Source organism: Rhizobium sp. 57MFTsu3.2 (assembly GCF_012932765.1).
GTDB lineage: Bacteria > Pseudomonadota > Alphaproteobacteria > Rhizobiales > Rhizobiaceae > Rhizobium > Rhizobium altiplani.
Map to the genome: position 1 here is coordinate 1 of NZ_JDWI01000002.1, position 57,671 is coordinate 57,671.

Consider the following 57,671-nt stretch of genomic DNA (forward strand, 5'->3'; position numbering starts at 1 on the left):
CCTACCATCCTTGGACGAACGGCCAGGCCGAGCGGATGAATCGAACCATCAAGGACGCCACCGTCAAGGTCTACCATTATGACGACCTGGAAAGTCTCAAGGCCCATGTCCTGGCCTTCGTCACTGCTTACAACTTCGCCAAACACCTCAAGGCGCTCCGATGGCGAACGCCCTATCAAGCAATCTGCAACGCCTGGACAAGGGACCCGTCAATCTTCAAAATCAATCCGCACCATCTCATTCCGGGACCACACACCTAGAGGTTTTGACCGACCCGCCATGCAACATCACGAGATCGCAGCAGATCAATGTTCCGCTTGCGAAGCGATCCCGCCTCTCGCCGGTCTCCTCTCTCCGTAAACAACCAATGATTCCGCCCTCCGACAAAGGTCCACCTTGCAAAACGGCCGCGAAACAGGTATCTCACGCTCGGTGACACAACCTACAGGAGGCGTGCAATGGCAGAACTCATCATTTCGCACGCCGCCGCCGGTTGAGATTTCGCCTGCTTCTGTAGGCTCTAAGAGCTGTCCCTTTTCAAGCTGAGATCTTAGTCGGACTGGCGGTTCGGAGTTGTCGAAGAGACAAGCTCTACCAATCATCTCCGATGCTTGAAGAAGGCGCGGTTGGAACGCCGCGATCCATCATGAGAAAAATTAGAACGACGGGCGTCGATGAAAAGACACTCGGAACGGCACAACCACGCTTAGCGGTTGGCCTAGTGGCTTCGATCTTCGATCTGATCACGAGGTTTTTTGGCCTGAAGCGACGCGTCAACAAAGTGACAATGCTATCCAGCTGGCTCAAGAATGATATTGGAAGCCTGTGATACAGACTTCGAGCGACCTCGGGGGGAGCCCTGAGGTCGTTTATGCTGTGCGAGTGCGCGATCGGGAAGCTTCGCAGATCGCTTGGCTGCTGGGCTTTCAAAGCCAAGCTCGTTTGGTCATGCTTGCTGTTGTTAAATGGGCAAAGGCTCGTCAGAATTTCGGCGGGCCCGCGTGGCAAGCCTGTGCTCGCACTTTCCGAGTAGCGACCGGTGCCATGCGCCAGCCGCTTTGACGCGATACTGGATTAGCAGATGCAGGGATTTCGGCTGCAGTTTGGCATCCAACCGCAAGCAATTGGCATCAGCAAGCAAGCCATTCATTTTTGCTTATCCCATTTATCCATTGCCCAAGACTAAGGCGCAAGACGGAAGTTCGTCGACGGTCAGACCTAACCAAAGAAACCGACTGAGATTTGGAATCCAGAGGGAGCCCGGAAACCAGCCGCTGACATGGATCGATGTCCCGTCGTTAGGATTGGAATAATGAAACCCACTAGTGAACCAAACAGAGCGTTGGAGTCCGGATATGCGCCAGGAGGCGACGCACAGGTCATCGCTCACATCGCCAAAACGAGATTCGGCGGCTTCGCAGCCATGTTCGAGCACCATGGATGGCCAGAACGCGGCTCCGATATGATGCGCAAGGTTCAAACACGTGTCGCGGAGACTTACGGGACCGTCAAAGCTTTCGAAGAGCATTTTAAAGGGAGACATGAACCGTGAAAAAGCAGTCGCAATAGTTCAGGCTGTCACCGCCTTCGGTACCGGCTCTCATGCGGATAAGCTGATTGGGGGGCGGATGCCTTGAGCGGTCAATTGGCCGCAAAGGGCGCCCCAAACAATTCAGAATTCAGGTCAACGAAAAAATGAAAAAATTTGCTGCAATCATCCTTGCGGTCGCTGCATTGACCGCGAGTACCGCCAACGCGTCCGACCTTCGGATTATCGACGGGGACACTTTTGAACTGCAAAACGGTGAGACGATCCGGATTACCGATCTAGACACGCCGGAGACATGGAAGCCGCATTGCGACAATGAGCTGGACGTTGGAATGCAGGCGGCCGACCGGTTGCGAGATCTGCTGGATAGCGGCCCCGTCATCATTCGCCGTAATGGCACCGACCGCTTCGGCCGGACTCTGGCACGGGTCTATGTCGGCAAAACGAACGTTGCGACCCAACTTGTGTCCGAAGGACTCGGCCTGAAATACCAGAAAGGCGGAGCGGCGAAGCTAGCGCGCCTTCAGCATTGGTGCGGACCAACCGCCCAACTGGACTACTGACCACCCTTGGAGAAATAGAAGTGCCGATAAACAGGAAGGCCCGCCGTGATCGAGAAAGCGGCTATCGGGTCAACTATATCCAATTGTACTTCGCATACGGCATCGAAGCCGGGATTATCATTGCGTCGTTCTTCGCCGCATATGAATTTGCGGGGCGTTACGTATCAAATGACGCCACGCTTTACGCCTTGGCTATCATCGGCGCCGCCTCGATGGCGCTTGCGGAAACGGCACGTATCCAAACGGCGAAGGCCATTTGCACGCATACGCAGATCTGGAAGAAGGTCATTGCTTGGTTTGGCGTCGTGTGCTGCATCTTCATAACGACCAAAGCCATGTCGCAGGTGACGGAACAAATCTATTCCCCGCGTTTGATCGGCGTTGTTCGTGCGACTGATGAGCTCGCTCGGGCTAAGGGGCAGCTTGCAACGCTGGTCGCCGACAAGGAAGCCAAGGCGGCAATCATGAAACCTCTGGCTGACGATGTAGCTCGCCTTGATAAGCAGGTTGGAGAGTTGGGAGCGACTATCCAAAGCATTGGCGCGGCTCCAAAGGCTTACACCGTCAAGGAAAATTATGTGGGGACTTGCCGGAACAAGAAGGGGCAAACCCGCCAATGCACCAAGACCCGCTCGAAGCTGGTTCAACCTGAATACGCCGGAACGTCGGTAATTGGGCAGATTGGCAATGTGCAGGAGCAACGCGCCGGGGCCGCCAAGGCACGCGACGAAGCTGCCAAGGTCGTTGCCGACAGCAATGTTCTGATCGCTAATCAACAAATGAAGGTTACCGAATTGGAGAGTGTTCGCCGAGAGGCCGTTCTTCAATCGCAATTGCATTCTTTTACGGCGATGGTCTTCGGCAAAGATCCAACGGCGGTTACCGACGATGAAGTCCATTGGTTCTTGCGGTTTTTCGTCCTGGTCACGGCAGCGGGCATTGCTGTTGCCTCCACAATTCTGGTCGTGACAGCATACCACCCGATACCTAAGGCGCTGCCACCGAAGCCAGCAAAGAGGGTACGAAAAGAAGTCGTCATGTCTCCGACGCTAGAAAACCACGTTCGGCGCATTGCCACCATGAGTAACAACAACGTCACGCCAATTCGGGAAACGAAGCCATGACCGCTAGTAGCAACGAGAACGATATTCGGCTGACTGAAACCGTCATTCAGGAGTCGCAAGCCAATACATCGGCTTTGAAGTCTGCAACGCTCCGCAACTATCTTTTCGGCGCATCCGCATTGGTTCTCTGCGTCGGGATTGCCTTCGCCCTCGCGATCAAGGCGGAGAACGAGAAGGCGGACCCCGAACTGCTGAAAGCCGCCATGGCTGAAGCATTCAGGAACATGCCGCCAATCGAAGTCAAAGGCAGCGTAACGCTTGCCGACGGCGCGAAAGTGGTACTAGCCGATGGGGGCAAGGTCGGCATGGCCGAAGACGCGACGGTAAAGCTTGCTGAAGGCGGGACGGTCGAGCTTGACGGCATCCCTGCGCAAGTCCCGCAAGCACTGCCGCAAAAGACCGCTGACGGGGATTCCATCGAACGGAGCCTGACGGTCTTTTCGGAAGTCGAAGCAGTCGGGGGAAACGTCATAACCGGATGGGTCTTCAACGACGGCAAGGCCGGGCAAAAGCCGACCGAGCAGTTCTGCTATCAGAGTACGGGAAACAGCCAACTGGTGACGACCAATATGGTCCACCTTGCCAGGGAAGGGGTAGCGATCCCCGCACAACGAAGCAGGATCAAAAACTTCGACGCGCTATTTGCCAAATGCGTGTGGTGGAAACCGGGAGCGGTATAACCAGATAACATGCTCAAAGCTGCCCTGCGCTCGCGCGCAGGGGTATTGGTTTGTGATGACGCCGCACGGCGGCCCTTGTGGCCTGAGTTTCGACAATCTTCTGAGGCTCCAATTCGGATCCCTCTTGCATCTATGGCAAAGTGATCCAAGGGGCTGAACGCATCGTCAAGATCAGCCGCCGAGTACAAATCGAGAAAATGCCAGAGAGTTTCGAGCATCCTCGTCCATTTTCGTTTCGTCTGCGCCGTCGGTGAGGTCGCGCCAGACCCTGATATCAGATCCGATCGTTCCACCGGTCTTTACGAACGGCTCCATGACCACAGCGCCGGTATAGTTGATCTCGCGAAGTGCCAGGCCGACCTCGTGCCAAGGAATTCTTCCTTTACCGGGCACTCGACGGTTGCTTTCACCCGTATGGAAATGTCCGAGCAGCGGGCCGGCGGTGCGGATCGCCTCGCCGAAGCTGTCCTCCTCGATGTTCATGTGGAAGGTATCGAGCATCACTTTAACATTCGGCTTCCCGACATCCTTCACGAATGCGACACCCTCTGCGGCGGTGTTGAGAACGTGGTTCTCGAAGCGGTTCAGGACTTCGATGCAGAGGTTAATTCCCAAGTTGGCGGCGAAATCCGCAATGCCGTGAATACCCTCGACTCCGCGAGCCCGGTCGCCCTCCTTGTCGACTGGCTTCGAGTAGTCCACCGGCCAATAGGAATGCAGCGCGCCGCCGATCGTCTTGATGTCAAGCTTTGCGACGTTTGTAAGCGTTTGCTCGAAGAATGCTTTTCCCGCCTGGCGCACCGCAATGTCCGGTGATGAAAGGTTCTTGGATTTCGAAGGACCGATCCCGGCCGTGAGGACGATGTTATTGTCCGTGGCGGTCCGTCTGATTTCTGCCAGTTCGGCGTCGCTGTATTCATTGATATGGTGTGCAGCTACCTCGATGACGTCGAAGCCGAGTTTGGCTACCTTCTCGACGTAGGGGCCGAATTTTGCGCTCCACTCGTGTTCCCAGTAAGAGTAGTAAATTCCGTGTTTCATAGGAGTCTCCAATGTAGTAGATCCCGCCGAATGTCCCTGGCGGGGTTGGCAGTGGCCGACCGCAGCTACCTCCGGTCGGCCTTCGCGGATCAGTTGTTCTCGATGCGGAGGTCCGGCTCGGCGCTTCCCGCTACGATCGCAAGTCCGTTCGGCAGATCGTTCTCTTCGACCTTCCGATTGATCTCCTTCGGATCGAGGCCGTAGCTCCGCCAGCGGTTCTGAAGTCTCTGCCGCAGGTGATCCTCGTCCACGTCGACGAATACGGTGAAGTCGAAAATCTCCTTCAACTTGTCCCAGGGCGGCTGGCGCGCCAGCAGGTAGTTGCCTTCGCAGACAATGATGTTCGTCGACCGGGGAATTAGATTGCCGCCAGCCCGCGCGATCTCGATAGAGCGGTCGAATACCGGAACGGCAACGACGTCGTCCTCGTTGGCCTTCAAGCGCTTGAGCATGTGACGCAGACCATGGGCATCGAAGGTGTCGATTGCCCCCTTGTAAGGCCGGCGCCCCATCTGCTCCAGGACGACATCGTCATAGTGGTATCCGTCCATCGGAAACAGGGCTGCGTTGAGGTGATGATCCTTGTTGATAATCTCCACGGCGCGCTCCGCGAGCGTGGATTTCCCTGAACCGGGTGCGCCCGCTACGGCTATCAGAACTCTCCGACCGTTGCTTTCGTGGAAGCGTTGGGCCGCGATCTTCGCGATCTTCCGCGCGTTTCCTTCAATCTTGCTCAAGGATTTCCTCCCATTGCCACTTCGCACTTTCCGCTACCAACGCCGTTGGGGCGCTGACCATTGCGAAGTCATGCCAGTTGGTATTGTGCGGCTTTGTTGCGCAGGAAAGAGAGGCCATTGCCCATGACTTCCTCCTCGTCACGCGCAACCGGCCGCCAGGTCGATATGTCGCCAGCCATCTCCGGCGGCATACTGACGAAGCTCTCCAGGGTAAGCGCGCCCTTGAAGCCGATCGCCGACAAAGCGGCGAAGATCGGATCCCAAGGCACGTTGCCTGCACCGGGGGTCCCGCGATCGCTTTCCGAAAGATGCATGTATTTGAGGTGATCGCGCGCGGCCAGGATGCCGTTTGCGGCCCCCTTCTCCTCGATGTTCATGTGGAACGTGTCGAGATGGACGAACACGTTGTCCAAACCGATGCGTTCGACCAAAGCCACGGCTTGTTCGGCCGAGTTGACCAGATGGTTTTCGTACCTGTTCACGGCTTCAACGCCGAACTGGATGCCCTGGGATTTGGCATGCTTCGCGGCCGCCTCGAGCGCACGCGTGACGTTGTCGTACTCCGCCTGTGTCGGAGGAGCTCCAGTGCGTTCGTTGGTACCGCCGTAGGTGACGCCCGTGAGTGCCTCGGCGCCCATCTCGGCCGCCTTGTCTATCGCCACCTTCAGGTGCCGGATGGCGGCGTCCGGCCTTGCCGAGGCCCATGCCGCTTCCGGCAGCACGAGCGAGCATGCTGCACGCAGGCCATGTTTTTCCAAAAGGTCGCGAGTATGCTTGGCATCGACCGACGGCGCGTCAGCGAGTGGAATCTCGATAAATTCCATCTTGTACTTGGTAGCACCGGCAATGGCCCGCTCCGCGCCTGCGCGGTCCCAGTTCATAGTCCACATGCTCGCATGAATTCCAAAACCTTGCACGGTCATCCCTTCTTTCTGCGTGATGCGATGTACGTTGAAACGATAGTTCTTGCGGCCATGACGACGATCATCAGTACGCCCCAGAGCGCCGTTGCCAGATGCTGGTTTGCACCCATCAGGTTCAGACCCGACGAAAGGAGCTGGAGCACGATGAGAGCGACAAAGACCGGCAATACGCGACCGAAACCGCCGAACGGGTCGATGCCGCCGAGAAACGCGGCGAGCACGGTGATCAGCAGATAGGACTCGCCGTGGCCGACGCGGACCGAATTGAAGCGGGCGAGCATTATCACACCTGCGACGGCGCACATCAGACCCGACAGCGTGTAGACCAGCACCAGTATGCGACGCGTATTCAGGCCGGAGTATCGAGCCGCCTCGATGTTTGAGCCGATCATCAGCAGGCCGAAGCCGAGCTTGAAGCGCGTCAGCAGAAGCTGCCAGATCCCGACGCAGGCTATGAAAATCAAGAGCGGAATAGGAAGTCCGAAGATCGACCCGTGTCCGATAGGAGCGATGAAGCTCGGAAATCCGGACACGTCGCCGCCTCGGGTGAGGAACTCGCCAAGCCCGCGCAAGAAGATCATCATCGACAGCGTGACAAGGATCGGGTGGGCCCGCGTGGAGGCAATGGCAGCGCCGGTCATGAGGCCCGCGGCGCCGCCCGTCGCCAGCGCAGCAAGGACGCCCAGCAGGAATGCAGCCGGCGAGGCATCTACGCCGCCGTACGATTGCATGACCCAGGCGGCGGCCAGTCCAGATAGGTTTGCGGTGAACGTCACCGAGAGGTTGATCCCGCCGGTCAAAAGTGGCAGCAGCATCGCGAGCGTCAGAAGCCCGAGTTCGGGAAGCTGGAATGCCACCGATCCGAAGGTTGCCGACGAAATGAAGTTGTTGGCGGCCAGTCCGAAGATCACCATCACTGCTAAGAATGCGATCGCCGGGCCGGTCATATCCGCGCCGAAGGTGGCGTTGAACTTTTGAGCGATGGCTTTCATGAGTGCGAGCTCCCCCTTTTGGCGTTGCTTTTCGCGAGGAATGGCAGAAGTTTGTCGATGCGCGCGGAAGAGAGCGTGATGGCAATGAGGATGATTGCGCCGACGATCATCTTGAACGCGAAGGGCGACACGCCCATCAGGTTGAGCCCGTTTTGCGTGATCGAAACCATCAAGACGCCGAGGACGCAGCCAATAACGGATCCCTTACCACCACCCAGCCGCGCACCACCGAGAACCGTGGCGGCGAGGACGTCGAGTTCGCGACCATAAAGCGCATTCGGAACAACTTCCTCGGCGTAGTGAGCCTGCATCAGGCCGGCGATGCCAGCCATCAGGCCAAGCCATCCAAACGAGATGTAGTGCATGGCGCCGATGTTGATTCCGAAGCGACGTGCTCCTTCAGGATTGTCGCCGAAAGCGTAAAGCTGGCGGCCGATCGTCGTCCTCGAGATCATAAACCAGGTCGCAAAGCAGCAGAGGATCATCACCACCACCGGAAGTGTGAGTTCGACCCACGATCCATCGGCCATCTCGTGTTCAAAGAACACGACGCGCGTCGTCAGCCATTCCGGCAGATCGTAGATCGACACGCCCTTGGTGAAGAACATCAGGAGTCCGAAGAAGATGTTGAAGGTCGAGATCGTCGCTACGATCGAGATGATGTGAAGCCGGTAGACCAATGCGGCATTGATCAGCCCGAGGCCGATCCCAACCGCCCCCGCGATGATGAAGCCTTCCGCCCAGTTGCCGCCACCCAGCGCGCCAAGCGCCAGCGCGGTGAGGTATTGGACCACAGATGCGGCAACGGCGAAGGAGATGTCGATCCCGCCAGAAATCAAGACGACTAGAAGTCCGACGGCAAAGATGATGTTGACGGCCGAGACGTTCAGCACATCAAAAGCGTTCGAGATCGTAAGAAAACGCTCCGTGCCAAAAGACAGCCCGATGCAAAGCACGACCATGACCGCCAGAAGTGTGAATTCGGTTGTGTGTCCAAGGATCAGCCTACGCATAGACGGCAGACTCCAGTTCGCTGAGCGACAACTGTCGCGGATCATAGGTCGCGTGGATCTTGCCCTCGACCATGTGAATGATGCGGTCCGCATTGAAGTAGACCTCGGGCGGCTCGTCGGAGATCAGAATGATCGCCAGCCCCTGAGCCGCAAGCTTGCGCACAATGTCGAAGATGCCCGCTCGCGCGCCGACGTCGACGCCTACGGTTGGGGCGTCCAGGATGAGAATCTTCGGGCCGATCGCGAGCCACTTGGCGATCGCCACGCGTTGTTGGTTGCCGCCTGACAAAGTCCGGATGGGGTCGTCTGGCGTTCCAATCTTGACGCCGAGCGCCGAGATCCAATGGCTGACAACGCTCGCTTTCTTGGCCGGCGAGATCATTCCGCCGGACAGCAGTTTATCAAGCGATGCCATAACAAGGTTGTCGGCGATCGACTGTGGCTGATTGAGGCCAAGCGACAAGCGGTCTTCCGAAAGGTAGGCAACACCAGCACGAATGGCGTCTCGATTGGAACCGAACCTGACCCGCTCACCTTCGATGGTGACCTCGCCCGCCTGTGGGCGGTGCATCCCGAAGAGCGTAAGAGCTAGTTCGGTGCGCCCTGCTCCGAGAAGGCCGGTGATCCCGAGCGTCTCTCCTCGGCGAAGATCGAACGAAATATCCTCGAACTCGCCGGCTCGCGTCAGTCCCCGCACGGAGAGCACGACCGCCTCGTTGTCGTGATCGGTAGCGATAACGGAACTGTCGAAGTTCCTGCCGGTCATCAGTTCGGTTACTCGTGACTGCGTCATCCCCTCGACTGGGAAGACACCAACGAGGGCCCCGTCGCGGAGCACGGTCATTCGGTCGGATATTTCGAGGACTTCCGCAAGACGGTGCGACACGAAGACCACCGCCACTCCTGAAGCGGAAAGGTTGCGGACGATGTCAATGAGATAGTCGGTTTCCGATTGGGTCAGCGACGCCGTCGGCTCATCCATGAAGACGAGCCGGGCTTCGCCCACAAGGGCGCGCGCTATCGCAACGATCTGGCGCTGCGCGATCGGCAACTCCTTGAGTGGGAGATGAATGTCGATGCTCACCCCAAGGCGAGCGAGTGCCTTTTCAGCCGCGTCCTCGATGGCACGCTTGTCGACAAGCCCATATTTGCCGTTGACCGCGTACTGGAAGCCTATGTTTTCGGCGACGCTCATTTCGCCGAACAGCGCCAAGTCTTGCCAGATCACCTGAATCCCGAGCGATTGCGCCAGAGTGGGTGTCATGGCCGAGATCGGGTTGCCGTCGAAATAAAATTCAGCACCGTCCTGTGGTTTGTAGACGCCGGTAATCACCTTGATGAGCGTGCTCTTGCCGCATCCGTTCTCGCCAGCGAGACAGTGGACTTCTCCGGGGTTGACCTCGAAGGACACACCCTTCAGCGCGCGTACGCCGCCAAAGGTGACCTTGATGTTCTTGAGTGAAAGCAGCGGTTCGACGCTCATGGAGTATCCTCCTGTTCAACCGCTGCTTCAGCGGTCGGCCCCAGGTTTTGCATTGTCCGTAAGGAGGTCGCGGGGAATATGTCCCCGCGACCTCAGGGCGTGGGTCCCGGGAGGATTAAAGGCCCATGCCAACGAGCTTGTCGATGCTGTCCTTGTTGATGGCCAGCAGTTGGTCGACGATGATGGTGTTGCCCTCGGGATTGATCTTTCCAAGGCCCTCAATGTCGTCGCCAGCCTTCGGCGTCTCGCCCTTGGAAATTCGGTCGGCAAGCGTCACGAAGACCTCGCCAGCCTGCTTCGGGTTCCACATGAAGCCGCCCGTCAAAGCACCTGATTTGATGAGCTTTGCTCCCTGCCCTGGAGAGAACGGACCGATGACGAATACCTTTCCGTCCTTGCGGCGCTCTTCCACTGCGCGACCTGCGCCAATTGGACCCTGCGAACCGAATGCCAGGAAGCCCGTGAGATCGGCATTGGCCGCCATAAGGTCGAGAGCGGTCGAGCGACTCTTGTCGACGTCTTCGGCAACACCATAGCGGTCGCCCACCAGCTTCATGTCGGGATAGTTGGCCTTGATATAGGCGATCGCCGCGTCGGCCCAAGCGTTGTGCAGCGGAACGGTCAAGGATCCGACGAACACCGCATAGGAGCCCTTGCCGCCCATCTTCTCGGCAAGGAGCTTGCCATGTGCTTCGCCGAAGCCCTTGGCCGAAGCGAGTTCAAAATCCCAGTCGGCACCGACCTGCTTGGGCGATTCATGCGTGATGACCTTGATGCCGGCCTCCTGCGCCTTCTTGAGAACCGGCTCCAGTACCTTCGCGTCATTCGGCACCACGCCGATATAATCAACCTTCTGCGCGATCAGATCTTCGATGGCGCGGACCTGGAGTGCCGGGTCTGCACTGGTCGGCCCAACCATAAAGCCTTCGACGCCGAGCTTGGCACTTTGTTCCTTGATCCCAGCTTCCATGGCATTGAACCACGGGATGCCGCCGATTTTGACGACGACGCCGATCTTCGGACCAGCGAAGGCGGTGGATGCCAGAAGTACAAGCGACAGACCAAGCGTCGCGGCGAGTATTTTTCTCATTGGATCTTTCCTCCTCCAATAGTGCTGACAAGCAAGATCCGTTCACAGGAACGGTAGCGCTCCCGCGTTGAACGTTTCGGCTCCGACCATCGGAACCTCCTCCCTGTCACCTCCTCTAAGTGACTTGCCATCGCGCACAATCGCTCTTGCAATTGAGCACCATCGATGGTGCAATAACATTAACACGGAACGGACTTTCGTCAAGAGGACCATTGATCTAGAGAAACGGAGCGGTGGAGGAGTCTGCGGATGACGGAAAAAGAGCAAAAGAAAGCAACAATTTACGATCTTTCGGTGATCTCGGGCGTAACCGCCTCGACTGTAGCCTCCGTCCTCAATGGCACGTGGCGGAAGCGGCGGATATCGGAAGAAACAGCCGAAAAGATCCTGTCGCTCGCAAAAGCGCACCGTTACACCGCCAATCGCCAGGCTCGGGCGTTGAGAAGTTCCCGCTCGGGACTGGCCGGACTGCTCTTGCCTGTTTACGACACCCGCTTCTTTTCCTCGATGGCTCAGACCTTCGAGGCGCAGGCACGCAAGCGCGGATTACTGCCGGTGGTCGTCTCCGGCCGGCGCGATCCTGAGGAAGAACGGCGCACCGTAGAGTCGTTGATCGCGTATTCGATTGATTCGCTATTTATCGCAGGCGCCACTGATCCGGACGGCGTCCATCAGGTGTGCGCCCGTGCGGGATTGCCGCACGTGAATATCGACCTTCCCGGCAAGTACGCACCGTCGGTGATCTCGGACAACCGACGGGGTGCAGAAGCGCTGACCTCGGCAATTATCCGCCACGCTGAAGGAATGGGGCCACTCGGTGCTGAGGACGTATTCATGTTTGGCGGTCGCGACGACCATGCCAGCCGCGATCGCATCCTGGGCTTTCATGCGGTGAAGCGATCTATTTTTGGAGTGGATACCGAGGGCGATATCGAGACCACGGGATACTCGCCGGGCATGACACAGCTTGCCTTCGAGCGGTTCTTCGAACGCCATGGCAGGCTGCCGCGCTGCTTCTTCATTAACTCGTCCATAAATTTCGAGGGGTTGCTGCGCTTCATGAGCCGCCACGACGGGGTAGCATTCGAAGATATCGTGGTCGGATGTTTCGACTATGACCCGTTTGGTTCATTTTTGCCGTTTCCGGTCTATATGATCAGGCCGAACACAGCTGATATGCTCGAAAGAGGCTTCGAGCTTTTAGAAGAGCAGGACACGACCCCACAGCTCGTGATGATCGAGCCACAGCTGGTTCCGCCGCGAACTGCGTTGGAAGGGCCGCTCGACGCTTTGAAGGATCCGATTGCGGTACATGACCTCGCGCGTCGATGACGTGGTGAAACGTCTCGATCCGTGGAGGTGGGAAATCGCCACGCTTTGCGGATGGGTGCCGCCTTCAAAGGCCACGTTTGGTGCGAAGCCGCCGTTCGAGGAATGCAGACATGGGCCGTGGCTGGCTTGCGACAATTGCCGCCATGGGGGCTAATGCACTGAGATGAACGACCTCGCTACCAGGCGATGCAACGTCTCGCACGGTGCCCATAACAGAAAGCATTTGAACAAACGAATACCCTAGCATGTGGTAAGACCTGTACGAATTGCGGTCGCAATCGGTTCTTTGTGGCGTCTTGTTGATCTCGCCGGCTAGTGTGCTGCAGCGAGATTTTCTGCACCAATTGAAACGGGAGGAGAGTAAATTGCGTCGTTCAGGGTGGGCGATTCTCGCTGTTCTACTCGCAATCCTCATAGCGATAGCCGTTACATGGGCATCACTTGCATTGTGGTATCGCCTTCCCGTTTCGGAGTTGGCCAGAGGCTTTGCCGCCGGGCTATTCGCTCTTTTTGGGTTGTTCACAATCACGAGATTGTTTGGCCCGTGGCGTTTCAAAGCCGTCGTTATATTCGCAGCGACGTTCGCACTTGTCCTGGTCTGGTGGCATACGATCAAGCCCCTGAAGAATGCATCCTGGGCACCCGATGTCGCTCGACAGGTCACAGGCGAATTCAACGGCGACCTGCTGACACTGACAAATGTGCGGGATTTCGAGTGGCATGGCAGTACTGACTTCCTCGAGCGATGGACGACGCGCACCTACGATATGAGCAAGCTTCGGACGATCGACCTGTTCATGTCCTATTGGGCCGGGCCAGAGATTGCCCACGTGATTTTTAGCTTTGGTTTTGAAGGTGGCGAGCAGCTTGCGTGGTCGATCGAAGTCCGTCGCCGGGTTGGAGGGGCATTCTCGCCCGTCGCCGATTTGTTCAAAAGCAATCCTTTGGTGATCATCGCAGCAGACGAGCGGGATGTCGTGGGCGTCCGTTCGAACGTCCGTCGCGAAGATGTGCAAATCTACCGCCTGAAAGCATCCCCGGAACAGGCACGTGCGCTCCTGCGCGAGTATGTTGCCGACGCCAATGCCCTTGCCGCGACGCCGGCTTTCTACAACTCGCTTACGAGCAATTGCACGACGACGGTCGTCAAGATGATGCGCGTGGTTGGAGGCACCGTTCCCTTCGACTGGCGTCTCATCGTCAATGGCTATCTCCCGGACTACGCCTACGATCATGGGGCGTTGGATATGTCAGTGTCGCTCGCCGAACTCAGGACCGCCGCTCATATTGACCAGCGGGCGCGGGTCGACGCATTGTCGCCGCACTTCTCAAAGTCGATACGCGTCGGCGTACCTTCGCCACCGCCGGCGGATCCGCAATAAGCGAGAGACGTGCCATTGTTTCGATCGCGCCTGGAAGCTGCCGAAACCTCGAAAGGAGGAATAGCTTCACGTCGCGGTGACGCAGGTTGGCCAGCGAGACAACACTCCTGGCTTGGGAAGAATGCTTGAGGCCGTGACCTCCCAAGTTACAGGCTAGCGGTCAGCGTTGGAAGGTAAGATGGATGGTTCCGCTCGGCGCCGTTTCAGCTTTGACGTCGTAGCCAGTCTCCAGACCGCGTAGATCGTCCCATAAGCGTACGCCGCGACCGAGCAGGATCGGCGCAATTGCAACATGAAGGCGATCGACAAAACCTGCTCTCAGAAAGTCACGAACAACAGTCGGCCCACCGCCGATCCGCACATCCTTGCCGCTCGCCGCCGCAACAGCCTGCTGGAGCGCATCAACCGGAGTGGTATTGATGAAATGGAAAGTGGTACCACCGGCCATCTCTATGGAGGGGCGAGGCTTGTGTGTGAGAACGAAGACCGGAACTCGGAAGGGCGGCTCCTCGCCCCACCAGCCACGCCAGTTCGGATCGTCGGGGAAGTTGTGGAGCCCGAACATGCCGGCGCCCATGATCTCGGCGCCCACGTTGGCGAAATATTCCTTCGCGTAGTCGTCATCGACGCCGATGGTCCCGGCTCCGCTGGTATCCTTGAGCACGCGCTCACGGAAAGTTCGCGTCGCCACATATGCGCCGACCAGGCGCGGCCAGTCCTCCCCGAACGGGACTTCTGGCGTTTGATCCGTCGTGGTTGCAAAACCATCGAGCGAGATCATGAGATCGACACGAACTGCCATGGGAGCTCTCCTTGCGAGTGGTTGCACCCTAGCCGCCCCAAGCCAGGGCATCGATACTAAGGCAGATGCCTTTATAATTGATCATTATACTAAGGCAAGTGCCTTATTGTCCTTGACCACCACTCCGATGCGTCATAACAATTCGCATGCCCTATCATTCGACCCCACTCGACCTTGCCTTTCATGCTCTCAGCGATCCGACGCGTCGCGCGGTCGTATCACGGCTGGCTGATGGCGAGGTGCCGGTCAGCGTTCTGGCCGAGCCATTCGACATGGCGCTGCCCTCCTTCGCCCAGCACCTCAAGGTACTGGAAGATTGCGGACTGATCGCCAGCGAGAAGCGCGGGCGCAGCCGCTGGTGCCGGTTGGTACAGGCCCGCTTCGACGAGGCGGCGGACTGGATGATAGCGGAACGCAGGCGCTGGACCGAGCGGTTGGATCGTCTGGAGGTCTATCTGGACAAAGCGGGAGAGGATGATTGATGAAGACCATGGCAACCCTGTTTGACACCTGGTCGCTTGATCGGGAAATTGTGCTGGTGAAGCTGCTAAATCACTCGCGTGACAAGGTCTTTGCTGCCTGGATGGACCCCGCGGCGCTTGCCGAATGGTACGGTCCGGCCGGCCTCAGGATCGAGAGCCATGAGGCCGATATCCGTGAGGGTGGGCTCTGGCGGTTCGACATGGTGGGCGTGTTCGAGGGCCAGGAGCAGCGCTTCCCGAATCTGATGCGCTTTCTGGAGATCGTGCCGAACGAGCGGATCGTGATGGACTATGGCACACCCGACCCGGACGATCCCGACCGCTTCCGCGTCACGGTGACTTTCGATGAGCAGGCCGACGGCAAAACAGTGCTGACCTTGCGCCAGCTCCACCCCAGCCCCGTACGGCGTCGGATCGTCATCGGTTTTGGCGCAGTCGAATACGGACTGCAAACCCTGGATGGCCTGGCAGCCTGGCTCGACCGCTGAGCGTTTGGCCAATTTGTGCCTCAGTCGCAATTGACTGAGGCTGCTACAAGCTTTGCCCGGAGACAATGACCGCAATGGGCCCGGAAGCGGACATCAGCCGCGGAGGGCCTGTTTGACGGGAGATTCCCTCACGTCAATCCTTGGCTAGTGCACGCGCATCTTCGCCGCGGTTACTGCTTCCAGAAACTTTGCACGCGCTACTTCGGCGTCGACGCGACCGGCAAGGGCACCTCGGCAGGCATTTCGCGCCTGGAGGAAGGACACCGTTTCATAGTCCTCCCAGCTATCTTTCAGAAACAGGACGGCATCGAAGGCGCTCGATACGAATTCGCTACCTCGCGAGCCCACCGAGATTTGAACGGGCTTCTCCCACTTGACGATTGACATGACGATCTCCCCACTGGCTCTAGCGACGGGCAAACGTGCAATTCGTGGAAGAGTTCCATGACCCCTGGCGCGGTCACGGATGCTGCCTCTGCGCGGGCGCGGACAGCCGACGAGAAGTGTCGCCGACCGCCCACGCCTCGTGTGCTACCCAGCCCCATCCAATGATCAGCAGATACTAGCCTGTTCCCGGTCTTCTCCCTACGTGGTCCAGGTAGCAGTGGTGCAAAAGGAGAGAGTCTCCTGTCTGTTGAATTGGTTAGGCTGTGGTTATCCTGTTGATAGGCGGTGTATTGTCTGCTGCTACCCAAAACTGCCCACGCGTCGGTTGTCGGGATGGAGCTGCGGGAGGGACGCCTTAGGGCGTGCCAGGTAGCAAGTTCTGGCGCCCGTCCAGAGTGTGCTTCTGGCCCGTGAGCAGTCATCCGGCGTTGCTGCCTTTGCATTCAACTGTCGTCGTCAAACATGCTGACGCAGGAGCGAAAGGCTGTTTTACGCCACGCCGGCGGTTCGCCCCTTTTGTGGGACCGAATATCTTGGTTGTTCGTTGCTAGAATACCGCGTGGCTTCGCCAGAGAACATACAGGCTGACGCAAAATATCAACCACCTGAAGACCTGCGCGAGGACGTTCCTGTAGTTCGCCAGTCGCGTGGCGGCAATCGTGCCGATGATACCGCCACCGATGCCACCTAGAATGAAATAGCCCGCAGTAAGCCAATCGACAAAGCCCGACGCGGCATAGTTCACGGCCGTCGCCAATCCGAAGGTCCCGACCGCGAGCAGCGAGGTTCCAATCGCGTTTATGAGAGGCATGCCGGTCGCGACGAGGAGACCGGGCACAATAAGGAAACCGCCCCCTATTCCGAAAAGGCCGGAACATCCGCCGGCAAAAAGCGCAATCAGGCTTGTCTTCCCGTGTGTCCGTATCGTCAGCGACTGCGCGGTAACATCCGCCCTGCTCCTCGTCCTTCGCATCATGAAACTGACGAGCATCATCAGGAGGCCGAACATGAAGAGCAGGTTTTGGCCGTCGATGAGCTTCCCCAGACTGGAACCCAGGTAGGCACCGAGACATCCGGCGATCGCAAAGATCAAGGCGCATCGCCACCAGACATGACCCTTCACCGCATGGCCGGCCAGGTTGAGATACGCACTGGCCGAAACAGCGAGAGCCCCTGTGCCAATCGCGGTGTGCACATCGCGCATCCCGACAACATACACCAGCAGCGGCGTGGCGAGGATTGATCCGCCTCCCCCAATCAAACCGAGAATACAGCCGATCAATGATCCTGAGCCGAGAGCAAGCATAAGCTGCAGGAGACTGCCATCCACGTTGTTACGCGCCCCACGCCGATCCGGACAATGCATCGAGGGGAATTTTTAGATAACGACGGCCGTTCTCCTCGATCGGAGGCAGTTCCCCTCCCCGTATATTCACCTGCAGCGCGTGCAAGATAAGCTTCGGCATGGGCAGGATCCTGTCGCGGGCTTCCCGCAAGCCGATGAAGTCACTTCGCGATTGGCCGGCGACATGCGGGTTCTTCCTACGCTGCTCTGCAACCGAGCTTTCCCAAAGTGCCTGACGTCCTTGGGGCATGTAGTCATGGCCGGTGAACAGGCGTGTCTCCTCCGGCAGGCTCAGGATGTCCTGGATTGACTGCCACAGGCTGGCTGCGCTGCCGCCCGGAAAATCAGCGCGGGCGGAGCCGCTATCGGGCATGAACAGTGTATCATGGATGAAGGCTGCGTCGCCCACGACGTAGGTAATCGACGCCAGGGTATGGCCGGGCGAATGCATGACGCGGACCTCGAGCTCGCCGATGTTGAATGTGTCACCATCACGAAAGAGCCGATCCCATTGCGAACCGTCGCATGCGAAATCATCCCAGTTGTAGATATCTTTCCAGATCTGCTGCACTGCGGTCACATGCTCACCGATCGCCGTCGGCGCTCCGGTTTTTGCCTTGAGATAACTGGCTGCCGAAAAGTGGTCCGCATGAGGATGAGTGTCCAAGATCCACTCAAGCTTCAGGTCGTTGCCCTCGATGTAATCGAGGATGATGGTCGCATTGATCGAAGCGGTCGTGCCGGACTTCTCATCGAAATCCAGCACCGGGTCGATGATGGCGCAGTTTCGCGTTTTGGGGCACGAGACGACATACTGGATACTGCCAGTGCGTGGGTCGTAAAATCCGGCGACCTCAGGCTTTTGCATGGGGGCTGCCCTCTGGTGCTGCTCCACGCGCAAAGAAGATCGCCCGGCTCGGATCGACGTCGTAATCCTTTTCGAAGGTCGTCGCGTCAGTTGCGATTGTTGCCACTGAATCGAGAATGAACTGCACCTTCTCGTCCGGTAGCAGCACACTAAAGTTCAGCCGGACAAAGCCGGGCTTCTTTAGTTCATCTCCCGAGAGAATGGCCTGTCTGATCTCCTCGGACTGCTGTTCATCGATCGACAGCAGTCGGTGGACATAAGGCCCTGCACAAGCGCAGCCACCGCGCGCCTGGATTCCGAAGCGGTCACTGAGCATTCGCGTCACCAGTTGCTGGTGGACGTAGCCGCCCTTCCCGTTCCTCACTCTGAAGGAGAAGATCGGCAGCCGATCGGCATTGGACAGACCGAGCAACTCCAGTTGCGGGACGTCCTTCCAGGCTTGGAGTGCACGTCGTGCAAGCTCGCGATTGCGCATCGTCATCGCATCAGCCCCGATCGCATCCTTGACGATGAATGCGAGGGCCGCACGGATATCACCGACCACATTCGGCGTACCGGCTTCTTCGCGCGATTCGAGACTGTCGCTATAATCATGCGTCTGCGGCGAGACGAACTTCACCGTGCCACCACCCGGCCAGGTCGGTTTCTTCGTCGAAAGCCCGTCGCGCCGAAGGATCAGGATTCCGGAGGCACCTGGGCCACCGATGAACTTGTGCGGCGAAACAACGATCGCGTCGATTTCCGCATCGGCGGCAGGTGACATGGAAATCGGCACATAGGGACCGGCCCCCGCATAGTCCCAGATCATCTTTGCGCCAGCAGCCTTGACCATCGCAGTAATCGCCGCGACGTCGCTGGTGATGCCGGTGATGTTTGATGCAGCGGACAGCGCGCACACCACCAAATCGGCGTTACCGTGCTTGAGCGCATCTGTCAGCAGCGACAGGTCAGGTCCGCCCGATGGACTCTCGGCGATCTCGACAACCTCGGCACCACTTTCCCGCCAGGGCAGGATGTTCGAGTGATGCTCGTAAGGGCCGACAACAATGCGAACGTGCTTACCAGCCGAAACCGCCTCGGCAATGCCATAGAGCTTGACGAGGCGATTGATGCCCGACGTCGCGCCTGAGCCCGTGAAAATCACTGCATGTTGCTCACTCGCCCCGCAGAATTCCCCGATCATCGCGCGTGCTTCCCGGCGCATACGGGTCATGAACCCTCCGCAGTAGGAAGCCTCCGTGTGACTGTTGGCATAGTAGGGAAGGATGTCTTCCAGGATGAAACGCTCGATTTGGTGGAGCGCGCGACCGGATGCAACGTAGTCTGCATAGACCAGTTCCTTCGCCCCGTACGGCCCGTCGATCGTCGCATGCGATCCGACCAGTCCTTCCCGGAGGTCGTCCACGAGGCGGTTGCGTTTCAAACTTCGGCGAAATCTGGAAATTGGGGATTCAGTCTGTCGCGCCGCCGGTTGTGCAAAGTCCACGATCGTTCTCCTTCGCCTCGGGGCGTTGACACCGATCGTATCCTCCTTCAGGCTCAAAAAGGTCACCTAATTTTCGCTAATTTCTGCAAAAGACCTATCAGATGAACGAAGAAACTACAAAAATTGACGATTTTGATATGAAGATACTGAGTGCGATGCAGCACGATGCCAATCTCTCGCAGCGCGATCTCGCGGAGAAGATCGGCTTGTCTCAAAATGCCTGCTGGCGGCGACTGCAACGTCTTCATTCCATCGGCCTGATCAAAGGCGCACACTGCGATATCGATCTCCAGGCGCTGGGGTTAGACCTCACCGTTTTCGTGATGATCCGGACGCGCCACCATTCGAAGGAATGGAGCGAAGGATTCCGCGCGCATGTCGAGGGCCTGCCGGAGGTGATCGACTTTTATCGGATCGGCGGGGATTGGGACTATCTGATCAAGGTCATCACCAAAGGCATGTCCGGCTACGACGCATTTTATCAGAAACTGATCACGAACTTCGACCTTGCAACGGTGACAGGCTTCTTTTCCATGGAAGCGATCATCAACAATCGGCCGGTCGAGTTGAGAAAACTGACCTCCAAGGCCCCGGGATCCACCCCGCCGAAAGCGACCCCGACGCGTGACCGCCTCTAGTGCCTCAGCAACGGACTGACTTCTTCCGCCGGTGTTGCTTTCGCACCGCAAACATTCCCGTGGAGGAAGAAAACGATCAACATTGTCGTCTGCAAAAGGAACTCCATTTTGCGGGGCAAGGCAGCGACGCAGGCTCAACCTGCTTCTCCTTCGACGCCGACCGCCTTGCAGAAAGCGGCAGGAAGGTGCCGCCCAACCTCCCAGCCCGTCCCGGGTCTCGCCAAACTCACTCGCACACCCTGGGCTGTCTCGCCCGCCGCGGCTAGGGACAAGGCGTTGCCAGGACGGCGGCGTCCGCCAGCCGTCGGTTGGACGTCCGGCGGTGAGCGAAGTTGAAACGGCACCGAAGGAGAGCCTATGCAGGCGAAGCGATTACCCCTTCGATTCGACGAGGATCACCAGAGACTCCGGCACCACCCCGTCAAAGGCCATCGCATCGGCGGCGGCCTTGCTCTGCATCGCCGCCTGCAAACCATCCATATCCGCAACGTCCATCATCAACGCCACGCGAGTCGGATCCTGAGGATCAACAAACGTTCGGATGTTGGTAACCCCGAGCGGACCAAAAAACTCCTCCCGCTTTGGTGAGGTGAGCCAGTGTTTCGCGCCCCTTGTGATGTTGTGATAGCCAATAATCGTCGGCATGGCATCCTCCCTGCGACGACGACGTCGGCCGGATCAAGGGCCGCGCTCCATCGCGCAAAGCTACTGTGCCCTGTTTTTGCAGGGTTGTGAATTGGTGACGGTGAGATGACGAGTTCACGTCACAGAGTTCGTGATGAAAGCCACACGCAGGATCAGTCGTCTGGTGGCGAATGAAAGCCAGATGGCAGGAAGGATCCAGCCGGGGGGACTTCGATATCCTTCCGAGACGAAGCGGATGGTCGGCGAACGCTGAACGCGGCGGCAATCGCCCTAAATCCGATCGGGCGATAGGCAGGATCGTCGCCCGGTTCGCCAAGGTCCTTCGATTTCGGATCTTTCAACGCACTGTCCTCCCGACCCCGCAACGACAAGGTCAGATAATACCAGCCTTTCTCTATGCCCGCCACGGAAGAGGCCCCCTTGCCAACCGCGGTCTGGCGCGCGAATTTGCAGCTCTGAACAAAGCGCCAGAGGTCGGAACCAGGAGCTGGATTGGCGCGTCTTCAACTTTTGCTTCTTGCTGCCAGAGATTTGCTTCTAGCCGCCAGCCATCTTGCTGGTGCTGTTTCGACTATCCATTTGTCGATGCAACGGTGGGGAAGCGCTTTGGGACCTTCCGATCTCTTAAGGAGGAAAGTAGATGACTAGTCTAGCGTCGAGCCGCGTGTACCGCAAAAGTCGAGTTACATGGTGACTTCGATCTTTGCTCCTTCGGATCCTATATGCCGCTCCCCGGGTCTACCGGAACAGCAATTGCATGGTCTCTAATATAATTTGCGGTTGGGAGGCTGGGTGTAATGAACTGGCACAGATCCGATAATTTCGCTCCACTGATCCTCGTGTTCCATGGTCAACAAAAATACAGGCAGATCCGTTCGCTTCGGCAAATGGCTGAAGTTCTTATTGCCGCCTGGCCCTCCTTTGACGGTGAGGAATACCTGACGGCTGCGAAAATTTGCCTGGATGCGCACCTTGGCACCTGCTCGGTGAACGAGGCGCGGATCGCGTTGATTCGTGCTGCCGCAGAAGCAAATATTCCGGTCATCGCCGTCGTGCCAGCAATCTGCGACGAGCAGTCTTCAATTGTGGAAGGCGGCGCTTCGTTAGTGAAAGGGGTTCATTCCGCATAAGTCTGAACCACGATCGGCTTGGCCCCGACGGTACGCTCCGTTGCTCTGCACGCTATCACTGCAGGTCATAAATCGCCGGACAAGCCTACGGAATCTTCCGGTAAATCCAAAGCTGGGCCGGAGGGATATTTCGTACCATGAACGCCAAATGGCGCACCTCGTAGCCGGCGGGAAGTGCCACGACCGGAGACAATAGGCCGTAGGTTATTTGAACAACCGGTCTCCCGACGGGAACGCGTTCCAACAGATCGAGGACGAGTGCCAGCCTCCGATCCACAGGCAGGTGCAAAAGCGGGATGGCGGAGATGACGCAATCAAACTTGGCGGCTCGTTTCTCACCCAACGTTAGGTCGAGTGCAAAAGCGTCGCCGCATCGAATATCGACCTGTGGGAAAAGACTTCGCAGATGCTGACAGAACTCTGGCGAGTACTCGATGGAGGTAAGGTTTTGTGGTGCGATACCGCGTGCCAGAATTGCTTTGGTAATCACGCCTGTGCCTGGACCGAGTTCAAGTACGGGTAGCCCAGAACCGGGATGCACAACGCTAGCCATCTTTCGAGCTGTCACGGTGGAGGTCGGCGCAATTGCACCGACAGAAGTTCGATCACGTTTCCAACCCTTTAAGAAAGCAATTTCATCCCTGAACTTAAGTCCGACACGCTTCCGCACACTCATTGAACTGTCCCTTCATTCGTTACGAAGCCTCATCACGAGCTGTCAGCTGCGAGGCCAAAATGCGCTTGTGAAAATCTTTAGGAGGCGCCGGACACGAGCAGTGGCACGGAGAGGGGCTTCGCGTTGTCGTCAAGAATTTCGAACCGGTAACGATTGTCTTCATCGAACGATACCGAGTAGGTCAGCCTGTCGACGACGTTGTTTTGGGCGTCAAAGGTGAGAACCGTGGGCTTAAGTTCCGTGATCTCGTGCTCGGCGAGATAGATCGAATTGCAGATGATAATCTGGTCCCCGGGCTGGCATGTGCGGGCGGCGGCACCGTTTAGGACACAGCATCTGGATCCGCGCACACCTAAAATGACGTATGTGGAGATGCGGGCGCCGGAGTTCTTGTTCCAGATTTCCACAAACTCCATCGGAAGGATTCCGGCCTCTTCGCAGTGAGCGGGGTCGAGTGTGATCGATCCGTGGTAATTGAGATTTGCCTCAGTCACATGGATCCCATGGAGCTTCCCGGCCACCAATTTTCGCATTTTGCCCCTTCGCTATCGGTCTTGCCCGCTCCGACCGCTGTCGGCTGTCCGGCACTGTAAAGCAGCCGTCGGAAATTGGAGGCTCGCGTCGGAGACTCAAGAAATAACTTCCAACCAGCTAATTAAGTTGGTGCTATCGGATTGGAGGCGGCGTTAACAGGCCAGAATATGTCGTTTGGGTACGGTTGGGCAATTATTGCGGATGCCAACGCGCCTAGCCGGCGGGCGCCAGTTTGCTCGCCGCTCCAGCAGGCAGCATTTGCTCGGTCGCGGTGGAGAGCGGCGGGTTTTCCAGCATGAGTTCCGTTCCGAGTGGGGTGATTCCGAAAGCAGGCTCTATGAGGCGAGCGGAGTATTAGCTGCGTGTGATCGCGACTGCCCTCTCCTGCGTGCTGTGGGCCGTGATCCACCGCTCCGCCGCATCCCGACATCGAAACGATGAAAGCTCCATTCGAGCTCTCGACCTAGCGGCTGCTTTTGACAGACCAGATTGCAATACCCATCAAAGCAAGTCCGGACATTTGAACGAGTGAAAGCGAATGGCCGTAAATCTTCCAATCGATCACAAAAGCCGTCATGGGATATACAAACTGCAGTGCGGCAGTTCGACCGGTGCTTAGGCGAGCAAACCCGGCAAACATTACGACATAGGCAAGACCCGTATGGATTGCGCCTAGCCCTGCTAGCCAGGCTATTGTGTCCCAATGGCTGGGCCACCCGTATAGAACTGGCCACCAAAATGTAAGGAAAGCGCCAACTAGACACTGCCACCAAGCGAGGGCGAATGAGCTTACGGATCTCATCACTTTCGTCAGTAATGGAACCCAGGCGTAGACAAACGAGCCCGACAGGCTCATCAGCAATCCATAGAAATACTCTTGATGCCGCGCGCCCGTACCCATCACGTCGGTCGTCAGCACCAATCCCGCGAATGCCAAGAGCGCCGCGCCCACCTGCTTTCGGGACACCTTTTCCCGAAGAAGCCACACACCGAGCGCCATCGTCCAGAATGGCTGGATGTGGAATACGACAGTGGAAACGCCGATTGACGTACGTGGAATCGCGGCGAAATGGAGCGCCCAGCTAATAATCATCAGTACGCCCGTCGCGACAGCGCCGAGTAGGTCCCGTGCCTGCAGCCTGATTTCAGCCAACCGCCCACTCAACACGCCCCAGGAAAGCAGAGCAAGAAACCCAAAAAGGCATCGGAACGCTACCGTAGTGATCGGGTCTTGGTTCGCCTGGAGCACGAAGATGCCGACCGTCCCAAGGATCAGCCCGCCGAGCACCATAAGGATCGTGCCCTGGCGTTCCCGCGCGTCGCCCGGGACGGCCAAACCGGCAGATGTTGCAAGTGATGTGAGACCCCGTGTGTTCATGGGAAAATAATGGCGCTGGATCGATATCCAGAAAAGCGAATATCTGTTACAAGTAGCATTCGATAATCGAATGGTTGGTGAGATGAACGATCTCCAGATTGATTGGCTTAGAACCTTCGTGGCAGTTGTTGACACTGGCTCCATCACGGCGGCATCCCGTCAAGTTTCCCGTTCCCAGTCGGCAGTCAGTATGCAACTCAAGAAGCTTGAGGAATGCGTAGGAAGTTCCTTGCTAAACCGGGGGCCACGCCACCTGTCTCTGACGCCTCCCGGCTTCGATTTACTCGCTTACGCCCGACAACTGATCGAATTGCACGGCCGCGCCCAGATCGCGATGCGCGGATCAACGGTTTCTGGGAAGGTCGCCGTCGGTGTCCCTGACGACTACGTCGCGAGTTACTTCGCGCCAATTTTGCGGACCTTCGCCAACCGTTTCGCCGAAGTAGAAATATCAGTCGTTTGCGAGCCGTCGAGTTCGCTATTGCCAAGGATCGACCGTGGTGATCTGGATTTGGCACTCGTGACACGCGACATGGCGACCCGAGGGGAACCAAATCGCGGCATATTCCTTTTCTACGAACCCTTGGTGTGGGTTGCGTCAGACCAACATGAGGCGTGGCGGAAAAACCCACTGCCCTTGGCATTGCACGAACTGGGAAACCGCTTCCGTGGCGAAGTTCTGGCAGGCATCGCGGCACTTGGGCGGGACTACCGTGTAGTCTATAGCTCACATAACCTAACGGGACAGTTGGCGGTAGTAGAGGCAGGTTTGGCCGTTGCCGCGCTCGCACGATCCAGCGTTCCCAGCCATTTCAAGTTACTGGATACTCGCCATGGTCTGCCGGAGCTGCCTAAAATGGAGGTAGCCTTGGTTCGCAGCAAAGACTCTAAGCGCTCTGCGGCGGTCGACGCTATGCACAGCGAGGTCCTTCAAGTGTTGAATTTCCAGCCTTGATTTTCCGTGTCCGTTGGCAGTATGGCGCCGGGATGACGCCCCCGAGAGGTGCTGTGGCTCGATGGCGGCATTTTCCGATATGGCTGGATTGTTTAGCCACAACTTGATCGAAGGACCATCGATAACCATGACATGATGGACCCCCTTGCCCGTTGACCAAAGCCTCAAGAAGCGTGTGAGCCATGGTCGTTTTCCGGGGCAACTTTTGTGATGACCGGTGACCACCCGGTCACCGCCAGGTCAGAGGACCGATTGCCTCCCAGCGATTGCCACGCCTTATTGAAAACGGCGTTCAAAATCACAATCTCAAAGTGATGATTGGAGCCTGACGGATGCTATACCTAACTCTCGCCCTCACCTTTTGCATTTTAACCAGCACATACTTCGTCGGACGTTTCTACGCCGCAAAGACCCGGTTGGTTGAAAAGGCAATTGAGGAAACGATTGAGCGTAAGCTGTCGACATCCCCAATAAGCGCCGAGCTGCACCGCCTGCGGGAAGAGAACGGAGTGATGCGCAACCTGCTGATCGACATGGTGGAAAACGAGGCTTCGCTAGCCGACGCAACCACAATGTCAGAGGTGGAAAGGACACGCGCGGCAAACGCTCGAACACTCCGGCGCCGGGAGGTTTTTGGTGAGGCGATACTCGTGCTTCAGCAGACCAATGGGGGGCGACCCCCAGCAGACATCCGACTGAACGGGCCCAGAGGCAGGCCTGGGGTGAACGTCATCCATCCGCCAATCTAGGGTGGCTCTCACTTGGAAGCCAATCGTCATACCGCGGAAGATGGGCGATAAACTGTCAGGCCTATCAGCCCGTCCAGGCGTATACGTCCGCTGGCTCTGCTACCCCCTTAAGCACGAATGAACCAACATTCCTAAACCCTTTCGGTACCTGTGCTGCGAATGGCCTTGATGCCAGAAGGCTGTAGCCGACCGTATCTGCAACTTTCTCGATCCGGGCCGCTTCGTTGACCGCGCGGCCGATCGCCGTGAAATCGAGGCGGCGGGAGGCACCTATGTTGCCGTAGAAAACCTCGCCAACGTGCAGAGCGATATCGACCAACAGCTGCGGCTCCTCTTCATCGTTGCGCCTTGCATTCAGCAATTGATTGGCTTTCATGGCCATCCGAGCCGACGACAAAGCACGGCCACAAGCCTCGGAGGGATCGTCGATGTCAGCAGGGAAAATCGCCAGCAGGCTGTCACCCATAAATTTGAGGATCTCGCCACCATTCTCCTCCACCGGCCCGGCGATCGCCTCGAAGTGTTCGTTCAGCCAGCCGACGATCCTCTCCGGTGGCCACCGCTCGTTCAAGGACGTGAAGTCTTTTAGATCGGCAAGCAGGATTGCTGCGTATATCGAGGCGCCATCTCCACGACGGGTCTGTCCGCTGAGAATGCGGCCACTGGTTCGCGTCCCGGTGTAGACGGCAAGCATGTCGGTCGCAACGCGGGTGGTTGCAACTCGGCAGCAAGTCAGTGCCAATGCGGGCATCAAGCGTTCGACGTCTGCAATTTGCTGTTCTGAAAATCCGCCGGGTCCATCGACTGCTATCGAGAAGCCCACGCCACCAAGGGCAGTCTCTCCAGGAAACTCCGCAAGCTTGATCAAGTACTCAGTCGCGCCGAGCTGTGCCAATTCGTCGAACAACGGAAAGCTATTTGTTCCGTTCGCCGGCAGGCTCCACCGGCCGTAGAGAAGGTTATTCGACAGCAGATGGAAGATCGGTGAGCGCTCGAACATCTCCTGTCCCGCGTCATCATGCCCTTGGATGTCAACGGACATGACCGAGTGTGGCGACCACGCTACCGAAAATCCCTTCTGCATCGGGTCGATGGATGGCATTGCAATCGAGGCGCGGACAATCGGAAAACCTAAAGCGACCAATCTTGGCCCAAGTCCCTCCATGATCTGCTCGACGCTCCGGCTGGATAGGCCCTCCCCGATGATCCAGTCGATCAGCTCCTGCAAACCCTCCACGAAAAATCCTCCATCATCGCGCATCCACCATAGGCTGGCACTGGATGCCCGGTCGAGAAGGCAAACGAAATCCAAAAGAAAAAAAGGAGGCTTTCCGACGAGGCGGGCGGTCGTAGAAGCTACCCTTCGAAAGTTCTCCGCGCTTGCGGGCCCTTGGTTTACAGTCGTGGAAGGCCAGAACCAGGTTTCCTCGCCTATTGCTGCTGCCTCATAGGGATGCGCGTCTCTTCGCGAGATTGATTGGTGGGTCGCGCGGTTTGCGAATGGCTGCGCGGTCGGCCAAAGCAAAAAGGCCGACGCGTCTGTCGCGTCGGCCCCAGTCTGCCGGTTAAGCCGTCGTGAACGGTACGGCTACGAAGGTCGTGTTATTGCCGCGCTGAATCAGCAGCAGCACTGACTTCTTCTTGGCCTTCGCAACATCCGCAACTGCGTTCTTGGCGCCACTGGCATTCTGAATTGTCTTGTCGTTGACCGACAGAATGACGTCACCGGCTTTCAGCCCCGCCGAGGCTGCCGGTTTGTCAGGCGATACGTTGGCAACGACGGCACCTTGGACGTCCTGTGAGAGGTCCAGCCGCTCACGAACTTCCGGCGTCAGGTCGACAAGTGCGACACCAATCCGCGGACCGGCTGGGATTGCCTGTTCGGAGCCTTTGGGAGTAGCAAGCTTAGCCATTCCGTCGTCGCTGCTGCCGATCTCGACCGTGAGGTCGACGCTCTTGCCAAAACGCCAAACCGTAACGGTTTTCTTGTCACCAGGGGTAAGATCCGCCACGAACTGCGACAGGTCCTTTGGTGTCGACACCGGCTTTTCGCCAACCGCCGTAATGGCATCGCCCTGCTTGATACCGGCGCGAGCGGCGGGCGAGTCTTTCGAGACGTTTGCAACAAGCGCACCAGCCGGATTTGCGAGATCGATCGCGTCGGCAACTTCCTGCGTCACCGGCTGGATCTGGACACCGAGGTAGCCGTGATCGACGGAACCGGCGTTCTGAGAATTTGCGACAACCACCTTTGCCTGGTCGGCCGGAATGGCGGATGCGGCAAATGCAGATGACGTTTCGAGGGAGATGGAGGCCGCGCCGATCATAATGGCCACGCCCAGAAGAGCCGCAGATCTGCGGCGATTGACAATGCTTGTCACGATTTCAGTCCTATTAAATTGCTTCACCGCGTAAAGCCTCTCAGTGAAGCTCAACACTTGGCGAGGATATGAAGCCAGCCAATTATGTTTTCAAATTAAAAGTATATTACAATTTCATTGCCAATAAGTAATGTACAAAAATAGTTTATTACTTGATGGCAAGCTTTTGCAACTGGAGCGATGTATTAGCCTTTAGGAAGCTGGCGCTGCATCGTCCGCCCTGGTCGCAAGGGTTTCGCCACAAGGGGGCGGGCACCTCCAAGACGCTGCGGTCGCCGTTCACCGCGCACGGCCAAGGGCGAAATGACCTCCCGCTGCCTCCTTGTCCTGATCCGCGCTGCACGAGTTTCGCCGAATTCACGGAACCGGGACTTCCAGTCCAGTTTTGATGCGATCCATCGCGACAAACGTCCGGAAACGTTTGACGTTGTTGTTTCCGAAAAAGAGCCGCCGGGTCAGGGATTCATATTCCTTCATGGATGGTACGACGATGAGGAGGATAAAATCCGCTTCGCCCGTCACATAGTAACACTGCTGGATTTCGGGGGTCGCCGCGAATTCCCGCTTGGCGCTTTCGATTTGTTCTGCGGTCTCGCTGATCACCTCCACTTCGACGAAGATTGTGATCGGATGCCCCAGCGCTGCGGGATCGACGATCGCGACATTCGCCTTGATCACACCGGCTTCCGTCATCTTCTTGATCCGGCGTTGAACGGCTGGAGCCGACAGATTGACCGCTTCGCCGATCATTCTCTGCGGCGTGAGGTTGTCCTTCTGGAGGAGGGCGAGGATTTTGCGGTCGAAGTCATCCAAAATGATCTTCTGCGGCAGCGCACCCATACTTCTTCGCTCCCCTGGACGAAACAAACTTGCAAATCAGACCCCAATATTCAGCGCACGATGCGGAGGCAATGCAATATATTTTCCCCTCGAACCCGAGCGAGGCCCCCATGTTTCTCATAAATTCGAATAGCGCCTACAAGTCTCCGCTGGACCCACGGGACGCGGAAGCTCTCGGCCCGGTGGCTGCCGCGGAGGTCGAGAGGTTCCTGTCGCACCGCCAAAACAACGCGAAGACGCCCTTGGTGTCCCTCGGCGGCCTTGCTCGCAAACTCGGGGTGTCGAGCATCCATATGAAGGACGAAGGCTTCCGGCTCGGCCTTGGCAGCTTCAAGGCGCTTGGCGGTGCCTACGCGGTGATGCGTCTTGTGCTCGAGGAGGCAAGCAAACGCCTTTCCAGGCAAGTCGATGTAACTGAACTTGGTTCACCGGAGGTCCTGGCCGTGGCAAAAACCATGACGGTTGCCTGTGCCACCGACGGCAACCACGGACGTTCCGTGGCCCAGGGGGCGCAGATCGTCGGCGCACGTGCCGTGATTTTCGTTCACTCGGGCGTCAGCGACCAACGGGTGGCGGCCATCGCAGGATTTGGCGCCGACGTGTGCCGCGCCGAGGGAACCTACGACGACTCTGTCAAGGAAGCGTCCAGGGTTGCGATCGAGCGTGGCTGGACAATCGTGTCGGATACGTCCTGGCCTGGCTATGAGCGCATTCCAAGCCTTGTAATGCAGGGCTACACCGCGATATTCCGCGAGGCACTCAGGGATTTGCAGGACCCGCCGACCCATGTTTTCGTGCAGTCAGGGGTTGGCGGCATCGCTGCTGCGGCAGCCGGCTATCTCGCGCTTGTCATGGGGGACACACGCCCGATCTTCACAGTTGTTGATCCCGAACGTGCAGCATGCATCGTCGAGAGCGCCAAGGCCGGGCATCCGGTGACGGTTGACCACGGTGAGCCGACAATCATGGCCATGCTCGAATGCTACCAGCCGTCCCTGGTAGCCTGGCGCATCCTTTCGCGTGTGGCAGACGCGTTCATGACCGTAGACGAACACGACGCAGTCACCGTCATGAAGAGGCTGGCCCACCCGGTCGGGGGAGACCCCGCCGTCGTGGCGGGCGAAAGCGGTGGCGTTGGCCTGGCCGGATTGATCAGGGCCATCGGTGATCGGCAGATCAAGGCTCATTTGCGGCTTGGAGATCAATCGCGCGTCCTCGTGATCAACACCGAAGGAGCGACCGATCCGCTCAAGTATGAGGCGATCGTCGGGGAAGCACCCGGATCGGTTTTGGCGAAAAACGCAGGGGCGGCGGCATGACTGGATCATCGGTAAATGAGGAACGCTTGCTCGGACGTCTGCGTGAACTTGGCTCCATCGGCAGAGACAAGGATGGCCGCCTTGTCAGGCTTGCGGCGTCCGACGCGGACAAGCACGGCCGGGATCGCTTGATCGCCTGGATGCAGGAAGCCGGGCTCGATGTCGCAGTCGATCGCATCGGCAACATCTTCGGCATCTGGGCGCCGATACAGGCCGACGATACAGCAAAACCGCTGATGCTGGGGTCTCATATCGATACTGTGATCAATGCAGGGGTGTTTGACGGCTGTTACGGTGTCCTTTCGGGACTGGAAGTCGTAGAAACTCTGAAATCAGAGGGCTTCAATCCAAACCGACCTATCGCGATTGCTGCATTTACCAACGAAGAAGGCGTGCGCTATGCGCCTGACATGATGGGGTCGCTGGTCCATGTCGGCGGACTTGATGTTGATGAAGCGCTTGCCACCGTGGGCACCGACGGATCTGTCCTTGGTGAGGAGCTTGCCAGGATTGGCTATGCCGGACCACAAGAGCCCGGCTTCCTGCAACCGCACGCCTATATCGAACTCCACATTGAACAAGGGCCGATCCTCGAGCGCGAGGAGACCCCGGTTGGGGCCGTCGAGAACTTGCAGGGCATTTCCTGGCAGCGAGTAACCATCGAAGGAGAAGCCAACCATGCAGGCACGACACCCATTTCCCTGCGCCGCGATGCCGGCTTGGCAGCAGCGCGCGTCATCACCTTTCTGCGCGACCGGGCGAAGGCCTCTAACACCCCTACGGTCGCCACAGTCGGGTGCATGGAGTTCGAGCCAAACGCAATCAACGTGATCCCCTCGAAGGCGACATTCACGGTTGACCTTCGCGATCCCGATGAGGAGAAACTGTTGGTGGAAGAAGCTGCCTTGGCAACGTACCTCGATACGGTTGCGGACGATGAGCAGGTCACAATCACCACGAAACGTCTGGCAAGATTTCAGCCGGTGACTTTCGACAGCGGCATTGTGGCGGCGGTCGTGGAGGCTGCGACGGCCCGCGGATTGAAATCGAAAAGGATGACATCAGGTGCAGGGCACGATGCTCAGATGATCGCCAGGATCGCACCCTCGGGGATGATTTTCGTACCCAGTATCGGCGGCATCAGCCATAACCCCAAGGAATTCACACCCAACACCGATCTGGTCGCAGGAGCCAATGTGTTGCTTGACGTGGTCCGCAATCTCACCGCACCGGAGAACTGATCTGATGACCGACATTGAGACGCTCCATGCCGAAATGCGTGAGTGGCGGCGACACCTCCATGCCAATCCAGAATTCGGTTTTGCGGAGCAAGCCACGGCTGCGTTTGTCGCCGACAAACTTAGAACATTTGGCCTCGATGAGGTCGCCGAAGGCGTCGGTGGTACCGGGGTTGTCGGAACCCTCAAGCGAGGGACCGGCAACCGCGCCATCGCCTTGCGAGCCGACATGGACGCCCTGCGCATTACCGAGCAGGGTGACATGCAACATAAATCCCGCAACTGCGGGCTCATGCACGCCTGTGGTCACGACGGTCACACCGCTATGCTCCTCGGAGCCGCGAAGATGCTTGCCGCAGAAGGCGGTTTCGACGGGACGGTCCGCTTCATTTTCCAGCCGGCCGAGGAATGGGGCAAAGGCGCACTCGCGATGATGTCCGATGGTCTTTTCGAGAAATATCCGTTTGATGAAATCTATGGCATCCACAATATGCCGGGTCTTCCTGTTGGCTATTTCGAGACAAAACCCGAAGAATTCATGTCGGCGGAGGACAATTTCGAGATCACGCTCAAGGGCGTCGGGGGACACGCCGCCCGACCGCACTGGGGCAGCGAAGTCCTGGTCGCCGCCTGCGCCATCGTCACCAATCTGCAGACGATCGTCGCGCGGCGCATCGACCCAGCCGACATCGGCGTCGTATCCGTCACTGAGCTCATCACCGACGGCACCAGGAATGCCCTGCCCGGCATGGCACGCATTCTCGGTGATGCCCGCAGCTTCCGCAGGGAGATCAGCGAGCGCATCGAGCAGCAGATGCGGATTATCGCGCAAGGCACTGCGCTTGCCTATAATGTCGAGGCCGATGTCCGTTACACGCGTGAATTCGTTCCACTCATGAACGACACCGCCTTGGCTGCCGAAGCCATGGCCGTGGCGGTGGAATTATATGGCGCGTCGAACGCAAGGGTCGCATCAAAGCCGATGACGGGATCAGAAGATTTCGCGCAGTTCCTCAGCCGGGTGCCTGGGTGCTTCGTCTTCCTCGGCAATGGCGAGACATCGGCTCCGCTCCACAATCCGAATTATGACTTCAATGACAACGGCCTTGTCCATGGCATGCGATTTCATGCAGCAATAGCGCGTCGACGCCTAGCAAATTGACCAAAGCGACGGCAGTTGCAGGCAAATTTTCGCCGTCCAGGATCTAGCGCCTTGCCACAGAAGACGATGATGGCAACATGCGACGAAGTGACGTTGGTCCGCCGGTCTTTCCGGGCCCAACGCGGGCGACCTCAATCCGAAAAATCGAGCCAAGTGCCCTGCGGTCGTTCTCTGCCTGGACCGAGAAAGGGTCGGTGAAAAGTGGGTTTTGTACCATGTGCGAGGAACGATGAACCCAGCGCGCAATTTCCCGCCCGTTCAAGTCGGCTCGCTTCCCTTTCTCACCAATTCGTCACCGAGCCATCCCGGCGTTTCAGATGAGGCGCCTCCCAGAATTCAAAGCTCTGCCTGGCAATCAACTCCTCGTTCACTTCGACCCCCAGGCCGGGCGCATCGGAAACTGGATAGCAGGCAGCCTCAAGCCGTGGCTGGACCGGAAAGAAGTCAGAATTGTCAAAACCCAGATGCGTCTCCGCGGAGCTCGCCCGCGTTTCCAACCAGGCAAAATTCGCAACAGCGGCGCAGAAGTGGATCGTGGCAGCCGTGCATACCGGGCCGAGTGGATTGTGAGGCATCATGTCGACATAGTGAGCCTCGCTCCAGCCGGCGACCTTCATCGATTCAGTCAGACCGCCGACATTACAGACATCAAGGCGATTGAACTGGTGAATGTCGCGCTCGATGAAGGGCAGGAACTGCCACTTCGACGAGAACTCCTCGCCGATCGCAAACGGAACATCGGTCATTCGACGCAGCGCCTCGTAGGCGCCCGGTGTCTCGTCGCGGATCGGCTCCTCGAGGAAGTCGAGTGTGCCCTTCGGCATCTTCTGGCAGAAGCTTGCGGCTTCAGCGACCGTCAGGCGGTGGTGATAGTCGATGCCCAGCACGATTTCCTCGCCCAGTGTTTCCCGAGCTTTGACGCACCATTTCGCTGTCATCGCGATATGTTCGCGGGGCTCGTAAATCTCCTTGTGCTCGTGACCCGAGGGCGAAAGTCGCATGGCCCTCCATCCATGCTCGACCAGCATCTGTGCCTGCTCGATCATCGCTGGCCCCGGCTCCGCGAAGGTCGTCGCAAAGGTCGGTATCCGGTCGCGCTGCTTGCCGCCGAGCAACTCGTAGACGGGCACGCCAAGCGCTTTGCCCTTGATGTCGTGGAGCGCGATGTCGATCGCCGAGATCGCGGCCTGCAATACGCGACCGCCCTCGAAATACTGGCTGCGATACATCTCCTGCCAGAGCGCCCCGATCTTGAACGGGTCGCGGCCACGCAAGAATTCCGCATAATGTTCCAGCGCACCGACGACCGCCTTCTCGCGGCCGGAGAGTCCACTTTCGCCCCAGCCGAAAATCCCGTCATCGGTCTCGACCTTCACCAGAAGCTGGTTGCGAATGCCAACCTTGACGGCGTAGCTCTTGATTGCTGTGATCTTCATGTCCGTTCTCCGGTTACCAGTGCCAGAGCGTGCCGTCTTCGAGACGGTTCACAGGCAGATAGGCGCGCTGATATGGATATTTCTCGGCAAGCTTTTCATCGATATCGACACCGTGGCCGATCGCATCGCCCGGATGGAGATAACCGTCATCCAGGCTCCAGGCACTCGGAAACACCTCAAGGATTTCCGGCAGGTAGCCCGAATATTCCTGGATGCCGAAATTCGGCACCCAGAGGTCGAGATGCAGGTTGGCGCCGAGGCAGATCGGCGACATGTCCATTGCGCCGTGGCAGGCAGTGCGGACATTGTAGACGCTGGCGAAATCCATGATGCGCCTTTGGGCGGTCACACCGCCGGCGTGTACCGTGGTCGTCCTGATGTAGTCGATCAGCTGCTCTTCCATCAACAGCCGCGCGTCCCAGATCGTGTTGAAGACTTCACCCACGGCAAGCGGTGTCGTGGTGTGTTTGCGGATCAGACGGAAGCCCTCCTGATACTCGGCCGCCACCGTGTCTTCCAACCAGAAGAGCCGTGCAAATTCGAGGTCTTTACCCAACCGCGCCGCTTCGATCGGCGTGAGGCGGTGGTGGCTGTCATGCAGGAGCTCAATATCCCAGCCATGCGCCTCGCGGACCGCCTTGAAGAGTTCGGGAACATAGCGCAGATATTTCGACGTCGACCATGTTTCCTCGTGAGGAATGGCATCGTCTGCAGCGTTGTTGGTGACCGACTTCTTGCCGGTGCCATAGACGTCAGGCAGACCGGGAATTCCGACCTGAACGCGGATCGCCTTGTAGCCCTGCTTAATTCGCTTGCCGACCGCTTCGACCGCTTCGCCAATATCAGTGCCCTGCGCGTGTGTGTAGCACAGCACCTTCTCGCGGCTGGCGCCGCCCAGCAGCTGGTAAAGCGGCATGTTGGCGGCTTTCGCCTTGATGTCCCAAAGTGCGGTATCGATACCGGCGATCGCCGCCATCGTCACAGGACCGCGGCGCCAATAGGCTCCCTTGTAGAAATACTGCCAGATATCCTCGATGCGGCTTGGATCGCGGCCGATGAGCAATGGTGCAAGATGATCCTGAAGATAGGCTACGACGGCCTTTTCACGACCGTTCAGAGTGGCGTCGCCGACCCCTGTCAGCCCCTCGTCGGTGAAGATCTTGACGGTGACGAAATTGCGTCCGGGCGAGCAAACAATGATTTTGACATCGGTAATTTTCATGACTTATCCGTTGGCTGAAACTGTACGTGCGGGGTCGTAGCGGAACCGGTTGTGAATGCGCCGGTTGCGCGGGTCGGGATGAGGAATGGCGGAGAGCAGCGCGCGGGTATAGTCATGCGCCGGATTGTTGACGACCTGATCGGTGTCGCCCGCCTCGACGATCTTGCCGCGATACATCACAGCAACGCGGTCGCACATGTAGCGGATAACCGACATATCGTGCGAGATGAAGACGTAGGAGAGACCGAGCTCGTCCTGCAACTTCATCATGAGGTCAAGCATCTGTGAGCGCAACGACACATCGAGTGCCGAGGTTGCTTCATCGGCAACGATCAGCCGCGGCTTGAGCGCAATCGCCCGCGCAATACCGATACGCTGTCGCTGACCGCCGGAAAAAGCATGCGGGTAGCGTTCACGCCAGGCCGGTTCGAGGCCGACCTGCTGCATAAGTTCCGAGACCCGATCATCGAGGGATCTGCCCTTCACGCCAGCGAGCTTCAGCGGCTCGGCAATGATCTGGCCGACCGTCTTGCGTGGGCTGAGCGATCCGACCGGGTCCTGGAAGATCATCCGGATATCGTGGCGAACATCCTTCAATGTCGTTTTGTCGGCCGAGCAAAGATCGACCGTGCTGCCGTCAGCGCGGCGGTAATTCATAGCGCCGGCTTGCGGATCGTAAATGCGCAGCAAGCAACGTCCCATTGTCGTCTTGCCCGAGCCGGACTCACCGACGATGCCGAGGGTTTCACCGGCACGAACGATCAGCGACACGTCGTCCACTGCCTTCAGGCCGGATGGGAAAGTCAGCGACAGGTTCTTGACCGCGAGTAGCGGCGGCGCGCCAACGGGGATTTCGGATCGTGTCAGCCGAACTTCCGCCTTCTTCTCCAACTTGACGACCGAACCGATCAGGCGGCGCGTGTAGTCGTCCTTTGGTGCGTGGAAAATCTGCTCCACGGAGCCACGCTCCATCACCTTGCCCCGATACATCACCAAGACTTCGTCGGCGATTTCGGCAACGACACCCATGTCGTGGGTAATGAAGAGCACAGCCATGCCGTGGCTGTGCTGCAGTCGTTTGATCAGATCGAGAATTTCGGCCTGGGTGGTGACGTCGAGTGCTGTCGTCGGCTCATCGGCGATCAGAACCTGGGGATTGCAGGCGAGCGCCATGGCGATCATGACCCGCTGGCGCATGCCTCCGGAGAATTCGAAAGTGTAGCGGTCGATTGCGGTTTCAGGGCGCGGTATTTCGACCTGGCGCAGCAGCTCGAGAACGCGGTCGCGCTGCGCCTTGCCGCGAATGCCGAAATGTATGCGCAGCGCTTCGCCGATCTGCGCGCCGATACGATGGACGGGCGACAGTGAACTCATCGGCTCCTGGAAAATCATGGCGATCTCCTTGCCGCGAACGCCGCGAATTTCCTTGCCGCGCGGGTCGAGCTTGGCGAGATCGACCGATGAGCCGTCTCCCCGCGTCAATACGATCGAACCATCCTCGATACGACCGGGTTTATCGACGATCTGCAGGATGGAGCGCGCCGTAACCGATTTCCCGGATCCGGATTCGCCGACAACACAGAGTGTCTTTCCGCGCTTCAGCTCGAAGGACACGTCGTCGACCGCCTTGAACAGACCCGTGCGCGTCGGGAAGTAGGTTTTCAGGTTGTCGACCTTGAGGAGTGTATCGTTGTTCATGGTCATGACACCGACTCGTAGGGATCTGCGGCATCGCGGAGGCCGTCGCCGAGGAAGTTGAGGGAAAGCACCGAGATGACAATTGCGGCAGCCGGCGTGAACAGGAGCCAGGGCGCTTGAGCGACCGCGCGGATGTTCTGCGCCTCCTGAAGGAGCACGCCCCAGGAAATGATCGGCGGCTGTAGACCGACGCCGAGAAACGAGAGTGCGGTTTCAGCCAGGATCATCGAGGGGATCGCCAGGGTCAGCGTGGCGATGATGTGGCTCATGAAGGACGGCACCAGATGGTGGAAGATGATGCCGAGCTCGCTCATGCCGTCGAGACGTGCGGCAATCACAAAGTCCTCATTGCGCAGAGAGAGAAACTTGCCACGCACCTCCCGCGCCAGGCTCGTCCAGCCAATCAGCGAAACGATCAGGGTGATGACGAAATACGTCCTGAGCGGTGGCCAGCCAACGGGGATTGCTGCCGCTAGCCCCATCCATAGCGGGATCGTCGGGATCGAGCGCAACAGCTCGATGAAACGCTGGATGGCGATATCGGCCCAGCCCCCGAAAAATCCGGATATGCCGCCGATCGTGACGCCAAGGATGAGGCTCATGAAGACCCCGACAAGGCCGATCGAGAGGGAGATCTGGGCACCATGGACCACGCGCGAGAAGATGTCTCGTCCGAGGCGATCTGCGCCAAAGATGTACATGCTGTCTCCCGGCATCGGGTTGGTGAGGCCAAAGAGCTTGGTCCTCATAGGGATGAAGCCGAGGAGAGTGTATGGTTGCGCCGCAGGTACGAAAAAGCCGACCGGGATCGGCTTGGCGGGATCCGGGGTGAACTCACGCCGCATGGATTCTGTGTTCAACGTCATCTTCAGCTGATTGACGTGTGGGCGCAATGAGCCGTCCAGCAGAAGCGATATGCCCTGTGGAGGGGCGTAGGTGAAACGCGCATTGGTCGCGTTGGGATCGAACGGTGCGATGAAATCCGCGAAGGCAGCGACGAGATACATGAACACGATGACGACAAGGCTTGCCAGAGCGATCTTGTGCTTCTTGAATTTCAGCCAGAAGAGCCGCCATTGGCCGGCAACGGCAATATCACTGCGGTGAAGGTCGATCGATGTGCCGGTCTCCGGCGGGAGCTGAGTGATGTCTGTCATTGGAACCGGATCCGCGGGTCGGTGATGGCGAGCAGGATGTCGGAAATCAGCGTGCCGATAATGGTGAGCACCGAAATCAACAGGATGAGCGAGCCAGCGAGATACATGTCTTGTGCAAGCAAGGCGCGCAGCAGCAGCGGTCCCGTCGTCGGCAAGCTCATGACAACCGAGACAATGATCTCACCCGAAATAACGGCGGGCAGGATCCAGCCGAGCGTCGAGATCAGCGGATTGAGTGCAAGGCGCACCGGGTAGCGAATGAGAAGCTCGAATTCGGACATGCCCTTGGCGCGGGCCGTCGTTACATAGGGCTTGGACAATTCGTCGAGCAGGTTGGCGCGCATGATGCGAACGAGTGCTGCAAGCGAGCCGAGGCCGATGACGAGCACGGGCAGCCAGACGTGTTTGGCAAAATCGCCAAGCTTGGCAAAACTCCAGGCCGCGTCGACGAAAGCGGGCGAAAACAGGCCGCCGACACTTTGGCCGAAATAGGCCGACATGACATACATCGCCGAAAGCGCCATCAGGAAGTCAGGCACGGCGAGAAAGAAGAAGGCAAGAAAGGTCGCCGAATAGTCGGAGATCGAATACTGGCGCACGGCCGACAGAATGCCGATCGGAATGGCGATCGCCCATACGAAGCAGAGCGTCAGGAAGGACAGGAGGAGCGAGAAGCCAAGGCGGCCCCAGATCAATTCGGTGACCGGCTTGCCGAGCTCGAATGAAATCCCGAAATCGCCATGCATGAGGATCCCGGCCATCCATTTGTAATATTGGAAATACATCGGTTGATCGAGACCGTAGCGCTCACGCATGGCGGCAACCGTGCCCTCTTCGACCGCCCCACCCTGGCTTGCCCAGTCGGCCATCAGAGTCGTGAGATAATCACCGGGCGGGAGTTGGATGATGATGAAGGCGATGATGGAAACGGCAAGGAGTGTCGGTATCGCGAACACCAGCCGTTTGGCGATATAACGGAGCATGATTTCTGACCGCTCGATAGGATCGAAGGGGCGGACCGGGGGGAAGTTTCCCCGCCGGCCCGGAGGAGTTTAGTTAGCCGGCTTGTCGAAGTACCACTGGGTCAGCGTCGGGGCCGGATGCCAGAGATTGCCGGTGATCGGAATGCCGTTGACGACATTCTTCAGGTTCTTCGACACCATCATGTATTTCGGCATGGGGCGCGAAATGCCGATGTTGAGGAAGTTGTCAGCGGAAAGATTGAGGAATTCCTTCATCTTCTCGCGACGATCGTTGTCGCCTACGGCAGCGTTGACCTTGTCGTAGGCTGCCATGAGAGCCTTGATCTCGGCTGGAGGTTCCTCGCCCGTGGCGTGGTTCGAGTACCATTCGCTCCACTTCATCGCGAAGAAGATGTCTGCCTTCTGGAACGGCATGTAACAACGCGGGTCGGTATAGACTTCAGACAGACCGCCAACGCAGTTCCAGATATAGGCGTCCTGCTCGTTTGCTGCCCACATGGTGTTCAAGCGAGCGCGATCCGTGGTCCGCAGCTGGATGTCGATCCCGACGTCCTTGGCGTATTTCTGCACCATCTGCATCACGTCGGGATAGGAGAGCCCGAAAACGTCCGCCACCATGAAGTTGATGGTGAAGCGCTTGCCGCTGTCGTCGAGGCGGAAACCTTCTGCGTCTTTCTTCGGCATGATCTTGTCGAGCATGTCGTTGGCAAGCTTCGGATCAAATTCCGTGTATTGCTTGGCTTCACGCTCGTTGAAAAGCTCGTGCTCGGGCTGCGTCGCCACCTGCGCCGGGGCGCCCTGGCCGACATAGACGAGATCGATAATCTCCTGTCGGTTGATTGCGTGGCTGAGCGCGATGCGGAAATCCTTGTTCTGGAAAAGCTTGCGCTTGGTGTCGTCGGTCGAGTTGAGATTGAGCAGGATGACGGCATCATTCGCCGGCAGGTCCTTCACGTCGACAAAGCGATAATTGCCGCTTTCCTGGCCATCGAAGAGCACCGACTTGAAGGTCGAATTATTGATGTGGCGGAACGCGAAATCGAACTCGCCCGAGGTCATCTTCAGCGCCATCAGCTGTGGGTCGTCGAGCTTTGCCCAGGTGACGCCGTCGATATAAGGCAGCTGGTTGCCCTCAGGATCCACCTTCCAATAGTAGGGATTGCGGGTCGCGACGACGCGTTCGCTGTCGGCATAGGGTACCGTCAGGATCCACGGGTTCATCGTTGGCAGCTGGAGGTTTTGCCAGTAAGGCGGCTGGAAGGTCAGGGAGACCTTCGAGTTGAACAGCGCCACCCAATCGCCTGCAGCCGGATTGGCTTTCAGCAGAGCGGGGATGCCGTCCTTGTTATACTTCTCGTGGAACTGGCTGAGGTAGTGCTTGGGGTAGATAACCGGCAGATGACCCTGGCCGTAGGCGAGCTGCTGCAGGAACAGGCCATAGGGGCTGTCGAATTTGAATTCGACTGTCAGGTCGTCGATCTTGCGCACTTTTACCGGTTTGCCCGCGACCGTAAAGGTCGGGTTCTTGGCCGGCGAAAGCGCGTCGTTCATGAACACGTCTTCGTACCAGAACATGATGTCGTCGGCCGTGAAAGGCTGGCCGTCGCTCCACTTCAGCCCCTTGCGAAGCTTGAAGGTATAGGTGGTGGCATCATCCGATGCGGTGAATTCCTCCGCCAGCGAAGGTATCACCTTCTGCCAGGCCGGATCCCAACGAACGAGCAGTTCATTGGCGATGGTGCGGGTCAGATTGTACTGGTCGCCATTGGCGAGAATGGTGGTGCGCAGCGTGCCACCGTATTTGCCTATTCCATCAACCATAGCTTCGACGAAGGGATGCTCAGGAAGGCGATCGGCGACGGCTGGCAGCTTGCCGGCCTTCACTTGCTCGTCGAGCATTGGCGCCTGTTTGAAATCCACCGCAAAGGCAGGAGCAATCGCTCCCAAGAGCGCCGCACTCAACAACCCCGTCGATAGGACGAGGCCACGCAGCTGTTGCTGGTAACCCATTCTTTTCCTCCTGATAACCGGCCCTCTCCGCCGACTGAAAACGAAAGCCAGGTCGGCAATCGCGTGGAGCGAAAACTTTCAGATCGTACATTATATGTCAATCGGAATGTACAAACAATTTGAAGAGGTATTGGCAAACCGGGGGAAAGTGTATTAAAAGCAATCTTATGACCACGATAACGCGAATGCCCCAGACAATGCCTGACGGTGACGAGTTGACCGAGGAAAATGGCGCGTCCATCTACGAGCGCCTGCGCGATGACATCATCCATGGCCGCGTCAAGGCTAACGAGCGCCTGAAGGTCGCCGAGCTTGCCGCGCGTATGGGCACCTCCACCAATCCGGTGCGAGAAGCATTGCAGCAGCTGCGCGGCGAGGGTTTCGTGGTCATGATGCCCAATCGCGGCGCCCGAGTGCGGCCGATTGACGAGGAGTTCGTCAGAGATATCTGCGAAATAGAGGTCTTGATCGAGCCGGCGCTGACGCGTTGGTTTGTCGGGGTTGCGACGCGAGCAGATGTCGATGAACTGGAGCGCATTCAGGCCGAGATCGAGGCCCTGAATTTTTCGGATGAGCTGAAACACTCAAATCTGGACATGCAGTTTCATCGGCTGATGTACGACCGGCACTACAACAGGCACGCTGTCGATCTCTGGATTCGCCATCGTCAGATTTTATGGGCGATAAGTCGCGGCTTTCCCACCTCCCTAAGCCGCCAGTCGAACGTTCTTGAGGAGCATCGCGAGCTCATCGGATGCATCAAGGAGCAGGATGCGGACGGGGCGGCGAACGCTATTGCCAAACATGTTGGTGGATCAGGGCGGCACATCATCGAGCGCATGCGGCTCAACAAGCAGCGGTCGTGATTTAGCCGAAGCTCGCGCAATCGCGCCGGGGCCGTCATGGTTGTTGCGCCTTTCGATGATGAGAAATGGCCCTCTCAGCAATTGCGATCGGGGCGCTGACCTTGTCCACGCGCCGATCGTTCGTTGGCTTGAGGCTGGCCATGGCTGTGGCTCATGACGCGAGGTGCCTTCGGCAATACAGGGCAAGTCCTTGATGCACGCGTGATCACGAGATAACGTATACGTCATCGAAAACATTCCTGAAGTCCAATGTCATCGAATTCCGACCGGGTAGACGTTGCCCATCGCACTCTCCGACGGGCCATAATCGAACAGGCGCTGAAAGCCGGAACCAGGCTGCCAGAAGACGAGATTGGCAGGCACTTCGCAATGAGCAGAACCTTGGTTCGCGCCGTGCTGGCGAAACTGCAGGCCCAGGGGCTCGTCGACACCTACCACAAGCGAACTGCCACGGTTGCCCAGCCGAGCCTCGACGAGGCGCGCAATGCCTTTGCTGTTCGGCGCGCGCTTGAACGGGAGGTGATGAAGGCGGTGATCGCGCGCTGGAGCCCGGTAGTCGAGAAGATCCTCTCCGATCACGTGCAGGAAGAAGAGGCCGCCCATGCCAAGGGGGATGTGCGCCTCTCGACCCGGCTAGCCGGCGAATTCCACCTCAAGCTTGCGGAACTCTCGGGCAATGCGCTGCTCGAACGATATCTCTCCGAACTCGTATCCCGCTGTTCGCTGATCCTGGCCATGTACAGCCGGCCGCACTCAAGCGAGTGCGCCATCAGCGAACATTCCGGTCTGATCGGCGCGCTCAAGAAGGGCGATATTGCTGCGGCTGAGCATTTGATGGACGACCATCTGTCATCGGTTGAAAGCAGGGCCCTGATCGAGGACGATACCGCGGCGGAACTGGATCTCGGCTCGATCCTGTCGCGCTTTTCCGCCCGTGGCAGCGGTTAGGCTGCCGCTTTTTCAATCATGTATACATGATTATGCATCTTATGTAGACATTCGAGAACCGGAGACGACACGCTTGTACGTGATGGTGTCGGCGGCTTTCCTCGAACGAATCCAAATATCTAGCCACTCTGTGCTGCCAGGAGTCCTTTTCTGATACAATCTGGCACCATTGTTGCATACATGATTACCCATATCATGTAGCCAAGAACCGTGTGGGTATGTCAAGATGACCACGAGCAATCCGGACCTGCCCGAGCCTGGTCGCCGCCGAAGGCCGCAGAAGCTGCGATCACCAGCGGCAAACTGAAGCCGTTTGCCGGCGAGACCAAGGACCAGAAAGGCACGGGTAAAGTGACCAAGGGCCGGGAACTGGCGGATGCCGATATCAGGGGCATGACCTGGCTGATCGAAGGCGTGCAGGGCGCCTCCCCGATCCCGCCGGCGAGGTTATTGATGATACAACAAAGAAATCAAGGGAGATCCCGGTGACCGAAACACTTTTTACAAACGCCAAGCTCGCCGACGGCACGCTCAACGACATTCTGGTCTCCAACGGCCGCATCTCTACCATCGCTGCTGCTGGGTCGAGCTCCGGCTCTGCGCGCACGCTCGATATTGCCGGTGCGCTTCTCGTCCCGGGCTTCGTTGAGGGCCACATCCATCTGGACACGAGCTTCTACGGCGACAAATGGATCCCGCATAAACCTTGCACCAACGGGTTTGACGTGCTTGAGCGCGTCGCCTTCCAGGCCGAGAACCTGGCAGCCGCCGCACCGATGGACGAGCGTGCCCGCAGCCAGCTCGACCTCTGCATTTCGAACGGCGCGCTGCAGATGCGCAGCCATGTCATGGTCGATGGCTCGGTCGGGCTGAAATCGCTCGAAACCATCCTGGCCGTCCGCGAAGAATACAAGGACATCATCGACATTCAGCTCGTGGCCTTCCCGCAGAGCGGTATCCTGAAGAGCCCCGGCACGCGCGACCTGATGGACGAGGCGATTGGCATGGGAGCCGATCTGGTCGGCGGGCTCGATCCGCTGTCCTTCGATCGTGATATCAAGGGGCATCTCGACGTGGTCTTTGGAATTGCCGAAAAACGGGGTGTCGATGTCGACATACATCTCCACGATACCGGCACGATGGGCGCCATGACGATCGAGGAGATCTGCGCGCGGACCGCAGCACTCGGCATGCAGGGGCACGTCGCCGTCAGCCACGCCTACGGGCTTGGGGACCTCGCCCCGGATGCCGCAAAGAAGATCGCCGCCGTCATTGCAGAAAGCGGCGTCTCGATCATGACCAACGCTCCAGGAAATCACAATTTCCCGCCGGTCGCATTGCTGCGGGCCGCCGGCGTCAATGTTTTTTCAGGAAATGACAATATCCGCGATTCGTGGTGGCCCTTCGGCGATGGCGACATGCTCCGTCGGGCAGAGATCATCGCCTATCGCTCCGGCTTCTATACCGATACCGAGCTCTCCGCCGCTTTCGATGTGGTTACGACAGGAGGCGCCAAGGCGCTCAATCTTGAAGGCTATGGCATCGCCGTCGGCGCCAAGGCTGATTTCGTGACACTCGCCGCCGACCATATTCCGGAGGCAGTCGTCGCCGTCCCCAAGCCGCGACGCGTCTTCAAGCAGGGACGGTTGGTGGCCGATAACGGCGCAGTGGTCCGCTGATGCAATTTTCAAGCAGGCAGACCAAAACGGGCAGCGCGCGATCGCGTGATGGCATGGTGACAACACCGCATTGGCTGGCCAGCGAAGCCGGTGCCCGGGTGCTTTCACGCGGCGGGAATGCGATCGAGGCGCTGGTCGCGGCTGGAGCAGCACTTTCGGTCGTCTACCCGCATTTCTGTGGCCTCGGTGGAGACGCCGTCTGGATGGTCTCCGACGAGGCCGGCGATGCACGGACGTTCCTCGGCATAGGCCAGGCGGCAGATATTGCCGTCCCCCGCAACACGATCCCATTGCGCGGCGCTGCCTCGACCTTGACCACCGCCGGCCTGGTCGACAGCTGGGACAAGGTGCTCGGCTATTCCGCAACCGCTTGGGGTGGCAGCGAGAGCCTGTCGGGATTGCTGGACGATGCGATCGCCCTGGCCGGAAACGGTTATGCCGTGAGCGCGTCGCAGGCATTCTGGTTCGATTTTCGCGCCGCCGAATCCGACGCGTGGCCGGGCTTTCGCGACCTTTTCAGGCAGGACGGCATCCAGTGCCAGCCGGCCCTTGCGAGGAGCCTTGAAGCGATCGCCAGCAACGGCGCCCGCGAATTCTACGAGGGGGCGCTCGCCGGCCGCATCGCAAGCGGTCTTGCTGCCGCCGGCTCGCCGCTTACTGCTGCCGATCTTGCAGCGACAAACACCCAGGTCGTTGCGCCCCTGCGACTATCCTATGGTGAAACAGTGCTTTTGGCGCCGCCACCCCCGACCCAGGGCGTGACCACACTCGCTATCATGGGCGTGCTCTCTCATCTGTTACCGGCAGACAAGGCGGTCGACAGTGCATCCTATTATCACCTGCTGGTAGAGGCGGTGAAACAGGCATTTCGCGACCGGCATCTGATTGCTGATCCGGCATTCGGTGACGATGCCTCCGGGGCACTTCTTAATCCCGATCGACTTTCCGGGAAGGCCGCCGCAATTGACCCCACCCGTGCTGCCGCCTGGGCGCATCCCTATCGGCAGGGCGACACGTCCTTGCTGGCCGCTGTCGATTCCAGGGGGCGGGCAGCCTCCATGCTTCAAAGTATCTATTTCGATTGGGGCAGCGGCGTCCTTGCCGGCGATACAGGCATTCTCTGGCAGAACCGCGGCGCCGCCTTCAGCATTGATCCCATAAGCCCGAACCGCTACGGGCCTGGAAAGCGTCCATTCTACACCCTCAATCCCGGCCTGGCGCTGAAGGGCGGCCGCCCGCATCTGGTTTATGGCACGCAAGGTGCCGACGGTCAGCCGCAGACGCTGGCACTGCTGTTGAGCCTCCTCATCGACCATGGCCTTGATCCCCTGGCGGCCCTTTCAAGGCCACGCTTCCTGCTCGGCCGTACCTTTTCCGATAGCCGCGACAACCTGAAGATCGAGGAGAATATTGGCAGTGACGTGATCGCGGCGCTTGCCTTGATGGGCCATGAGGTCACGACGATCGCTCCGCTCAGTCCGCTCGGCGGTCAGGCAGGTATCATCCGCATCAGTGGTGACGGGATGTTGGAAGCAGCTCACGACCCTCGCAGTGACGGCGGGGCGATCGGCCTATGAGCACTGCAAGCGACAGTCCGCTCGACCTGCTTATCCGCAATGTCCGGGTGAAGGAGCATGGCGGACTCGTCGATATCGCTGTTCGCGGCAACCGGATCGTGGCGATCGAGCCCGGGTTTCGTTGCGAGGCCGTCGAGGACTTCGAAGGCGATGGCGCTTTTGCGTTTGGTGGTTTCGTCGACACGCATGTCCATCTGGACAAGGCCTGCATCCTCGATCGTTGCTCGATCTGCGAGGGAACACTTGCTGAAGCGGTGCGACAGACCTCCAGCGCCAAGGCAGACTTCACCGAGGCGGACGTCTATGATCGCGCCGCCCAGGTCGTCGAAAAGGCGATCTCGCACGGCACTGTACGGATGCGAACCTTCGTCGAGATCGATCCGCGCGCAGGCTTTCGCTCCTTCGAGGCAATCAAGCGCGTCAAAGCGGAATACGCTTTTGCGATTGATATTGAAATCTGCGCGTTCGCGCAGGACGGTCTCACGAACGAGCCGCAGATGCTGGACATGCTCGACCGGGCGCTCTCAGAAGGGGCCGATCTCGTCGGTGGCTGCCCCTACACTGATCCCGATCCAGTCAGGCATGTGGACCTGATCTTCTCCCTCGCTGTCAGGCACGGCGTCGCAGTGGATTTTCATCTCGATTTCCATCTGGATCCCGGCCAGAGCGATTTGCCGGCTGTTATTGCGGCCACAGAGCGCCATGGCTGGCAAGACCGGGTCGCAATCGGCCACGTCACCAATCTTTCGGCCATGCCGCTGGCCGATGTCATTCATATCGCCGACAAACTTGCTGCAGCGGGCATCGCGCTTACCGTTCTTCCGGCGACAGATCTTTTCCTCATTGGCCGCGGGCACGACCGGCTGGTGCCGCGGGGCGTCGCACCGGCGCACGTCATCGCGCGGCGCGGCGTCGTTACCTCAATCGCCACCAACAACGTCATGAATCCTTTCACTCCCTATGGCGACGCCTCGCTGATCCGCATGGCAAATCTCTATGCCAATATCGCACAGCTTTCGCGGGACGAGGACGTGCACTCGGTCTTTGAAATGGTAGGACAATCGGCGGCGAGGCAGCTCGGCGTTCCGCACGGCCTTTGGGTCGACGGTGACGCGACCATCGTGCTTGTCGATGCGGTCGGCCCGATGGCGGCTGTGCGCGAGGTCGGCCGTGTCCTCGCCGGCTGGAAGAATGGCCACATGAGTTTCAACAATGGTCGAGCTCGGATCCGCAGACGTTCACTTGTGTGAACGCGGTACCAATGCCGACCGTGTAACCGTCTTGTGCCTGTGTGGCTCTGAGCCTGCTGGCCTGCAAACAAATCAGACGGAGGGTTCAAGGGGACGCCGTTCCGGCGCCAATGTGCCAGCCATTGAATCACAGTGCAATTGACGCTATCTAACGTCAGTATCAATGGCATGTATGGGAGTTTTGGATATCATGGGTCTTGCTCGGTATGCAGACGGCGGCCTGTTCTCGCCCCGCAAGATCGCGCAAGCATTGCGCACGACCAGCGAGGAAATCGCGCTGACCGCTGGACTTGGCAAGGATGCCATCCAGCGTAAGGATCGCATTCGTTCCGACAAGACGCAGCGGCGACTACGCGAGGTCACAGAAGTCATCAACAAGGTCGAGCCCCGGTTCGGTTCGGCTCTGATGGCTTATGCCTGGTATCGCTCGGAGCCCTTGTCGGGATTTTCCGGTTTGACGGCAATGCAACTGGTGCGTGACGGACGCGCGAACGACGTCCTTGACTACATCGATGCAGTCGATGCGGGCGTTCACGCCTGACTTGCCGATGCACTTTAAGGGCACCCTTTATCGCGCGCTCAACCCGATCTACGCGCAAGACGCGTTGTCCGGGCGTGGAGCGGAACTCTATCGCGGACGGTTCAACCGAAAAGGAACCCCGGCGCTCTATACGTCTCTTTCGGTAATTGCCGCGCTACGCGAGGCCAATCAGGTCGGCAGCTTGCAGCCGACCACGCTGGTATCTTACGACGCTGACATTGAGCGTGTTTTCGACTGCCGGGACGAGGTTGCTCTGCGAAGCGAAGGAATGGACGCCAGCATGCTTGCTGATCCGGCATGGCGCGATCAAATGAGGAAACACGGGGAGGCATTGACGCAGGCGTTCGCCCGCGCACTCAGCCAGGCGGGTTTTCACGGATTGCTAGTGAGGAGTTTTGCGCACGGGGCAACTGACAATGATCTCAACCTTGTCCTCTGGCAATGGAGCGCCGCGTTACCCAGTCGGGTGACGCTCATCGACGACGAACATCGTCTGTCGCCTTAGCTAGGCTCAGCTGATCGCAATCGCATTGGTGTATGACTTGAACGTCGCAACGTTCGATCGGGCTCAATAGCGGATCCGCCGCCAACCGGCTTCAGGTCTTCTGTCGGCCATAGAGCAAAAGCATGCTCACGATCACTACGCCGTAGATCAGCTGGCGACCCGCTTCTTCAATTTGCATTACCGAGAGGATCGACTGCAGTAGGGTAATAAGGATCACGCCTGCCACCGTACCGAGGTAGGTCCCTTTTCCACCAAGTACATGGGTTCCACCAAGGACCACGGCCGCGATTGACGGCAGAAGGTAGGCGTCGCCCATCGACTGTGAGGCTTTTGACGCATAACCGGCCAGCAAGACTCCACCAAGTGCGCTGAGCGAACCCGAGATGACAAAGGCGATCATAGTAACACGCCGGGTATCGATGCCCGACATATAGGCCGCCCGTTCGCGGTTTCCGATCGCATAGAGCGATCGACCGAAGGTCGTTCTGGTCAACAGGAAAACCGCCAGTATGCCAACGGCAAGCCAGACAAGAACGCCGTTGGGGACAGAGGGGATGGTGTATCCGGTCGCGAGAAATCGCATCGCCCGAGAGGCAGAATCCTGCGGCGAGAACCCGCCCGTGTAGACGACCATCAGTCCCTGCACGACGGCGTTGGTCGCGAGCGTGATGATCATAGAGGGAATGCGCAGATAGGCGACGGCAAGTCCGTTGACCAGACCAATCGCTGCCCCGCATGCAATTCCGAATGGAATTGCCAGGAGTGATCCGCCTGCGCCGTAAGCCGTCGCAGCACAGGCCATCATCGCGCCAGCGGTCACTGTCCACGGAACGGAAAGATCAATCTGCCCAAGCAGGATTACCATCATCATCCCCGTCGCGATCACGCCGAGGAAGGAGGCCACCTTCAACTGTTGCAGGAGGTAATCGGGCGAGAGAAAATTCGAAGAATAGATCGATCCGCCAAGCAGCAGGAGCAGGATGCAACCGAAGGCGATCGCCACCGCGGGATCTCTTCCCCGCAGCCGACGAGGAATTATTGAATGCCGCATGCCGAAAGCATCTTCGCTCATTGGAACCATTCCAGTCGATTGCGTACACGGGCCAGCCCGATCGAGCCAATGCCGATCGCCAGCATCAACACGATGCCCTGGAACAGAGGCTGCCAGAGTGGGTCGAGATCAAAGACGAAAAGAAGATCGCCGATCGTGCGGAAGGCAAGCGCCCCGAACACGGCGCCGACGGCACTGCCCTTTCCCCCCGCTAGAGACACGCCTCCAAGGACAACTGCGGCAATCGAGTAGAGCGTGTAAGCATTGCCGCTCGCAAAGGCCGCCTCGCCTGTATAAGAAAAGAAGGTGAGATAAAGTCCGCCAATGGCCGACAAGAGCCCCGCAAGGGCATAGGCCAGAAGCTTAGCCCGCTTGAGCGGCATGCCGGACATATAGGCAGCATACTCCGAAGACCCGGCGGCGTAGGCTGCGCGCCCATAAACCGACCTGCTGAACGGGATCCAGACCAAAAGTATCGTGGCAGCGAGAACGATCAGGCTAGTGGGCAACACCCCGAACATCTTGGAGGTGAAGACGTCAGCAAGTGTCTCGTTAACAGAGCCGCCCGGCGTTGGGCGCAAAAGTAGCGCAAGCCCGAAAAAGATAGCACTGGTGGCGATTGTCGTTACGATCGGCTGCAGTCTGCCGAAGATGATGATCAGACCGTTCAAGGTGCCGCAGGCCAGACCCGCCGCCAGCACGGCGACGATGCCGAAGCCCGTCTGCAGCGGTGTGCCGACGACAAGCCAGGATGCGAGACAGTTGCACAGAACCAGAACCATCCCGGCCGAAAGGTCTATGCCCGCCGTGATCACCACGAGACATTGCGCCATCGCGACGAAGGCGAGGAGCGTTGCCTTGTTGGACGCTGTCTGCACAACGTTTGGTGTGAAGCCCGCTGGATGGTTGGAAACATAGATGACGAACATCACCACAAAGAGGGCCGCGGCAAGAAGCGTTCCTTTATGAAGCTCGTACCGGAATCGCCATTCACCGACCTTTCCCGTGTTCACAGTGTTGGCCCCCGCTCCACCTGTTTGGCAGCGATGTTCAACGCACTGCCAATCAACGCGCGTTCGTTGATATTGTCACCTTCAAGCATGCTGGCGATCGTTCCGTCGTACATCACAAGGACTCGATCACAGCAACCAATCAGTTCGTCGTAGTCGGTGGAATAGAAGATTATTGCCGCGCCACCGTCCGCAAGGTTTCGCAGCAGCTGGTAGATCTCCTGTTTGGTCCCGACGTCGATGCCGCGTGTGGGATCGTTCAACAGTATGATCCGGGGCCGGTTCATCAGCCATTTGGCAATGACAACCTTCTGCTGGTTTCCACCGGACAGATTGCTGACCGGCATGTCGATGTTCGCCGCCTTGATGGCAAGGAGCTTCAAGAGTTCGCCAACGCAAGCGGCCTCCGCGCCGCGATCGATGACACCTTTCCGCGAAACGCTGCCAAGGGCCGCTATCGAAAGATTCTCCCGCACTGTCATGGGCAGCATCAATCCCTCGGTCTTTCGATCTTCCGGGATGAGAGCAATGGAGGCTGCCTGCGACTTCGCCTCCTTGGGACTGGTCAATCGCACACTGCGACCATCGATCCTCACGTCGCCCCTGACGTCGCGAAGCACGCCGAAAAGCGCCAGCAGGAGCTCACGTTGACCCTGCCCGTCCAGGCCGCCCACACCCACAATTTCGCCCGGGCGCGCATCGAACGTAATGTCAGTCAGACGATCCCCCCAGCACAAGCCAGAGCAGGAAAGGACGGGCGGCCTCGAAATCTCGACGCCCGGCTTGGCTGGAAACACACTTTTGTATTCCCGACCGATCATCAGCTCAACAACCTGCTGATCGGTCTTTGTCCCGGCTTTGTAGGATTCGATGCTACGCCCGTTCCGGAACACGGTACAGTCGTCGGCGAGTTCTGCAATTTCATGCATGCGATGCGAAATATAGACGAGCGCCAATCCCTCCGATCGCAGTCGCTTCAGGACACTGAAGACCTTGTCGACATCTGACTTGCTCAAGGCGGAGGTCGCCTCGTCCAGGATCATCAGCCGAGGGCTGCGCGCGAGAGCCTTGGCAATCTCGACCATTTGCCGACGGGAAAGCGGAAGGTCCTTGACCAGCGATGACGGATGAATGTCGAAGGCGCCGGCGCGCGTAAGCGCCTCCTCGGCGATCCGTCGCTGGGCGCCGCGGTCGATCATCCCGAAACGCGTGGGCGGATTGCTGATGACGATGTTGTCGGCGACCGAAAGGTCGGGAATGAGCGACAGCTCTTGAAAGACCGAAACGATCCCTGCCGCATTCGCCATCGCAGGCGACGAGAAAGATACCGCCTTGCCATCCAGCAGCATTCGGCCGTCGTCGGGTGCCGTCACCCCGGCCATGATTTTGATCAGCGTCGATTTTCCTGCACCGTTCTCGCCGAGGACGGCATGGATCGCGCCGGGTCGAATTGCAATATCGGCTTCGTTGAGGGCTATGACGCCGCCGTAGCGTTTCGATATGCCTTCCATGCGCAACAGTGGTTCTGACAAGATCACCCTCCCATCGGGTGCATTTCGCCTGTGACTGCGAGCACGCATGCCCGCAGTCAATCCCATGAGCACTTGCTGCTATTGGTTTTCCTTGGTCTGCCCCATGATTTCTTGCGCCGTGAAATTGATGCCGCAAGTTGGGAAGGAGTTGCCGACGAAAAAGTTGTCGGACTGGTCAGGGTAATAGTCCTGATCCTTCTTCAAGTCGGGATGCGACACGAGTGCCGTCGGCAACTTGACGGCTTGCGGGACCACTTGGCCCTCAAGAGCTGCGATGGCAGTCTTTATGGCGACAGCAACCTGAGCTGGCCCTGTCCCGGCCGACGAGCAAACTAGCCCCTCGCCCGCATGAGCGGCGCAAAGCTTTCGGAAGCCATTTTCGGTCTCGCCGCCGAACGGAACGAAGGGGTGCTTCGCGTCGATCATCGCCTGAACGACACCGGTGTCGCCACCCTGGGCGGTAATCCCGTCAAAGGGTCCATTTGTCGCTATAGCATCTGCTGTCGCCTTCTGGGCAACGCCGTCATCCCATTTGCCGACGACTTCGGTCACGTCGAACTTCTTGCCGGAGGCTGCCAGTGTTTCCTTGATGCCATTATGGCGGTCGGTATCAACGGACGTGCCAGCGACACCCCTGACTTCCAAAATCTTGCCGCCGTTCGGCAGGTGTTTGACAAGCCACTCGGCCCAGGTGACACCAAGGCCCTTCTGATCGACGTTGACGTTGATCGCGTCTTTCGTGTCCAGGGTGTTGTCGAATGCTACGAGCACGACGCCAGCTTCCTTGGCTCTCTTGATCACGGGGCCAAAGGCTGTCGGGTTTTGGGCATTGACAACGATCGCATCATAGCCGGCGTCGATGAAGTTGTTGATCGCTGAAATCTGCGCCGGCACGTCCTCTCCGGTTGAGACTACCTTGAACTCCTTCAACTTCGCCTTGACGTCCGGTTGCGCCGCATACGCCTTTGCAGTCTGGACCATCTGGATGCGCCATGTGTTGGCAATGTAGCCGTTGGCGAGCGCGATGCGGTAAGGACCTTCCTTTTTCGGATACTGCAGAAACTGAGTATCGGAAGCCCAAGGCGTCATGCAGCCTGGATCAGCTGCTGGTCCGTTCACAACTTTCGGTTCTGCATATGCAGCGCCGCACAACAGCGCAAGGATCGGTGCGGAAACTGCCGCAACGCGCGCAGAATTCGCTTTCACGTTTTTAAGCATGGATGTCCTCCTCCAGAGGCGGACGCAGCCGCCCTCCAATATCCTCAACCTCCAGTATTGTCATTGGTACGCTTGGTCCGAAAAGGCTCCACCCTGCCCTTTGCGGAACGATCGAAACGTTAACATACGTGACAGCGCTGTCAAATTCTATTTGATAGCGCTGTCAATTGTGGAGTATCACTTTGTTCTGCTTGTTTCTCGCTGCTCTGTGACCTTTTGTATTTGGACAATGCTTTTATGCGCCGAATAACTCTCGACGATGTTGCTAGCCTGGCGGGTGTCAGCCCGATCACGGTTTCGCGCGTGCTCCGCAAGCCGGCAACGGTCTCGGAAACCTTGCGGCTACGCGTTATCGAGGCCGTCGAAAAGTTGGGCTATGTGCCGAATGTGGCGGCAAGCAGACTTGCCTCATCGCGCACCCACACGATCGGCGTGATCGTGCCGACGCTCTATAATGTCATCTTTGCGGAATACCTGTTTGCGCTGCACGAAGTTCTAATCGCTGCAGGTTTCCAGGTCGTCGTGGTCAACAGCAGGTACTCGGAAGTGGAGGAGGAGAATGCGATCAAGGCGCTCCTTGGTCAGCGGGTGGAAGCGATCATCATTGCAGGTATTCACCATACGGCACTGTCACGCCAGCTTTTGGTCCAGGCGCGACTTCCGGTTGTGCAAACTTTCGAATTGTCCGACGATCCAATAGATCTCAACATCGGCATGTCACAGGAGCATGCGGGCCACGTTGCAACCCGCCATCTCATTGATCGCGGGTTCCGACGGATTGCGTTCCTGACAGGCAATCTCGACCATCGCGCCCAGTCACGCTTTGACGGGTATCACAATGCGATGCAGGAAGTTGGCCTGAAAAGTCTGGAAATGATTGCGCATAGACCGCGCCACAGTTCGGTGGCGCTCGGATCCGAGCTCTTTGGCGAGATGGATGACCGCGGCGATCTGCCAGAGGCGATATTTTGTACGGACGACAACCTGGCTCTTGGCGCAATGCAGGAGTGCAGGAAGCGGCGCATCCGCGTGCCGGACGATATTTCGATTATGGGTTTTCACGACCTCGAATTCTCAGCCTGCGCAGCACCGTCCCTTTCCTCGATCGCCACCCGCCGTTACGAAACCGGCAGGCTTGCTGCCGAGAAGGTTCTCCTGGCGCTCGATGCAGCAACAAAATCCGGACCCGAACAAATCGACATGGGATTCGCGCTTGTCGTGCGCGAAAGCACTTCTAGCGAACTTGTCTTTGCGAACCGGACGAGCAATTCGAGTGCCGGCGCGATCAGGCCGACAAACGAGGGCGAGCAGCCCGACGATTGAGTCGATACAACATCTTTAACGCCGTCTCCGGTTTTGCAGCAGTCAGCCCGTTATAAGGTTTTGGCAGAACCTTATAACGGCAATCCAAGCGGACGTGCCAACGAGAGGCCGCGGCACGGGATACGGAACGTCAACGATGAAAGAGATCGACATCAGCTATCGAACCATGTTCGCTGAGCTTACTCAGCGAACGCTCGACGCGCAATTTGCGGCAGATTTCCCATTCCCGAGAGATATGCCGTCCACAAACTGATCGTATCCTCTCGAAGGCTCACGGACACGCTAGGACGCGTGAAAGCGGACAAGGACCTGTTGCAGGCCGCCTTGCTGTTTGAAGCCCTCGTGGAAACGCGACATGGCGACGAGTTGGCCGATGCTTGGGGGGAGGCTTGGGAGCGAGGAGATGCTTGGAAAGAGGGCATCATCAAAGGTCTATCAAGGCTGCCCAAGAATGGGGTGAAAGCCCTCGAAAAGACTCTTGGCTCCGATGTGGTCGAAGCCCTGATGTCAAGGTGATCCATCCATTGAGGCGGGGACAAATATTCAGGTGTTGGCCTGAAAGACGTGCCCACGCGAAGAACGAGCGGCATCTGAGCGAGGCGCTCTACATCGCAATATGCCAGCTCGTAATAAGGTCGGCTGGGACGATAACGTCGAGCTCCCCAGGCGTGAGGGGCATCGCCACGCAGGAAGAGTGAGGCGATGCTCAACCTTGAGCTAATGAAGAGCGCCGGACCTGGGCGCATTGACATATGTGACAGGCGCTCCGGGAAACCGAGCAATCAATATCCGGGTCAGTTCCTCCTGCGTGCGATGACCGCGATTGAAGAGGTCGACCGCCGCGCTGCAGATTACTTCCGACGTTCTGTCATCTGGTTTGGCCCTGTAATGTCGGTACCAGGATTGAACGGACAGCGAGAGCACGGCCAAATCGGCTTCGAGGATACTCGAGACTAGCATTCCTTACCTCCCCTCAGAATTACACGAGCTGCTCGGCCAGAACCTGCGCGAGCATCTCCAGGCTCCGGCCAGTTCGAGTGACGACCGTCAAGGCGCGCCCGGGCGCTCATTGCGACGTGATGGTCTGTCGTCCGTCGTTCGCAAGATGCGCAACAATCGCGCGCCGGATTTCGGCAATCGTATCGAAGACCATATTGTCCAGATCAATGACGCTGAACCGGACAGCGATGAACTTCAGACGAGTTTCTACGGGAACAGCGATCCCAACTTCCTGACCATTGAAAACGACAGCCTGTTTCTGCATGACAAACCCCGAGGCACACACCATCGTGCGGACCATAAGCAATTTTCGGTGATGGATTTACGACGGGTCAGACCGATGGTGCGGCTCGATATCGGGTTGAAACGCGATGGCGCACTCGCTGCACAATTGCGAATAAAGAAACGCTTGGACGCAATGTCTTATCCTCCTCAAGCGTCGTCAACCAACACTGAGTGCAAGCACCAGATTTTGATGTTGGGCACCTCTCCCAGAACAAAACCTATTCGAGAAAAGTAGGATAAGCAACTGAAATAGTGTAATTTTTAGCGAGTTGAATTATATGATAATTGCCGCATCTGCGAAGCAGAAAATGACGTACGTGCGTCCAGTCGAAGTGAGGTGGCAATATTGTCGGGGTGGCCGCACGTGTCACCGCGTCATCGAGCGAAACTGCTTCCTGAGGGCGCGACGCGGATTGAGCATCCGAAGGCTCCCGCAGTCTTGCAAGAGGCGAGCGAAGACCTTCCATTGCCGCGCGGTCGACACTTTGGCGGAGTGAGCCCGCAAGCAACAGCGCGATTCATTCGAATACAGGTCGTTACCGAAGGGAGATCCTCTCTTGGGTGCATGCCTCCAATTCCTGACACCACCATTGCCAGACCGCGCGGGGATTTGAAGGGAAACATACGATACGGCGCGGTGCTGTGTGTTGGCTTCCCAATTTTCTCGAGCGACCGACGTCGAAGACATGCCAGTCGGATCGCCGGCACCCTGTGCTGAGCTAAAATGCAGGCGCATCTACCAGTATTGACGAAAGTCACCCGTGGCTGACTGTAGCAGTGTAAGCGGATATCGGCCGGGGTGATGGACAAGCGCTGTCATGTTGATTGGCCGGTCCCGCTCGTCAAAGGCGATTTGATCGACAGTGAGCACGGCCGAAGGTAACGGGAGTTCGAGCATCGCAGCTTCGGCCGGATCCGCCAGTCGCGCACTGAGTGTCGTTTGCCCCCGCCGCGGCTGGATACCGTAGA

At 58.3% G+C, this 57,671-nt stretch carries 54 protein-coding genes and 1 pseudogene (1 of these 55 running past the window's edge); 23 read left to right on the forward strand and 32 right to left on the reverse strand.

Annotated features, from left to right (window positions below; all coding sequences use genetic code 11):
* The 4 genes from AF71_RS02520 to AF71_RS02535 form a co-directional block, all read left to right on the forward strand.
* The coding region (locus AF71_RS02520; RefSeq protein WP_169679612.1) for an integrase core domain-containing protein at positions 1-260 on the forward strand (260 nt) is incomplete at its 5' end.
* A 1,357-nt stretch (positions 261-1,617) separates the two neighbouring features.
* Positions 1,618-2,112 carry a thermonuclease family protein gene (locus tag AF71_RS02525; RefSeq protein WP_210258121.1) on the forward strand — a complete coding sequence of 165 codons (495 nt, stop codon included), beginning with the start codon at positions 1,618-1,620 and terminating at the stop codon, positions 2,110-2,112.
* Positions 2,113-2,132: 20 nt separating this feature from the next.
* Positions 2,133-3,236, forward strand: coding sequence for a hypothetical protein (locus AF71_RS02530; protein ID WP_169679615.1), 1,104 nt, complete (start codon positions 2,133-2,135; stop codon positions 3,234-3,236).
* Positions 3,233-3,916, forward strand: a complete 684-nt coding sequence (locus AF71_RS02535; protein ID WP_169679618.1) for a hypothetical protein — start codon at positions 3,233-3,235, stop codon at positions 3,914-3,916. Before AF71_RS02530 ends, AF71_RS02535 begins: the two co-directional genes overlap by 4 nt.
* Before the next feature lie 171 nt (positions 3,917-4,087).
* On the opposite strand, the gene AF71_RS02540 is transcribed toward AF71_RS02535, so the two are convergent.
* The 7 genes from AF71_RS02540 to AF71_RS02570 form a co-directional block, all read right to left on the reverse strand.
* On the reverse strand, positions 4,088-4,957 hold the full coding sequence (locus tag AF71_RS02540; RefSeq protein WP_112645794.1) for a sugar phosphate isomerase/epimerase family protein: 870 nt from the start codon (positions 4,955-4,957) through the stop codon (positions 4,088-4,090).
* Between the two features lie 89 nt (positions 4,958-5,046).
* A complete protein-coding gene (locus AF71_RS02545; protein WP_169679621.1) occupies positions 5,047-5,694 on the reverse strand; it encodes a nucleoside triphosphate hydrolase in 648 nt (215 codons plus the stop codon).
* A gap of 68 nt (positions 5,695-5,762) precedes the next feature.
* Positions 5,763-6,611 (reverse strand): sugar phosphate isomerase/epimerase, encoded by an 849-nt coding sequence (locus AF71_RS02550; RefSeq protein WP_169680123.1) that lies wholly within the window; start codon positions 6,609-6,611, stop codon positions 5,763-5,765.
* Between the two features lie 2 nt (positions 6,612-6,613).
* Positions 6,614-7,609 carry an ABC transporter permease gene (locus AF71_RS02555; protein ID WP_169679625.1) on the reverse strand — a complete coding sequence of 332 codons (996 nt, stop codon included), beginning with the start codon at positions 7,607-7,609 and terminating at the stop codon, positions 6,614-6,616.
* On the reverse strand, positions 7,606-8,622 hold the full coding sequence (locus AF71_RS02560) for an ABC transporter permease (RefSeq protein ID WP_169679627.1): 1,017 nt from the start codon (positions 8,620-8,622) through the stop codon (positions 7,606-7,608). The genes AF71_RS02555 and AF71_RS02560 overlap by 4 nt, the downstream gene beginning before the upstream one ends.
* A complete protein-coding gene (locus AF71_RS02565; protein ID WP_112645786.1) occupies positions 8,615-10,105 on the reverse strand; it encodes a sugar ABC transporter ATP-binding protein in 1,491 nt (496 codons plus the stop codon). Before AF71_RS02565 ends, AF71_RS02560 begins: the two co-directional genes overlap by 8 nt.
* A 115-nt stretch (positions 10,106-10,220) precedes the next feature.
* Entirely contained in the window at positions 10,221-11,195 is a 975-nt protein-coding gene (locus AF71_RS02570; RefSeq protein ID WP_169679629.1) for a substrate-binding domain-containing protein, read from the reverse strand.
* Between the two features lie 249 nt (positions 11,196-11,444).
* Here AF71_RS02570 and AF71_RS02575 point away from each other — a divergent pair, with 249 nt between their 5' ends.
* Together AF71_RS02575 and AF71_RS02580 are read left to right on the forward strand one after the other, a co-directional pair.
* The gene (locus tag AF71_RS02575) at positions 11,445-12,527 is read left to right on the forward strand and encodes a LacI family DNA-binding transcriptional regulator (protein ID WP_169679631.1); all 1,083 of its coding nucleotides are present in this window, start codon (positions 11,445-11,447) and stop codon (positions 12,525-12,527) included.
* 365 nt (positions 12,528-12,892) lie between these two features.
* On the forward strand, positions 12,893-13,909 hold the full coding sequence (locus AF71_RS02580) for a DUF4105 domain-containing protein (protein ID WP_169679633.1): 1,017 nt from the start codon (positions 12,893-12,895) through the stop codon (positions 13,907-13,909).
* Positions 13,910-14,069: 160 nt separating this feature from the next.
* Here the strand turns inward: AF71_RS02580 and AF71_RS02585 are convergent, their stop codons facing one another.
* Entirely contained in the window at positions 14,070-14,711 is a 642-nt protein-coding gene (locus AF71_RS02585; protein WP_169679635.1) for a dihydrofolate reductase family protein, read from the reverse strand.
* Between the two features lie 146 nt (positions 14,712-14,857).
* Between AF71_RS02585 and AF71_RS02590 the strand changes: the two genes are divergently transcribed.
* Positions 14,858-15,193: a metalloregulator ArsR/SmtB family transcription factor gene (locus AF71_RS02590; RefSeq protein ID WP_025662250.1), complete on the forward strand. Its 336-nt coding sequence runs from the start codon at positions 14,858-14,860 to the stop codon at positions 15,191-15,193.
* On the forward strand, positions 15,193-15,681 hold the full coding sequence (locus tag AF71_RS02595) for an SRPBCC family protein (protein ID WP_192240222.1): 489 nt from the start codon (positions 15,193-15,195) through the stop codon (positions 15,679-15,681). Before AF71_RS02590 ends, AF71_RS02595 begins: the two co-directional genes overlap by 1 nt.
* 144 nt (positions 15,682-15,825) lie before the next feature.
* On the opposite strand, the gene AF71_RS02600 is transcribed toward AF71_RS02595, so the two are convergent.
* The 4 genes from AF71_RS02600 to AF71_RS02615 form a co-directional block, all read right to left on the reverse strand.
* Positions 15,826-16,068, reverse strand: a complete 243-nt coding sequence (locus AF71_RS02600) for a DUF982 domain-containing protein (protein WP_169679638.1) — start codon at positions 16,066-16,068, stop codon at positions 15,826-15,828.
* 547 nt (positions 16,069-16,615) lie between these two features.
* Positions 16,616-17,434, reverse strand: coding sequence for a sulfite exporter TauE/SafE family protein (locus AF71_RS02605; protein WP_169679641.1), 819 nt, complete (start codon positions 17,432-17,434; stop codon positions 16,616-16,618).
* Entirely contained in the window at positions 17,403-18,281 is an 879-nt protein-coding gene (locus tag AF71_RS02610; RefSeq protein WP_169679644.1) for an MBL fold metallo-hydrolase, read from the reverse strand. The genes AF71_RS02605 and AF71_RS02610 overlap by 32 nt, the downstream gene beginning before the upstream one ends.
* Complete coding sequence (locus tag AF71_RS02615; RefSeq protein ID WP_169679646.1) at positions 18,268-19,767, reverse strand: aminotransferase class V-fold PLP-dependent enzyme; 1,500 nt, start codon at positions 19,765-19,767, stop codon at positions 18,268-18,270. Before AF71_RS02615 ends, AF71_RS02610 begins: the two co-directional genes overlap by 14 nt.
* A gap of 101 nt (positions 19,768-19,868) precedes the next feature.
* Between AF71_RS02615 and AF71_RS02620 the strand changes: the two genes are divergently transcribed.
* Positions 19,869-20,405: an Lrp/AsnC family transcriptional regulator gene (locus tag AF71_RS02620; protein ID WP_169679649.1), complete on the forward strand. Its 537-nt coding sequence runs from the start codon at positions 19,869-19,871 to the stop codon at positions 20,403-20,405.
* Between the two features lie 372 nt (positions 20,406-20,777).
* On the opposite strand, the gene AF71_RS02625 is transcribed toward AF71_RS02620, so the two are convergent.
* The gene (locus AF71_RS02625; RefSeq protein WP_169679652.1) at positions 20,778-21,050 is read right to left on the reverse strand and encodes a hypothetical protein; all 273 of its coding nucleotides are present in this window, start codon (positions 21,048-21,050) and stop codon (positions 20,778-20,780) included.
* Between the two features lie 797 nt (positions 21,051-21,847).
* On the opposite strand from AF71_RS02625, the gene AF71_RS02630 reads away from it, so the two are divergent.
* Positions 21,848-22,180: a DUF982 domain-containing protein gene (locus AF71_RS02630; RefSeq protein WP_169679655.1), complete on the forward strand. Its 333-nt coding sequence runs from the start codon at positions 21,848-21,850 to the stop codon at positions 22,178-22,180.
* 85 nt (positions 22,181-22,265) lie between these two features.
* Here AF71_RS02630 and pmtA read toward each other — a convergent pair whose 3' ends face one another.
* The 3 genes from pmtA to AF71_RS02645 all read right to left on the reverse strand — a co-directional run bounded on the left by pmtA (position 22,266) and on the right by AF71_RS02645 (position 24,681).
* On the reverse strand, positions 22,266-22,856 hold the full coding sequence (gene pmtA, locus AF71_RS02635) for a phospholipid N-methyltransferase PmtA (RefSeq protein WP_112645766.1): 591 nt from the start codon (positions 22,854-22,856) through the stop codon (positions 22,266-22,268).
* A gap of 77 nt (positions 22,857-22,933) precedes the next feature.
* On the reverse strand, positions 22,934-23,389 hold the full coding sequence (panD, locus tag AF71_RS02640; protein WP_169679657.1) for an aspartate 1-decarboxylase: 456 nt from the start codon (positions 23,387-23,389) through the stop codon (positions 22,934-22,936).
* Between the two features lie 464 nt (positions 23,390-23,853).
* Entirely contained in the window at positions 23,854-24,681 is an 828-nt protein-coding gene (locus AF71_RS02645; protein WP_246733564.1) for a DMT family transporter, read from the reverse strand.
* Between the two features lie 157 nt (positions 24,682-24,838).
* On the opposite strand from AF71_RS02645, the gene AF71_RS02650 reads away from it, so the two are divergent.
* Positions 24,839-25,723 (forward strand): LysR family transcriptional regulator, encoded by an 885-nt coding sequence (locus tag AF71_RS02650; protein WP_246733565.1) that lies wholly within the window; start codon positions 24,839-24,841, stop codon positions 25,721-25,723.
* An 813-nt stretch (positions 25,724-26,536) separates the two neighbouring features.
* Here AF71_RS02650 and AF71_RS02655 read toward each other — a convergent pair.
* The 3 genes from AF71_RS02655 to AF71_RS02665 form a co-directional block, all read right to left on the reverse strand.
* The gene (locus AF71_RS02655) at positions 26,537-27,709 is read right to left on the reverse strand and encodes an adenylate/guanylate cyclase domain-containing protein (protein ID WP_169679663.1); all 1,173 of its coding nucleotides are present in this window, start codon (positions 27,707-27,709) and stop codon (positions 26,537-26,539) included.
* A 328-nt stretch (positions 27,710-28,037) separates the two neighbouring features.
* Positions 28,038-28,853, reverse strand: coding sequence for a PDZ domain-containing protein (locus tag AF71_RS02660; protein ID WP_169679666.1), 816 nt, complete (start codon positions 28,851-28,853; stop codon positions 28,038-28,040).
* 357 nt (positions 28,854-29,210) lie between these two features.
* Positions 29,211-29,693: an Lrp/AsnC family transcriptional regulator gene (locus AF71_RS02665; RefSeq protein WP_169679669.1), complete on the reverse strand. Its 483-nt coding sequence runs from the start codon at positions 29,691-29,693 to the stop codon at positions 29,211-29,213.
* 110 nt (positions 29,694-29,803) lie between these two features.
* Here AF71_RS02665 and AF71_RS02670 point away from each other — a divergent pair, with 110 nt between their 5' ends.
* Genes AF71_RS02670 through AF71_RS02680 form a run of 3 tightly spaced genes read left to right on the forward strand, consistent with a single transcriptional unit; the run spans position 29,804 to position 33,412 of the window.
* A complete protein-coding gene (locus AF71_RS02670) occupies positions 29,804-31,012 on the forward strand; it encodes a diaminopropionate ammonia-lyase (RefSeq protein WP_169679672.1) in 1,209 nt (402 codons plus the stop codon).
* Complete coding sequence (locus tag AF71_RS02675) at positions 31,009-32,253, forward strand: Zn-dependent hydrolase (protein WP_169679675.1); 1,245 nt, start codon at positions 31,009-31,011, stop codon at positions 32,251-32,253. Before AF71_RS02670 ends, AF71_RS02675 begins: the two co-directional genes overlap by 4 nt.
* Before the next feature lie 4 nt (positions 32,254-32,257).
* A complete protein-coding gene (locus AF71_RS02680) occupies positions 32,258-33,412 on the forward strand; it encodes an amidohydrolase (RefSeq protein ID WP_169679678.1) in 1,155 nt (384 codons plus the stop codon).
* A 281-nt stretch (positions 33,413-33,693) separates the two neighbouring features.
* On the opposite strand, the gene AF71_RS02685 is transcribed toward AF71_RS02680, so the two are convergent.
* From AF71_RS02685 to AF71_RS02710, 6 genes are all read right to left on the reverse strand, one after another.
* Positions 33,694-34,848, reverse strand: a complete 1,155-nt coding sequence (locus tag AF71_RS02685; RefSeq protein WP_169679681.1) for a mandelate racemase/muconate lactonizing enzyme family protein — start codon at positions 34,846-34,848, stop codon at positions 33,694-33,696.
* A gap of 13 nt (positions 34,849-34,861) precedes the next feature.
* Positions 34,862-36,070 (reverse strand): D-mannonate dehydratase ManD, encoded by a 1,209-nt coding sequence (gene manD, locus AF71_RS02690; RefSeq protein ID WP_169679683.1) that lies wholly within the window; start codon positions 36,068-36,070, stop codon positions 34,862-34,864.
* Positions 36,071-36,073: 3 nt separating this feature from the next.
* The gene (locus AF71_RS02695) at positions 36,074-37,774 is read right to left on the reverse strand and encodes an ABC transporter ATP-binding protein (protein ID WP_169679685.1); all 1,701 of its coding nucleotides are present in this window, start codon (positions 37,772-37,774) and stop codon (positions 36,074-36,076) included.
* The gene (locus AF71_RS02700) at positions 37,771-38,925 is read right to left on the reverse strand and encodes an ABC transporter permease subunit (protein ID WP_025658557.1); all 1,155 of its coding nucleotides are present in this window, start codon (positions 38,923-38,925) and stop codon (positions 37,771-37,773) included. The genes AF71_RS02695 and AF71_RS02700 overlap by 4 nt, the downstream gene beginning before the upstream one ends.
* Positions 38,922-39,908 (reverse strand): ABC transporter permease, encoded by a 987-nt coding sequence (locus AF71_RS02705; RefSeq protein ID WP_018855673.1) that lies wholly within the window; start codon positions 39,906-39,908, stop codon positions 38,922-38,924. Before AF71_RS02705 ends, AF71_RS02700 begins: the two co-directional genes overlap by 4 nt.
* 69 nt (positions 39,909-39,977) lie before the next feature.
* Positions 39,978-41,918, reverse strand: a complete 1,941-nt coding sequence (locus tag AF71_RS02710; RefSeq protein ID WP_112666527.1) for an ABC transporter substrate-binding protein — start codon at positions 41,916-41,918, stop codon at positions 39,978-39,980.
* Between the two features lie 185 nt (positions 41,919-42,103).
* Between AF71_RS02710 and AF71_RS02715 the strand changes: the two genes are divergently transcribed.
* The 7 genes from AF71_RS02715 (at position 42,104) to AF71_RS02745 (ending at position 49,284) form a co-directional block, all read left to right on the forward strand.
* Positions 42,104-42,784, forward strand: a complete 681-nt coding sequence (locus AF71_RS02715) for a GntR family transcriptional regulator (RefSeq protein WP_245267907.1) — start codon at positions 42,104-42,106, stop codon at positions 42,782-42,784.
* Positions 42,785-43,033: 249 nt separating this feature from the next.
* Positions 43,034-43,732: a GntR family transcriptional regulator gene (locus AF71_RS02720; protein ID WP_169679688.1), complete on the forward strand. Its 699-nt coding sequence runs from the start codon at positions 43,034-43,036 to the stop codon at positions 43,730-43,732.
* A gap of 485 nt (positions 43,733-44,217) precedes the next feature.
* Positions 44,218-45,411, forward strand: a complete 1,194-nt coding sequence (locus AF71_RS02725) for an amidohydrolase family protein (RefSeq protein ID WP_169679691.1) — start codon at positions 44,218-44,220, stop codon at positions 45,409-45,411.
* Between the two features lie 53 nt (positions 45,412-45,464).
* Positions 45,465-46,988, forward strand: coding sequence for a gamma-glutamyltransferase (locus tag AF71_RS02730; protein WP_246733566.1), 1,524 nt, complete (start codon positions 45,465-45,467; stop codon positions 46,986-46,988).
* A complete protein-coding gene (locus tag AF71_RS02735) occupies positions 46,985-48,238 on the forward strand; it encodes an amidohydrolase family protein (protein WP_169679697.1) in 1,254 nt (417 codons plus the stop codon). The genes AF71_RS02730 and AF71_RS02735 overlap by 4 nt, the downstream gene beginning before the upstream one ends.
* Before the next feature lie 190 nt (positions 48,239-48,428).
* The gene (locus AF71_RS02740) at positions 48,429-48,779 is read left to right on the forward strand and encodes an antitoxin Xre/MbcA/ParS toxin-binding domain-containing protein (protein WP_025658548.1); all 351 of its coding nucleotides are present in this window, start codon (positions 48,429-48,431) and stop codon (positions 48,777-48,779) included.
* Positions 48,780-48,786: 7 nt separating this feature from the next.
* A complete protein-coding gene (locus AF71_RS02745; RefSeq protein ID WP_169680129.1) occupies positions 48,787-49,284 on the forward strand; it encodes an RES family NAD+ phosphorylase in 498 nt (165 codons plus the stop codon).
* Between the two features lie 91 nt (positions 49,285-49,375).
* Here the strand turns inward: AF71_RS02745 and AF71_RS02750 are convergent, their stop codons facing one another.
* From AF71_RS02750 to AF71_RS02765, 4 genes are all read right to left on the reverse strand, one after another.
* Positions 49,376-50,356, reverse strand: coding sequence for an ABC transporter permease (locus AF71_RS02750; protein ID WP_169679700.1), 981 nt, complete (start codon positions 50,354-50,356; stop codon positions 49,376-49,378).
* Positions 50,353-51,348 (reverse strand): ABC transporter permease, encoded by a 996-nt coding sequence (locus AF71_RS02755; RefSeq protein WP_169679703.1) that lies wholly within the window; start codon positions 51,346-51,348, stop codon positions 50,353-50,355. Before AF71_RS02755 ends, AF71_RS02750 begins: the two co-directional genes overlap by 4 nt.
* Entirely contained in the window at positions 51,345-52,883 is a 1,539-nt protein-coding gene (locus tag AF71_RS02760; RefSeq protein WP_169679706.1) for a sugar ABC transporter ATP-binding protein, read from the reverse strand. Before AF71_RS02760 ends, AF71_RS02755 begins: the two co-directional genes overlap by 4 nt.
* A 72-nt stretch (positions 52,884-52,955) precedes the next feature.
* Positions 52,956-54,095, reverse strand: a complete 1,140-nt coding sequence (locus AF71_RS02765) for a sugar ABC transporter substrate-binding protein (RefSeq protein WP_018855660.1) — start codon at positions 54,093-54,095, stop codon at positions 52,956-52,958.
* Between the two features lie 237 nt (positions 54,096-54,332).
* On the opposite strand from AF71_RS02765, the gene AF71_RS02770 reads away from it, so the two are divergent.
* Together AF71_RS02770 and AF71_RS02775 are read left to right on the forward strand one after the other, a co-directional pair.
* The gene (locus AF71_RS02770; protein WP_169679709.1) at positions 54,333-55,418 is read left to right on the forward strand and encodes a LacI family DNA-binding transcriptional regulator; all 1,086 of its coding nucleotides are present in this window, start codon (positions 54,333-54,335) and stop codon (positions 55,416-55,418) included.
* A gap of 225 nt (positions 55,419-55,643) precedes the next feature.
* Positions 55,644-55,934, forward strand: a pseudogene (locus tag AF71_RS02775) (GSU2403 family nucleotidyltransferase fold protein); the annotation flags it as partial.
* Positions 55,935-56,135: 201 nt separating this feature from the next.
* Here the strand turns inward: AF71_RS02775 and AF71_RS31465 are convergent.
* From AF71_RS31465 to AF71_RS02785, 3 genes are all read right to left on the reverse strand, one after another.
* On the reverse strand, positions 56,136-56,378 hold the full coding sequence (locus AF71_RS31465; RefSeq protein WP_246733567.1) for a hypothetical protein: 243 nt from the start codon (positions 56,376-56,378) through the stop codon (positions 56,136-56,138).
* Positions 56,379-56,484: 106 nt separating this feature from the next.
* A complete protein-coding gene (locus tag AF71_RS31470) occupies positions 56,485-56,682 on the reverse strand; it encodes a hypothetical protein (protein ID WP_169679712.1) in 198 nt (65 codons plus the stop codon).
* A gap of 756 nt (positions 56,683-57,438) precedes the next feature.
* Positions 57,439-57,671, reverse strand: partial view of a GntR family transcriptional regulator gene (locus AF71_RS02785; protein WP_169680131.1) — the end only. The gene runs 547 nt beyond the window's last position; the window shows 233 of its 780 coding nt (coding positions 548-780); the start codon falls outside the window, past its right edge; its stop codon occupies positions 57,439-57,441.

What these genes read in the sequence shown, in the direction of transcription:
- AF71_RS02535 (WP_169679618.1), top strand. Translation starts at nt 3,233, where the DNA reads ATGACCGCTAGTAGCAACGAGAACGATATTCGGCTGACTGAAACCGTC.
- AF71_RS02540 (WP_112645794.1), bottom strand. Translation starts at nt 4,957, where the DNA reads ATGAAACACGGAATTTACTACTCTTACTGGGAACACGAGTGGAGCGCA.
- AF71_RS02555 (WP_169679625.1), bottom strand. Translation starts at nt 7,609, where the DNA reads ATGAAAGCCATCGCTCAAAAGTTCAACGCCACCTTCGGCGCGGATATG.
- AF71_RS02560 (WP_169679627.1), bottom strand. Translation starts at nt 8,622, where the DNA reads ATGCGTAGGCTGATCCTTGGACACACAACCGAATTCACACTTCTGGCG.
- AF71_RS02565 (WP_112645786.1), bottom strand. Translation starts at nt 10,105, where the DNA reads ATGAGCGTCGAACCGCTGCTTTCACTCAAGAACATCAAGGTCACCTTT.
- AF71_RS02570 (WP_169679629.1), bottom strand. Translation starts at nt 11,195, where the DNA reads ATGAGAAAAATACTCGCCGCGACGCTTGGTCTGTCGCTTGTACTTCTG.
- AF71_RS02575 (WP_169679631.1), top strand. Translation starts at nt 11,445, where the DNA reads ATGACGGAAAAAGAGCAAAAGAAAGCAACAATTTACGATCTTTCGGTG.
- AF71_RS02585 (WP_169679635.1), bottom strand. Translation starts at nt 14,711, where the DNA reads ATGGCAGTTCGTGTCGATCTCATGATCTCGCTCGATGGTTTTGCAACC.
- AF71_RS02590 (WP_025662250.1), top strand. Translation starts at nt 14,858, where the DNA reads ATGCCCTATCATTCGACCCCACTCGACCTTGCCTTTCATGCTCTCAGC.
- AF71_RS02595 (WP_192240222.1), top strand. Translation starts at nt 15,193, where the DNA reads ATGAAGACCATGGCAACCCTGTTTGACACCTGGTCGCTTGATCGGGAA.
- AF71_RS02600 (WP_169679638.1), bottom strand. Translation starts at nt 16,068, where the DNA reads ATGTCAATCGTCAAGTGGGAGAAGCCCGTTCAAATCTCGGTGGGCTCG.
- AF71_RS02605 (WP_169679641.1), bottom strand. Translation starts at nt 17,434, where the DNA reads ATGCATTGTCCGGATCGGCGTGGGGCGCGTAACAACGTGGATGGCAGT.
- AF71_RS02610 (WP_169679644.1), bottom strand. Translation starts at nt 18,281, where the DNA reads ATGCAAAAGCCTGAGGTCGCCGGATTTTACGACCCACGCACTGGCAGT.
- AF71_RS02620 (WP_169679649.1), top strand. Translation starts at nt 19,869, where the DNA reads ATGAACGAAGAAACTACAAAAATTGACGATTTTGATATGAAGATACTG.
- AF71_RS02625 (WP_169679652.1), bottom strand. Translation starts at nt 21,050, where the DNA reads ATGCCGACGATTATTGGCTATCACAACATCACAAGGGGCGCGAAACAC.
- AF71_RS02630 (WP_169679655.1), top strand. Translation starts at nt 21,848, where the DNA reads ATGAACTGGCACAGATCCGATAATTTCGCTCCACTGATCCTCGTGTTC.
- pmtA (WP_112645766.1), bottom strand. Translation starts at nt 22,856, where the DNA reads ATGAGTGTGCGGAAGCGTGTCGGACTTAAGTTCAGGGATGAAATTGCT.
- panD (WP_169679657.1), bottom strand. Translation starts at nt 23,389, where the DNA reads ATGCGAAAATTGGTGGCCGGGAAGCTCCATGGGATCCATGTGACTGAG.
- AF71_RS02645 (WP_246733564.1), bottom strand. Translation starts at nt 24,681, where the DNA reads ATGGTGCTCGGCGGGCTGATCCTTGGGACGGTCGGCATCTTCGTGCTC.
- AF71_RS02650 (WP_246733565.1), top strand. Translation starts at nt 24,839, where the DNA reads ATGGTTGGTGAGATGAACGATCTCCAGATTGATTGGCTTAGAACCTTC.
- AF71_RS02665 (WP_169679669.1), bottom strand. Translation starts at nt 29,693, where the DNA reads ATGGGTGCGCTGCCGCAGAAGATCATTTTGGATGACTTCGACCGCAAA.
- AF71_RS02670 (WP_169679672.1), top strand. Translation starts at nt 29,804, where the DNA reads ATGTTTCTCATAAATTCGAATAGCGCCTACAAGTCTCCGCTGGACCCA.
- AF71_RS02675 (WP_169679675.1), top strand. Translation starts at nt 31,009, where the DNA reads ATGACTGGATCATCGGTAAATGAGGAACGCTTGCTCGGACGTCTGCGT.
- AF71_RS02680 (WP_169679678.1), top strand. Translation starts at nt 32,258, where the DNA reads ATGACCGACATTGAGACGCTCCATGCCGAAATGCGTGAGTGGCGGCGA.
- AF71_RS02685 (WP_169679681.1), bottom strand. Translation starts at nt 34,848, where the DNA reads ATGAAGATCACAGCAATCAAGAGCTACGCCGTCAAGGTTGGCATTCGC.
- manD (WP_169679683.1), bottom strand. Translation starts at nt 36,070, where the DNA reads ATGAAAATTACCGATGTCAAAATCATTGTTTGCTCGCCCGGACGCAAT.
- AF71_RS02695 (WP_169679685.1), bottom strand. Translation starts at nt 37,774, where the DNA reads ATGACCATGAACAACGATACACTCCTCAAGGTCGACAACCTGAAAACC.
- AF71_RS02700 (WP_025658557.1), bottom strand. Translation starts at nt 38,925, where the DNA reads ATGACAGACATCACTCAGCTCCCGCCGGAGACCGGCACATCGATCGAC.
- AF71_RS02705 (WP_018855673.1), bottom strand. Translation starts at nt 39,908, where the DNA reads ATGCTCCGTTATATCGCCAAACGGCTGGTGTTCGCGATACCGACACTC.
- AF71_RS02710 (WP_112666527.1), bottom strand. Translation starts at nt 41,918, where the DNA reads ATGGGTTACCAGCAACAGCTGCGTGGCCTCGTCCTATCGACGGGGTTG.
- AF71_RS02715 (WP_245267907.1), top strand. Translation starts at nt 42,104, where the DNA reads ATGCCCCAGACAATGCCTGACGGTGACGAGTTGACCGAGGAAAATGGC.
- AF71_RS02720 (WP_169679688.1), top strand. Translation starts at nt 43,034, where the DNA reads ATGTCATCGAATTCCGACCGGGTAGACGTTGCCCATCGCACTCTCCGA.
- AF71_RS02730 (WP_246733566.1), top strand. Translation starts at nt 45,465, where the DNA reads ATGGTGACAACACCGCATTGGCTGGCCAGCGAAGCCGGTGCCCGGGTG.
- AF71_RS02735 (WP_169679697.1), top strand. Translation starts at nt 46,985, where the DNA reads ATGAGCACTGCAAGCGACAGTCCGCTCGACCTGCTTATCCGCAATGTC.
- AF71_RS02740 (WP_025658548.1), top strand. Translation starts at nt 48,429, where the DNA reads ATGGGTCTTGCTCGGTATGCAGACGGCGGCCTGTTCTCGCCCCGCAAG.
- AF71_RS02745 (WP_169680129.1), top strand. Translation starts at nt 48,787, where the DNA reads ATGCACTTTAAGGGCACCCTTTATCGCGCGCTCAACCCGATCTACGCG.
- AF71_RS02750 (WP_169679700.1), bottom strand. Translation starts at nt 50,356, where the DNA reads ATGAGCGAAGATGCTTTCGGCATGCGGCATTCAATAATTCCTCGTCGG.
- AF71_RS02765 (WP_018855660.1), bottom strand. Translation starts at nt 54,095, where the DNA reads ATGCTTAAAAACGTGAAAGCGAATTCTGCGCGCGTTGCGGCAGTTTCC.
- AF71_RS02770 (WP_169679709.1), top strand. Translation starts at nt 54,333, where the DNA reads ATGCGCCGAATAACTCTCGACGATGTTGCTAGCCTGGCGGGTGTCAGC.
- AF71_RS31465 (WP_246733567.1), bottom strand. Translation starts at nt 56,378, where the DNA reads ATGCTAGTCTCGAGTATCCTCGAAGCCGATTTGGCCGTGCTCTCGCTG.
- AF71_RS31470 (WP_169679712.1), bottom strand. Translation starts at nt 56,682, where the DNA reads ATGCAGAAACAGGCTGTCGTTTTCAATGGTCAGGAAGTTGGGATCGCT.